At 56.3% G+C, this 57,671-nt stretch carries 42 protein-coding genes and 1 tRNA gene (1 of these 43 running past the window's edge); 16 read left to right on the plus strand and 27 right to left on the minus strand.

Annotated elements, in window-relative coordinates; genetic code table 11:
- Window positions 1-361: 50S ribosomal protein L17 (rplQ, locus tag ACE3NW_RS06950; protein WP_374281786.1), on the plus strand; the 361-nt coding region annotated here is incomplete at its 5' end.
- Window positions 362-1,159: 798 nt separating this feature from the next.
- Here rplQ and ACE3NW_RS06955 read toward each other — a convergent pair.
- Complete coding sequence (locus ACE3NW_RS06955; protein WP_374281788.1) at window positions 1,160-1,690, minus strand: lysozyme inhibitor LprI family protein; 531 nt, start codon at window positions 1,688-1,690, stop codon at window positions 1,160-1,162.
- A gap of 70 nt (window positions 1,691-1,760) precedes the next feature.
- Window positions 1,761-2,450 (minus strand): S24 family peptidase, encoded by a 690-nt coding sequence (locus ACE3NW_RS06960; RefSeq protein ID WP_374281790.1) that lies wholly within the window; start codon window positions 2,448-2,450, stop codon window positions 1,761-1,763.
- A 202-nt stretch (window positions 2,451-2,652) separates the two neighbouring features.
- Here ACE3NW_RS06960 and ACE3NW_RS06965 point away from each other — a divergent pair, with 202 nt between their 5' ends.
- From ACE3NW_RS06965 to ACE3NW_RS06975, 3 genes are all read left to right on the plus strand, one after another.
- Window positions 2,653-3,099 carry a LexA family protein gene (locus ACE3NW_RS06965; RefSeq protein ID WP_374281792.1) on the plus strand — a complete coding sequence of 149 codons (447 nt, stop codon included), beginning with the start codon at window positions 2,653-2,655 and terminating at the stop codon, window positions 3,097-3,099.
- Entirely contained in the window at window positions 3,080-4,408 is a 1,329-nt protein-coding gene (locus tag ACE3NW_RS06970; protein WP_374281794.1) for a Y-family DNA polymerase, read from the plus strand. Before ACE3NW_RS06965 ends, ACE3NW_RS06970 begins: the two co-directional genes overlap by 20 nt.
- Before the next feature lie 196 nt (window positions 4,409-4,604).
- Window positions 4,605-5,468 (plus strand): glycine betaine ABC transporter substrate-binding protein, encoded by an 864-nt coding sequence (locus tag ACE3NW_RS06975; RefSeq protein ID WP_374281796.1) that lies wholly within the window; start codon window positions 4,605-4,607, stop codon window positions 5,466-5,468.
- On the opposite strand, the gene ACE3NW_RS06980 is transcribed toward ACE3NW_RS06975, so the two are convergent.
- The 12 genes from ACE3NW_RS06980 to ACE3NW_RS07035 all read right to left on the minus strand — a co-directional run bounded on the left by ACE3NW_RS06980 (window position 5,465) and on the right by ACE3NW_RS07035 (window position 18,777).
- On the minus strand, window positions 5,465-8,137 hold the full coding sequence (locus ACE3NW_RS06980) for a ComEC/Rec2 family competence protein (RefSeq protein ID WP_374281798.1): 2,673 nt from the start codon (window positions 8,135-8,137) through the stop codon (window positions 5,465-5,467). The genes ACE3NW_RS06975 and ACE3NW_RS06980 overlap by 4 nt on opposite strands.
- A 108-nt stretch (window positions 8,138-8,245) precedes the next feature.
- Entirely contained in the window at window positions 8,246-8,701 is a 456-nt protein-coding gene (gene smpB, locus ACE3NW_RS06985; RefSeq protein ID WP_374281800.1) for an SsrA-binding protein SmpB, read from the minus strand.
- Window positions 8,698-10,470 carry a phosphoenolpyruvate--protein phosphotransferase gene (ptsP, locus tag ACE3NW_RS06990; RefSeq protein WP_374281802.1) on the minus strand — a complete coding sequence of 591 codons (1,773 nt, stop codon included), beginning with the start codon at window positions 10,468-10,470 and terminating at the stop codon, window positions 8,698-8,700. Before ptsP ends, smpB begins: the two co-directional genes overlap by 4 nt.
- 1 nt (window position 10,471) lies before the next feature.
- Window positions 10,472-10,762, minus strand: coding sequence for an HPr family phosphocarrier protein (locus ACE3NW_RS06995; RefSeq protein WP_374281804.1), 291 nt, complete (start codon window positions 10,760-10,762; stop codon window positions 10,472-10,474).
- Window positions 10,763-10,829: 67 nt separating this feature from the next.
- Entirely contained in the window at window positions 10,830-11,579 is a 750-nt protein-coding gene (locus tag ACE3NW_RS07000; protein WP_374281806.1) for a PTS system mannose/fructose/sorbose family transporter subunit IID, read from the minus strand.
- Between the two features lie 165 nt (window positions 11,580-11,744).
- Window positions 11,745-12,596: a 16S rRNA (cytidine(1402)-2'-O)-methyltransferase gene (gene rsmI, locus ACE3NW_RS07005; protein ID WP_374281808.1), complete on the minus strand. Its 852-nt coding sequence runs from the start codon at window positions 12,594-12,596 to the stop codon at window positions 11,745-11,747.
- The gene (locus ACE3NW_RS07010) at window positions 12,538-12,993 is read right to left on the minus strand and encodes a YraN family protein (RefSeq protein WP_374281810.1); all 456 of its coding nucleotides are present in this window, start codon (window positions 12,991-12,993) and stop codon (window positions 12,538-12,540) included. The genes rsmI and ACE3NW_RS07010 overlap by 59 nt, the downstream gene beginning before the upstream one ends.
- The gene (locus tag ACE3NW_RS07015; RefSeq protein WP_374281920.1) at window positions 12,990-13,682 is read right to left on the minus strand and encodes a ribonuclease HII; all 693 of its coding nucleotides are present in this window, start codon (window positions 13,680-13,682) and stop codon (window positions 12,990-12,992) included. The genes ACE3NW_RS07010 and ACE3NW_RS07015 overlap by 4 nt, the downstream gene beginning before the upstream one ends.
- Window positions 13,683-13,968: 286 nt before the next feature.
- Window positions 13,969-14,316: a 50S ribosomal protein L19 gene (gene rplS, locus ACE3NW_RS07020; protein ID WP_022658201.1), complete on the minus strand. Its 348-nt coding sequence runs from the start codon at window positions 14,314-14,316 to the stop codon at window positions 13,969-13,971.
- 78 nt (window positions 14,317-14,394) lie between these two features.
- Entirely contained in the window at window positions 14,395-15,702 is a 1,308-nt protein-coding gene (gene trmD / locus ACE3NW_RS07025) for a tRNA (guanosine(37)-N1)-methyltransferase TrmD (protein WP_374281812.1), read from the minus strand.
- Between the two features lie 91 nt (window positions 15,703-15,793).
- Complete coding sequence (locus ACE3NW_RS07030; RefSeq protein WP_374281814.1) at window positions 15,794-16,615, minus strand: 4'-phosphopantetheinyl transferase superfamily protein; 822 nt, start codon at window positions 16,613-16,615, stop codon at window positions 15,794-15,796.
- 98 nt (window positions 16,616-16,713) lie between these two features.
- Entirely contained in the window at window positions 16,714-18,777 is a 2,064-nt protein-coding gene (locus tag ACE3NW_RS07035) for an elongation factor G (protein WP_374281816.1), read from the minus strand.
- Between the two features lie 223 nt (window positions 18,778-19,000).
- Between ACE3NW_RS07035 and ACE3NW_RS07040 the strand changes: the two genes are divergently transcribed.
- Window positions 19,001-19,708, plus strand: coding sequence for a hypothetical protein (locus ACE3NW_RS07040; protein ID WP_374281818.1), 708 nt, complete (start codon window positions 19,001-19,003; stop codon window positions 19,706-19,708).
- Window positions 19,709-19,778: 70 nt separating this feature from the next.
- On the opposite strand, the gene ACE3NW_RS07045 is transcribed toward ACE3NW_RS07040, so the two are convergent.
- Entirely contained in the window at window positions 19,779-20,165 is a 387-nt protein-coding gene (locus ACE3NW_RS07045; RefSeq protein ID WP_374281922.1) for an acyl-CoA thioesterase, read from the minus strand.
- Between the two features lie 27 nt (window positions 20,166-20,192).
- On the opposite strand from ACE3NW_RS07045, the gene ACE3NW_RS07050 reads away from it, so the two are divergent.
- From ACE3NW_RS07050 to ACE3NW_RS07060, 3 genes are all read left to right on the plus strand, one after another.
- Window positions 20,193-21,368 carry an MltA domain-containing protein gene (locus ACE3NW_RS07050; protein WP_374281820.1) on the plus strand — a complete coding sequence of 392 codons (1,176 nt, stop codon included), beginning with the start codon at window positions 20,193-20,195 and terminating at the stop codon, window positions 21,366-21,368.
- A 712-nt stretch (window positions 21,369-22,080) separates the two neighbouring features.
- Window positions 22,081-22,407, plus strand: a complete 327-nt coding sequence (locus ACE3NW_RS07055; protein WP_374281822.1) for a helix-turn-helix domain-containing protein — start codon at window positions 22,081-22,083, stop codon at window positions 22,405-22,407.
- A gap of 105 nt (window positions 22,408-22,512) precedes the next feature.
- On the plus strand, window positions 22,513-23,271 hold the full coding sequence (locus ACE3NW_RS07060; protein ID WP_374281824.1) for a DNA alkylation repair protein: 759 nt from the start codon (window positions 22,513-22,515) through the stop codon (window positions 23,269-23,271).
- Window positions 23,272-23,362: 91 nt separating this feature from the next.
- On the opposite strand, the gene ACE3NW_RS07065 is transcribed toward ACE3NW_RS07060, so the two are convergent.
- From ACE3NW_RS07065 to ACE3NW_RS07075, 3 genes are all read right to left on the minus strand, one after another.
- Complete coding sequence (locus ACE3NW_RS07065; protein WP_374281826.1) at window positions 23,363-24,748, minus strand: aminopeptidase; 1,386 nt, start codon at window positions 24,746-24,748, stop codon at window positions 23,363-23,365.
- Between the two features lie 41 nt (window positions 24,749-24,789).
- Window positions 24,790-26,226 (minus strand): L-seryl-tRNA(Sec) selenium transferase, encoded by a 1,437-nt coding sequence (gene selA / locus ACE3NW_RS07070; RefSeq protein WP_374281828.1) that lies wholly within the window; start codon window positions 26,224-26,226, stop codon window positions 24,790-24,792.
- A gap of 103 nt (window positions 26,227-26,329) precedes the next feature.
- Window positions 26,330-27,643 (minus strand): folylpolyglutamate synthase/dihydrofolate synthase family protein, encoded by a 1,314-nt coding sequence (locus ACE3NW_RS07075; protein ID WP_374281830.1) that lies wholly within the window; start codon window positions 27,641-27,643, stop codon window positions 26,330-26,332.
- Between the two features lie 183 nt (window positions 27,644-27,826).
- Between ACE3NW_RS07075 and ACE3NW_RS07080 the strand changes: the two genes are divergently transcribed.
- Window positions 27,827-27,903: transfer RNA gene (locus ACE3NW_RS07080), tRNA-Arg, on the plus strand.
- Between the two features lie 202 nt (window positions 27,904-28,105).
- Here the strand turns inward: ACE3NW_RS07080 and ACE3NW_RS07085 are convergent.
- The 5 genes from ACE3NW_RS07085 to ACE3NW_RS07105 form a co-directional block, all read right to left on the minus strand.
- A complete protein-coding gene (locus ACE3NW_RS07085; RefSeq protein WP_374281832.1) occupies window positions 28,106-29,077 on the minus strand; it encodes a hypothetical protein in 972 nt (323 codons plus the stop codon).
- Window positions 29,078-29,291: 214 nt separating this feature from the next.
- Complete coding sequence (locus ACE3NW_RS07090; protein WP_374281834.1) at window positions 29,292-29,573, minus strand: recombinase family protein; 282 nt, start codon at window positions 29,571-29,573, stop codon at window positions 29,292-29,294.
- Window positions 29,574-29,702: 129 nt separating this feature from the next.
- The gene (locus ACE3NW_RS07095; protein WP_374281836.1) at window positions 29,703-30,062 is read right to left on the minus strand and encodes a helix-turn-helix domain-containing protein; all 360 of its coding nucleotides are present in this window, start codon (window positions 30,060-30,062) and stop codon (window positions 29,703-29,705) included.
- Window positions 30,031-30,309 (minus strand): cytotoxic translational repressor of toxin-antitoxin stability system, encoded by a 279-nt coding sequence (locus tag ACE3NW_RS07100; RefSeq protein WP_374281838.1) that lies wholly within the window; start codon window positions 30,307-30,309, stop codon window positions 30,031-30,033. The genes ACE3NW_RS07095 and ACE3NW_RS07100 overlap by 32 nt, the downstream gene beginning before the upstream one ends.
- A 54-nt stretch (window positions 30,310-30,363) precedes the next feature.
- Window positions 30,364-31,515 carry a tyrosine-type recombinase/integrase gene (locus ACE3NW_RS07105; protein ID WP_374281840.1) on the minus strand — a complete coding sequence of 384 codons (1,152 nt, stop codon included), beginning with the start codon at window positions 31,513-31,515 and terminating at the stop codon, window positions 30,364-30,366.
- Window positions 31,516-32,336: 821 nt separating this feature from the next.
- On the opposite strand from ACE3NW_RS07105, the gene ACE3NW_RS07110 reads away from it, so the two are divergent.
- Entirely contained in the window at window positions 32,337-35,024 is a 2,688-nt protein-coding gene (locus ACE3NW_RS07110; protein ID WP_374281842.1) for a VCBS domain-containing protein, read from the plus strand.
- 27 nt (window positions 35,025-35,051) lie between these two features.
- Window positions 35,052-45,368, plus strand: a complete 10,317-nt coding sequence (locus ACE3NW_RS07115) for a beta strand repeat-containing protein (RefSeq protein WP_374281844.1) — start codon at window positions 35,052-35,054, stop codon at window positions 45,366-45,368.
- A 138-nt stretch (window positions 45,369-45,506) separates the two neighbouring features.
- On the opposite strand, the gene ACE3NW_RS07120 is transcribed toward ACE3NW_RS07115, so the two are convergent.
- On the minus strand, window positions 45,507-45,941 hold the full coding sequence (locus ACE3NW_RS07120) for a YqaA family protein (protein ID WP_374281846.1): 435 nt from the start codon (window positions 45,939-45,941) through the stop codon (window positions 45,507-45,509).
- 431 nt (window positions 45,942-46,372) lie between these two features.
- Here ACE3NW_RS07120 and ACE3NW_RS07125 point away from each other — a divergent pair, with 431 nt between their 5' ends.
- The 3 genes from ACE3NW_RS07125 to ACE3NW_RS07135 all read left to right on the plus strand — a co-directional run bounded on the left by ACE3NW_RS07125 (window position 46,373) and on the right by ACE3NW_RS07135 (window position 52,368).
- Window positions 46,373-48,388, plus strand: a complete 2,016-nt coding sequence (locus tag ACE3NW_RS07125; RefSeq protein WP_374281848.1) for a methyl-accepting chemotaxis protein — start codon at window positions 46,373-46,375, stop codon at window positions 48,386-48,388.
- A gap of 557 nt (window positions 48,389-48,945) precedes the next feature.
- Window positions 48,946-50,685, plus strand: coding sequence for a methyl-accepting chemotaxis protein (locus tag ACE3NW_RS07130; RefSeq protein ID WP_374281850.1), 1,740 nt, complete (start codon window positions 48,946-48,948; stop codon window positions 50,683-50,685).
- Window positions 50,686-50,940: 255 nt separating this feature from the next.
- Window positions 50,941-52,368 (plus strand): sodium:proton antiporter, encoded by a 1,428-nt coding sequence (locus ACE3NW_RS07135; protein ID WP_374281852.1) that lies wholly within the window; start codon window positions 50,941-50,943, stop codon window positions 52,366-52,368.
- A 187-nt stretch (window positions 52,369-52,555) separates the two neighbouring features.
- Here ACE3NW_RS07135 and ACE3NW_RS07140 read toward each other — a convergent pair whose 3' ends face one another.
- The 3 genes from ACE3NW_RS07140 to ACE3NW_RS07150 form a co-directional block, all read right to left on the minus strand.
- Window positions 52,556-53,335 (minus strand): DUF169 domain-containing protein, encoded by a 780-nt coding sequence (locus ACE3NW_RS07140; protein WP_374281854.1) that lies wholly within the window; start codon window positions 53,333-53,335, stop codon window positions 52,556-52,558.
- A 472-nt stretch (window positions 53,336-53,807) separates the two neighbouring features.
- Window positions 53,808-54,830: an EF-hand domain-containing protein gene (locus ACE3NW_RS07145; protein WP_374281856.1), complete on the minus strand. Its 1,023-nt coding sequence runs from the start codon at window positions 54,828-54,830 to the stop codon at window positions 53,808-53,810.
- A gap of 325 nt (window positions 54,831-55,155) precedes the next feature.
- Window positions 55,156-56,598 carry a histidine-type phosphatase gene (locus ACE3NW_RS07150; protein ID WP_374281858.1) on the minus strand — a complete coding sequence of 481 codons (1,443 nt, stop codon included), beginning with the start codon at window positions 56,596-56,598 and terminating at the stop codon, window positions 55,156-55,158.
- Window positions 56,599-56,851: 253 nt separating this feature from the next.
- On the opposite strand from ACE3NW_RS07150, the gene ACE3NW_RS07155 reads away from it, so the two are divergent.
- Complete coding sequence (locus ACE3NW_RS07155; protein ID WP_374281860.1) at window positions 56,852-57,400, plus strand: N-acetyltransferase; 549 nt, start codon at window positions 56,852-56,854, stop codon at window positions 57,398-57,400.
- Between the two features lie 59 nt (window positions 57,401-57,459).
- On the plus strand, window positions 57,460-57,671 hold the start of the coding sequence (gene argF, locus ACE3NW_RS07160; protein WP_374281862.1) for an ornithine carbamoyltransferase. Its footprint extends 811 nt past the window's final position; only the first 212 of its 1,023 coding nucleotides appear in the window; it begins with the start codon at window positions 57,460-57,462; its stop codon lies off the right edge, out of view.

Below are 57,671 nucleotides of genomic sequence, written 5' to 3' on the forward strand. Positions count from 1 at the left end.
CAAAATCCGCACCACGGAAATCAAGGCCAAGGAGCTGCGCCGGGTGGTGGAACCCCTGATCACCCTTGCCAAGCGCAACGACCTGCACGCCCGCCGTCAGGCTTACCGTGTGTTGAACGATCACGCTCTGGTTAAGCGCCTTTTTGACGAGATCGGACCTGTTTTCGCCGGTGTTCCCGGCGGCTACACCCGTATCCTTAAGCTGGCCATGCCCCGCAAGGGCGACAACGCCCCCATGGCCATTATTGAGCTCTCTCGCGCCCTTGAAGCCGCTCCCGCTACGGAAGCTGCCGCCGAAGAAGCGCCTGCAAAGCCCAAGCGTACCCGCAAGCCCAAGGCTGAAGAAACCGCTGAAGCGTAATTGCTTTACTGGTTTGGTTTATAACGACAAAGGGGCGCATAGCGCCCCTTTGTCGTTTTTCGTCCCAATTGCCACATGCCGCATTGCGGTAATGCTGTTGCATGTTCCCTGACTTGGGGTGTACCTCCCCTTGCGCCTATTCCTCCCCCACCCACAGTTTGCTTTTGGGATCAATGTCCTTCCAGCCGCCTTTTTTTGCTATTCCGCACCGTTCTTCACAGAACATATTCAGCATTGTGCAGCGTGCGACATGAAACGAATCCCTAAATGATCTGGCTCCGGTGCTAGCCACATTGGACATACTTCCGGCACTACTGCGCTGTTGTGCATTCAGATTAAGGGCTTCATTACACTCACAAGTCGTTTTCTAATTATCTCGAAATGTTGCAACTCACAGAAGTCATTCGAGAGAGGGAACTGCTTGGATAATGCGTGCATTGAATCATTCTTCTCGCATATGAAGCTGAAGTTTTATTGGAAAATTAGTGTAGAGCAAAGACGCCCCCCTGATTGATGCATAGATACGTTTCTACAAGACAGAACGATTCCAGAAATGGCTCTGCCGCTTTCCTCGGTAGAATACCGGGAGAAACTGGGTGCTTGATCATTGCCACTGAGGCATTTTTAGCTCTCTACTTGACGGGAGGGGGCAGACCACTATCTGGGGGAGAGTACAAGCAAAAAAAGCAGCACCATTACAGTGCTGCTGCATAAACAAATATTGCCCAAGGCTAAGGCTGCCAGAGAAAATATCGCTTCTGTCAACGAGCTGAGTGTTTGCCCTTTGAGAGCAATGGCCTAAATCTCTGTGTTTTCGAGAATACCGTCAACCCAGCGTGTCATGCGCGCCGTTTGCTCCAGATACCACAACGAGGTCATGAGTGGTGACAGTGTGCCGCCGTCGGGATCGTACATTGCTACCGAACCACTTTTGCGCAATGCGTCCCACGCACTCAGTGCCTCGTTGAACGCCTTGGCCCTTTCTGGGTTCAACGCTGCCGCAACATTGTTGCGTTGGGCCATCAGGCGCGTTTCCAGACGTTGCTGCTCGGCTGTCATGCAATCCTGCATGGATGTGGTTGTGCCTGCCGCATCGTCCATGCACGTCTGATAGGTTTGGCTGAAGAGGCTTTCCACCGCTGGTGCGGGTTCCTGCGGATCAACATTGCTGGCGGCAGCGGCCTCGGCCCCTGGCTGCGCGGCTGTAATCTGCTGCGGTGCGGCCTGTGCGGCAAAAGCCTGCCCGGCTGCCAGCAGCTCAAGGCACATAAAGGCCGAGGCTGCAATGGTGAACAATAAAGCAGCAAAGGATCGACGAGTACGCAACATCCCTGACTCCTTGCAAATAAGTCTTATATTCTGAAAGTGTACGCTCACGCTACGTTGGGCGCAAGCCTTGTTATCTGTATTCCCTTCCAGACCAAAGAACGCGCCCTATAACCCTGAACTGGTCGGCGCAGTCTCCGCGCAGATCAAGGCTCACCGGCGGATAGGCCGGGTTGACGCTGTGCAAGATAATTTTGCCGGGCAGCTTGTCGATGCGCTTAATGTAAATGGCATCTTCAAAACCCACGGCATAGAGCCGGCCCGGGCTGATTTCTGTCTGCCCACGGTCGAGCAGTACCAGGTCATTATCAAAAATTTCAGGAACCATGCTGTCGCCAGAAACCCGCATAAGCACCATACGCCGGGGGTTGCCCTTGCGGCGCAAAAAATCTCCCCTGAATGCGTAGCTGCCCTGACTGTGGCTGTTTACCTCAAGGCTGCCTGTGCCAGCTGAAAGCCTGGCCTCAGCCAGCGGTATACTGATAAGGTCGGCCTCGCAATCAGCCTGAATACTCGGCAATTCCCCGTCTGCTGCTTCTGGCAGGCGCATGGGCCCGCAGCCAAAAAAAAGCCAGTGCGCGTTTACGCCAGTGTGTGCCGCACAGGTCTGAATCCATGAGGGCGGTACTTCGCCTCTTTTACGGGCTCCGCTTACCGATTGGGGGGTAATGCCAAGAGACCGGGCAAGTTCGGCATCGCTCACTACCTCAAGGGCCTGCATAAGTCTTTGCAATGTATCTTTGAAATCAGCTTTTTCCGGCATGACGTTTCTCGCTTCGCACGCAAATCGGTGGTTCCGCGCACGTTTTTGGCGGGGTTGATTCAGCTTTTCTTTCAAGGTATCAATCTCAGGCGTTGCTTGCAAGGATAAAATAAGCTAAAAGTTGATTGTCGTGCAACTGGGGCGCGCATGAAACCGATTTGTTGTCTGCGCCGCACGCACAATCCGTTCCCAAGGAGGCGGTATGACATACATTTCGTCTTCGCTAGAGCTGTTAGGCGATTCGGCGGCAATACAGCGAGAGCGTGTGGGGCTGCCCCTGTATCTTGCCCCGGTAGAGGCTGGCTTTCCCTCACCGGCAGAGGATTACCTTGACCGCAGGCTTGATCTGCACGAGCACCTGGTGCGCAATGATGCTGCCACGTTTTTTTTGCGCGCGCACGGCGAATCCATGCTCGGAGCTGGCATTCATGACGGTGATCTGTTGATCGTTGACCGCTCCCTGGATGCCGGTCACCGCAAGGTGGTTATTGCTGCACTGGACGGCGAGTTGACCGTCAAAAGGCTGCTGCACCGCGAAGGGCGGGTATTTTTGGCTCCAGAAAACCCGCAGTTTGAGCCCATCGACATTACGGAGAGCGAATTTGTACATATATGGGGCGTAGTTACCTATGTTGTCCACAAGCTCTGATTCGCCCGCATCCCTTTGGGCGCTTGTTGACTGCAACAATTTTTATGCTTCGTGCGAAAAGCTGTTCAGGCCAGACCTGGCCAACCGCCCGGTGGTTGTGCTGTCAAACAACGATGGCTGCATAGTGGCGCGTTCGGCAGAGGCCAAGGCCTTGGGCATTCCCATGGGGGCGCCAGAGTTCAAGCTTCGTTCACGTCTGCAAGAATTGAATGTGGCGGTTTTTTCGTCCAATTACGCCCTGTACGGAGATATTTCGGCCAGAGTCGTAGGCATTCTGGAGCAGTGCTGCCAGCAGGTGGAGCCATATTCCATTGATGAATGTTTTGTGAGGCTTGATGCCCCCCAACGGGCCAATCTGCCGGAATTCTGCCGCGAAGTTCGCCAGCGCGTGCAACGCTGGACGGGAATTGTCGTTTCCGTGGGGGTGGGAGCAACACGCACCCTGGCCAAGGTTGCCACCCATGTAGCCAAGAAGCATCTGGCATACGAAGGCGTTTTTTCACTTGCCCGGCCAGTGGAGGCCATAGACCGGGTGCTGGCGCGCACGCCAGTGGAAGACATTTGGGGAGTAGGGCGGCGGCAGGCGCGGCGGTTGTGGGCCGAAGGCATACGCACAGCCCTGCACATGAAAAATGCAGACGATGTCTTGCTGCGCCGCCTGCTTACTGTTACTGGCTGGCGCACGGCCCTGGAGCTGCGGGGGATTCCCTGTCTTGGCAACGAAACCGCGCCTGTTACCCGCAAAACGCTCATGTCCACCCGATCGTTTGCACGCCGTATTCACGACAAGGCCATGCTCGCCCAGGCGTTGTCTACCTTTGCGGTGCGCGCGGCCACACGTCTGCGCCGCGAAGGCATGGTTGCGGGCGGGTTGGCCGTACACATTCGCACAGCGCGCCCAGGGCAGGGTGCTGAGAACGAGCGCCTCTACGACCAGACCAGCCAATGCCCCTTGCCAGTGCCCACCGCAGACAGCCAGCAGTTTATCAATGCGGCGCTAGAGGGGCTTGAGCGCATATTCATGCCCGGTTTTGCCTATGCCAAGGCCGGGGTGATGCTCTATGGCCTTGAACGGGCCGATGCCATGCAGGGCAGTCTTTTGGCCTTGGCCGCAGGCAATGACGCCTGTGGTGACGAACGTCGCCAGCGTCTCATGCGTTCGCTGGATGACATCAACGGCCGGTTTGGGCGAGACACTGTTATTTTTGGCGCACAGGGCATGGGCCATGCCCCATGGCACATGCGGCAGAATCACCGCTCACCCCGCATGACCACCAGCTGGGACGAACTTCCCCTGGCGCACTGTTAGACCTCCACGCATGGGCGAGCTGCATACGCGCCCGACAGCCAGAATTTTTTTTCGGGCGTCGGTGCTGGGGATGCGGCCACGCGAGGCGTTAAATAGCTTTGAAGCCCTGCATGAAACTGCTATGTTTTTTGCAAGCGGAATCGCTTTTTCCGAATGGCAGGGCGCGCTGCCCTGGTCAAGTTGCGTGGAGGGAGCAATGGCACGCGGTTTTCTTGTGCTGTTCCTGGCAGTCATGGTTTGGGTATTTCCCGGGCAGGCTACTGCTGCGGCCAAGGCGGGCAAGACCCTTAAAATTGTCTACGTTGACTGGGATTGCGCCATTGCGTCCAGCAATCTCGCCAAGGCTGTGCTGGAAGAAAGATTTGGGTATCGCGTAGAACTGCTGCCGGTAAGTCCAGAGATGATGTGGAGCCGTGTTGCCAGCGGAGAAGCCGATGCCATGGTTGCTGCATGGCTGCCCGACACCCACGCAGAGATGTATGCCAAGGTAAAAAATCAGGTAGAAATGCTGGGCAAGCTTGTGGGCAGTGCCCGTCTGGGGCTGGCCGTACCGGACTATGTGACATTGCGGTCCATTGATGAACTGGACGTCAACGCGGACAGGTTCAACGGGCGCATTGTGGGTATTGACCCCGGCTCTGGTTTGATGCGGCTGGCGGGCAACGCGCTGAAGGATTACGAAATCACCCAGTTGCAGCTCGTGCCGGGCAGCGGGGCAAGCATGGCGGTCAGTCTGGCCGAGGCCATACGCAAGCAGGAATGGATTGTGGTGACGGCCTGGTCGCCGCACTGGATGTTCAACCGCTGGTCCATGCACTACCTTGATGACCCATTGGGCAGCCTTGGCAAGGAAGAAAGTATTTTTAAGGCTGGGCGCATTGATCTGAAAAAAGACCATCCTGACGCCTGGGCTTTTTTGAGCAAGTTTTGTTTTGAAGATGCCTCACAGTTACAGCGGCTCATGGATTGGAACCAGCAAAAGGGATCTGATCCCGTGCAGAATGCACGCCGTTTTATGAAGGAAAGCCCCCGGCTGGTGGATTCCTGGCTCAAGAATTAGGGCCTCCCTGTGCTTACCGCATGCACTCCAAAACCCTCGCCCTGCGCGGGCCATGTAACGCGCACAGCGCCGTGGCGTCCTGTGTACAGCAGGGGCACACCCATTGCGTCACACCATGCCCGCAGGCATGGCGCAGGGTAGCCATAGCGGTTTTCAAAACCGCACGAGGCCACCACAAGGCCGGGCTGCACAGCGGCATAAAATTCTTTTAAAAATCCGTTTTGTGAACCGTGGTGCGGGGCCACAATAACCTCTGCACGCAGATCATCGCCGTTTTCAAGCAGGCGGTGCAGCACCGGCTGCTCCGCATCGCCCAGAAACAGGGCCAGACCTCGCCCGTGCTGGGTCAGCCGTGCTACCACAGAGGCATCGTTGCCTTGCCACATGTCCTGCTCTGTACGGGGCGGGTGCAGTATTTCCATGCGCAAATCATGGGCGGGATCACCGAGTATCAGACTGTCGCCTCTTGCCAGGGGGCGGCTGTGGTGCAGGCGGCGCGCCTCCCGCCACTGCTGGCCCCATCTGGCCTTTCCTTCACGCCCGTTTTCAAAGAGTTGATCTACCGTAAAAGCCCGCAGCACATGCAGCAGACCGCCCATGTGGTCAAGGTCGGGGTGCGTGTTGAGCACCGCCGCCAGCTGGGGAGCGTCATTGTAGGTCAGGGCCGGGGCCACCAGGGCCTGACCGGGGTCAAAGCGCGTAGAGGCGCTGCCACTGCCGTCCAGCAGCAAGCGTACATGGCCCGGCAGACGTAGCAACAGGGCCTGGCTTTGTCCCACATCAAGCACATCAAGGCGAATGTGGCCGGAAAGGCGCTCTGCGGTGCGCATGAGCGGGCCAATGCACAAAAGCACGGCTCCGGCCAGCAGCAGGCGGCGGGCAGTTGTGGGCAGTGTGGCGCGTCCGGCCTTGAGCGCCAGTGCCCCCAGCAGTGCGGCAAAGGCGGGCAGGGCTGTCCAGTGCGGCCGCAGCAGTGCGGGCGGTTGCAGCACGTTGACGGCAGCCAGCCAGGCAAGACAGTCGGTGAGCCACTGGCAGGGCAAGGCGGCCAGATCAAGAATCAGCCGTGCGGGCGTTTCAAGCCCCGTGGCCGACAACAGCAGGCCCAGCACTGCGGCAGGCAGCACCAGCATGTCGGCAATGGGCAGCCAAAAGACATTGAGCCAGAACCAGTGCCCCATATTGTTGAACAGCAGCATGTTCAGCGGCAACAGTGCCACCTGGATGCCCAGCGAAACAAGAAATATCCGCAGCATTGCCCATAACGCCCGGCGTATCTGCCTTTTTTGCAGCCAGCCGGTTGGGTTGCCTGCGAGGGAGTCTGGCAGATTGTCTGGCAGTCTGTGCGTTGTGGCCTCCGGCTCTGGAGCCAGCACGCGCATCCAGGGCATGCTCATGCCGATAACGGCCACGCACAGAACAGAGAGTTGCAGGCCCGTGTCGAGCATGCTGAGGGGCGAAGCCACACTTATGCAGAGCAGGGCGGCGCAGAGTACGTCAAGCGTGGTGCGGGGGCGTCCCTGCAAAAAGTAAAAGGCCAGAAACAGCAGCATCACCGCTGCCCGCAGCAGCGAGGCCGGGGCATCCCCCAGCCACAGATAGGCCATGGCGGGCGGCACGGTTGCCAGCAGAATCCACACCGCCCGTGGGCGGCGCAGATAGATACCGGGCCGCACGCGGGCGGCTGCAAGCACACACAGCAGGCCCACAAGGCCAGCAACTGTCAGGTGCTGGCCGGAAAGGGCGAGGCTGTGTACCAGCGTGGCCGCCGAAAAATTGTTGAGGGTCTGCTGGCTGAGATACTGCCGGTCGCCAAAGAGCAGAGCCAGAAGAATGGCCTTGCCCTGCGACATGTGGGGGCGTGGTTCCTGCCGGGCATCATCCGCATTGACAAGGGGGATGTCCGTAACCCTGGGCAGCAGCACCGCAACAAAATCTTGCCGCAGCGCATCACGCCAGCGGGCAGAAACAGTGGCCTGGCCTGAAATCTGCGGGTTCCCCTGTGCTCCCAGGCTCCATACCCGCCAGCGCACGCCCTGCGCTGCCAGCCACAGGCCCCAGTCTGTCTGCCCTTCGTTGGCAAAACCCTGGGCTGGCATGGGCCGACGTGTGAGGCACACTGTCTGGCCGGAAAGGGGCGGTGCAATGGTAAAGGCTGGAGGGGGAGATTCCCATGTCCAGGCCACCTTGCCCTGCAAGGCCGGGGTAAACGCTGGCGGCACGCTGGCTGCGGCCTGATCGGCGCTGGCTGCGAACGTGCCAGCTGGCAAGGAGGTGGCTGCCGCCGTGCTGGCCCCTGCCGGGCGTACCTCATCCAGCAGCAGGCGCAGGCGGTTATCGGGCAGGCCCTGCATGTCGCGCACCGTGCCGCACACCCGTGGTGGGTGTGTGCTTTCGTGCAGCCATGACGGCGGTTGGTCTGCATGATTCGCCGCTGCCGCAGGCCATGGCGATCCATAAAGCTGCCAGCAGCCAGCAGTAAAACCGGCCAGCAGACACAGCAGGGCCAGGGCTGATCTTGCCCATTGCCACAGGCGTGCATCAGCAACAAAAAGCAGCAGGGCAAAGCAGAGGGAGGGCAGGGGCCAGGGGGCGGCAGTGATGCCCGTTATCCAGAAGCCCAGATACGTCTGCCAGAGCAGGGGGGCTTGCAGGGGAGGATGCCGCATAGTGAACCTTGAAAGAATGGCTGCTGTTCAGCATTTGTGGCTGTGCGGGGCGGCACGGCCCTAAAAAAAGAGCGCCCTTGCAGCAAGAGCGCTCATCCCAGACCAGATTTATGCCAGTTCGCGGGCCATATCCCGTTCTGCTGCCCTGCGTTTGAGGGTTTCGCGGTGGTCGTGCAGTTTTTTACCCTTGCCCAGGGCAATTTCAACCTTGACCTTGCCACGCTTGAAATAAAGACGCACGGGCACAACAGTAAGGCCCTGCTGGGCTACAAGACCGGCAAATTTGGATATTTCGCCTTCGTGCAATAGCAGCTTGCGCGAGCGGTCGGGCTCTTGCGTCATATAGCCCGCATTGGCGTAGGGCGCTATATGCAGCGAAACAAGCCAGGCTTCGCCCTGGTGAAAATCGACATAGCTATCAATAAAGTTGACCTTGCCAGCGCGGATGCTTTTGACTTCCGGGCCGGTAAGTACAATGCCCGCCTCGGTGAACTCGGAAAGTTCATAGAGGTGACGGGCCTTTTTGTTGACGGCAACAGTGGAGGGAGGTGTTTTTTGGCTCATGGATGACTGTGTGTGAAAAGGCTCGTGGTATGAAAGGCCAGTTCCTGCCCCAGTGACTGTTGCAGGGCTTCGCGCACAATGCGCTTGGAGGCGGCCACATCGGTGCTGAGCAGCACGCTGTTGGCCATATCCATGCACGCCTGGGCGTTAAACTGGCGGATAAGATGCTTCATTCCCGGTACAAATCGCGGTGCTGCCGATACCGTATCCACGCCCATGCCCAGCAGCAGGGCCAGGCCAAAGGGGTCGGAGGCAAGCTCGCCGCAGACAGAAACGCCAATGCCCTCACGGTGCGCGGCGTCGATGATATGTTTGAGCGAGCGAACCACAGCCGGGTGCAGAGGTTCGTTAAGATAGGCCACATGGCGGTTGTTGCGGTCAATACCCATGATGTAATGGATAAGATCGTTGGTTCCGATGCTGAAAAAATCGCATTCCCGCGCAAGGGCATCGCAAATCAGGGCCGCAGCGGGGGTTTCAACCATCACGCCCAGGGGCAGCAGCGGGGCATGGGGCAGATTTTGGGCCGCCAGCTCCTGATGCAGTTCCTGCATGATGCGGCGCACCTGCTGCACTTCGTCGAGGCACGAAATCATGGGCAGCATGATGGCCACATTGCCCATGGCTCCGGCACGCATGAGCGCGCGCAGCTGGGTGCGAAAGATGCCCTGATGCCGCAGGCAAAAACGTATGCCGCGCAGGCCTAGCGCCGGATTGGGTTCCTTGAGCACGGCCTGGGCGTGCAGCATTTTGTCTGCGCCCACATCAAGCGTGCGAAAAACAACGCGGTCTGGCGCGGCCCTTTGGGCCACGGCGGCGTATTCGGCCAGCAGGTCATCTTCGGTAGGCAGGCGGTCGGTAAAATAGGCAAACTCGGTGCGGTACAGGCCCACGCCGTCTGCGCCGCACTGGGCGAGGGCTGCCAGCTCGTTGGTTCCCTCAAGGTTGGCCTGTACTTCCACGCGCACACCGTCGCACATTTCGGCAGGCCAGCGGGCAGATTTGAGTGTAAGGTTTTCCCACGCCGTGTATTCTTCGCGGCGGGCGGCAAAACGGGCCTCGTCGGCCTCGTCGGGGCTCAACAGCACGCTGCCGCCAAGGCCGTCAACCACCAGAATTTCGTTTTCGCGGGCAATATCCATAAGCCCGGTAACGCCCGCAAGGCAGGGAATGTGCATGCCGCGCGACAAAATGGCGGTGTGCGAGGTGGGGCCGCCCTCGGCGGTGAGAATGCCCAGCACGCGGTCGAGGTTGAGCTCCATGACATCGGCGGGGGAGAGGTCTTCGGCCACCAGCACGCCGGGGGTTTCGTCCTCGGCATTGCGCGCGGGGTCTGCCGCAAGGTGTTCGCGCAGGCGCAGGCCCACGGCGCGTATATCCTGCGCACGGTCACGCAGATAGGCGTCGTCCATGCTTCTGAACAGCGCGCACAGTTCGTCCACCGTGAGCTTGAGCGCCCACGAGGCGCACACAAGGTTGGTTTCTATGCGGGCCAGCGTTGCCTTGAGCAGCTTGGGATCGCGGGCCATTTCCATTTGGGCGGCAATAACATCGCGGTATTCCGAAAGATCTTCGGGCACGTTTTCCATGGTGGCGGCTAGCGAAGCGCGCACGCCTTCTACCGCCGCACGCAGTGTTTCCTGCTCGGCTGCCACCTCGGCGGCGGTGATGCGGCGCTCGTCGTCCTGCCGTGCCTTGTGCATAAAGCGCACCCTGCCAATGGCAATGCCAGGCGAAACAGGTGTGCCAAAAAGTACCGCGCGGGCCATGTTAATCCTGCAAATTGGTTAAAAATTGGGCCAGACCGCTGAGGGCCTCGCGGGCGTCATCGCCCTGGGCCAGCAGTGTGAGCTCCGCATTGGCGGGCGGCGCAAGCGACAGGATGTCCAGCATGCTTTTGGCGTCCACCTCGCCGGTGTCGCTGACAAGCTGTATGTCAGAGTCGTAGCGCTGCGCCTCCTGCGCCAGACGTGCCGCCGGTCGGGCGTGCAGGCCGTTGCGCAGGCCAAGGCATATCCGCAACGCCAGACCGCGTGGCGTTTGTTCTATGGCGTCTTCCATCTTCCTACCTTTGAGCGTTATTTCGGAAAGGCAAACAAAAGGTTCGCTACCGAAAAACATGTATATTCTACATGCCTATGAGGCCCAAGTCCACGAGAATAAGGGCTCCCGTGGTAACAACCCAAAGCAGCAGGCGCGGCAGGCGCATGCGGCCCACAAGCCACGCGGCGGTCAGCACCGCCGCAGCCCCCAGGGCGTAGGCAGTCCAGGGGAATGGTTTGATTCTGCTGAGGGGCAGATGCCAGATAACCAGGGCTGCCAGAGCCGCATTGATCATCTTGAGCCTGTCCACCCAGTTGATGAGGTTGAGCCTGCGCAGTTTTGCGAGTGTGGTCAGCCCGTAGCGCAGGCCCGAAACAAAGCAGATGGCCCTGAAAAGCAGCAGGGCGCAAAACATGCTGACAGCCAGCGCAATGGCAATGCCTGTAAACCCCGCCAGCAGCAGGCTGACGCTGAGCAGCGACCACAGGGGCAGCAGCGTGCCGCTGAAAAACGAATCACCCAGGGCCGACAGGGTGGTTGCCAGGGTTTCGCGCACGGAATTGAGCGCCGATTCTGGCAGTGAGCCCTTGGCTATGTTCTGTTCAAGCTGAAGCAGAATACCCACAAAAAGGGGAATCATGAACGGGTGGGTGTTGCTGTGGCCCGCGTAGCGGCCCATGGCGCGGGCAAAGGCCTGCGGCTCCGGGTAGAGCTGGCGCAGGGCTGGCTCAAGCACAAAGGCCAGGCCTATCTGCTGCATGCCTCTGGCGGTCATGGCCGCATTGATGCAGCCGGTGCGGGCCAGGCAGGCAAGAACAACGCGTTTGGGATACATGGCAACCCCGTGGCATGCCGGTTGTGCTGTTTGGGCTGGCTCGCCCGCTGCAAGCGCAGCGATACGTGCCGTGCCGGGCGATCTGGCCGGTCAGTTGTTGGCGCAGTGCGCGGTGCTTGCCAAATTTTGCATGCCCTGCGCCCCTGTGGTTTGCCGCGCGGTGCGCTAGGCTTCAGGGGCAGGCTGTTCGGTTCCTGTGAGCAGGGCGTATATTTCCTTGCCAGACCAGCCGCGCACGGCATCCTGCACACGGCGGGCAACCTGGCGCGGTTTGCCGCCCTGGGCAAGCTCTGCATTGGCCAGCAGCAGCACTTCTTCCCGTGGGGTGCGTTCTGTGTGTTCTGGCGGCCCCACAACCACCGTGATTTCGCCCAGCAGTTCGTCGGGCAGCTGGGCACTGTCTTCAAGACGCCCCACTATAAATTCCTCATGTTCCTTGGTCAATTCCCGGCACACAGCCAGCTCGCGCGGGCCCAGAATACGTGCGGCCTGGGCAAGGCTTTCCTTGAGGCGGTCCTTGCGTTCAAAAAAGATGAGCGCGCCCGGCACATGGGCAAAGGCGCTGAACAGGGCATCACGGCCTGCGGCATCGCGCGGCAGAAAACCCAGAAAACTGTGCGGCAGCGGCGGTATGCCCGCAGCGGAAAGCGCCGTCACCGGCGCGGAAGGCCCCGGCAGGGGGGATACGGCAAGACCCTCCTTGCGGCAGGCCCGCACCAGGCGGTAGCCGGGATCGGCCAGCAGGGGGGTTCCGGCATCGGAAACCAGAGCAACATTTTGCCCCTCGCGCAGCAGGCGCAGCACGCCCTCCTGCCGTTCGGTTTCGTTGTGGTCGTGGAAACTCAGCAGGCGGCGGACTTCAAGACCGCATTCGCGCAGCAGTCGGGCTGTGCGGCGGGTGTCTTCGGCCAGTACCAGATCGGCGCTGGCCAGCACCTCGCGCGCTCTGGGCGAAAGATCACCAGGGTTGCCAAGTGGTGTTGCCACTATCCACAGTCGGTTCGCATTCAAAGGCATGGCGGCAGTGCTCCAGATGCAGGGTATCGCCCTCGCGCACAACGCAGACCACATCAAACCGGCATGGGCTGCTCCACGCGTCGTGGGCCGCTAGCCAGGCCCTGGCCGCACGGCACAGGGTGCGCTGCTTGGCGGGGGTAAGCGCGGCGGCAGGGCCACCGTGCGTTGTCTGGCTGCGGGTTTTTACTTCAACAAAAACAATGGTATCAGCATCGCGGCAAACAATATCCAGCTCCAGCCTGCCTTCGCGCCAGTTGGTGGCCAGCACCTTCATGCCTCTGCGTTCAAGCATTGCGCGGGCGGCCTCTTCGCCCTTGCGGCCAAGGCTCAGGTGGGCCGGGCCTGCGGCCTGCTCTTTTTTGCCGCCCAAAAATGTCTGCAACCAGCGCGGCGTCATAGCAGGCTGGCCTGCTGCGCAACGGGCTTTTCGGGCAATACACCGCGAAAGGTCAGCCGGTGCTGCGGGCATGGACCAAGGCGGCGCAGGGCCTGGTAATGGTCTTCTGTCCCGTAGCCCTTGTGCGCTTCAAATCCATATCCGGGCCAGCGTTTTTCCATATGGGTCATGAGTGTGTCCCGATATGTTTTTGCCAGAATGGAGGCAGCGGATATGGCGGGTTCGCTGGCATCGCCACCGATAATGGAGCGCTGCGCTGGCAGGGCCGCACTGTGGGCCTTGCCCCAGTGCAGGGTCAAAACCTGGCGTGGCAGGGTTTTGTTGCCGTCAATAAGCAGTTGCGCGGGGCTGCAACGCAGGCAGCGCACGGCGCGGCTCATGGCTTCAAAGGTGGCCTGCAAAATGTTGATGGCGTCAATGCGGGCAGGCCACACCACGCCCAAACCCCAGGCCAGGGCGCACTGGCGGATAAGCGGCGCAAGCGTTTCGCGCGTTTTGGCACTGCACGCCTTGGAATCGTTGAGGCCGGGGAGCTCGTAGCTGTGCGGCAAAATGACGGCAGCGGCCACCACCGGGCCTGCAAGGCAGCCGCGACCGGCCTCGTCGATACCGGCAACCAGACCCTGCGGTGGGTTTGCGGCATCGCCCTGGGGCAGCAGGCACGCCTCTGCGGGCGCGGCAATGCCCATAGGGGTAACCATCTGCACAAGGCTGGCCTGCAAAAGCTGGCTTTGCGCCTTTGCCGTGCGGTTTGATGCTTTTCTGCCCATGGTTTCTCCGCTGCGCGGCACACGGCCTGACCAGCGTAAATAGCTACGGCTGACAGCTACAGGCGTACAAAATGCAGCGACATGGCTGCCGCTTGCTTTGTGCTGTGCCTTGATGCCAGTCTATGGACGCGCGAACAGCGCACCAGAGAAAATCTCTGGTGCGCCGTAAAAACGCTTGCTGCGGATCTGATACCTACAAAAGGGATCAGAAGCGGCCACGCGGCTTGATGCGCGCGGCTTTGCCCTTGAGGGCACGCAGGTAGTACAGACGGCTGCGGCGCACGCGGCCCTGCGTGATCAGCTCAACGCGGTCAATGAAGGGCGAGTTGAGCGGGAAAATACGTTCCACGCCCACGCCGTCAGAAACCTTGCGCACCGTAAAGGTGGCGCTGGTGGTGCCGCGTTTGATGCGGATGACGTTACCCTGGAAGACCTGGATACGTTCTTTTTCGCCTTCCACAATGCGCAGGTGTACTTTCACCGTGTCGCCGGAGCGAAACGCGGGAAGATCCATGCGCTGGTTTTCCAGTTCAATTTTCCTGATGATGTCCATCGTGAACTCCTTGCAAATCCGGGCGGATTGTTGCGTCGTTGCAAAGCGGCGCCGATGCGCTCAGGCCGCCGTGTTGCGTCAGTAGTAGTCGCCTAATATCCTGTCGGCCAGAATGGCGGCCGCGCTGCGCACCGAAAGATGGTTGTAGCCCAAAAAACGCACCGGCCTCAGAGTGCCCTCGCACTGTTCGAGCACCTCCGGCGCAAGCCCTTGCGCCGTGCCCAGGCAGAGCATAACCGGCCCCTGGTCGCACCAGCGCCGCACGTCGCGCGGTGTCATGGGCATGCATTCCGGTTTGGATGCCTTGCCCCTGGCAGGCCAGACGGCAGAACTAGCTACCAGTCTGGGTCGCGTTCCATGCTGCGCGGTCATATGCGCCACCGCTTCTTCAAGCGAAGTCGCGGGTTGCACCAGACCGAGTGCCTGCGCCCGGTCGGCGTTGCCTATACCGCCCGGCCCCCGCGTCCAGTGACGCAAAATTTCTTCCAGCACCCGCAGCTGGTCGTGAAGAGGGGTTACCGGATAGAAGGAACCCATTGCATAGCTGCGGGAAATTCGGGCTATATCGTGTATGTCCAGATTTGTCAAAGAGGAAGCACCGATTTTTTTTGGCCCAAGCGAAACCGGGTAGTGTACAAGGCAGAACGAAAGGTTGCGCCCAGGCCGCTCGCGCGGTGTTTCGGCAAGGGTTTGCACGTCTTCGCGGTACAGCGGTGCCTCATTCAACATTTCTGGCCGCACGCGCAGTGTGGTGCGTACCGATTCCTGCCTGCGCCAGCGGGCAATGCGGGCGTGGTCGCCGCTTTGCAACACTTCTGGAACTGTCAGGCCCTCAAAATTTTCTGGCCGCGTGTAGTGCGGATATTCCAGCAGTCCGTGCGAGAAACTTTCGTCATCGCCCGATTCTTCCTTGCCCATAAAGCCGGGCATAAGCCGGGCCACGGCCTCGATCACCGACAGGGCAGCGCTTTCACCGCCGTTGAGCACAATGTCGCCCACACTGACAGGTTCAAGCGGAAACAGTTGCAGCAGACGTGCGTCTATGCCCTCGTATCTGCCGCAGACAATGGTGAGGTCTTCCTCGTGCGCGAGTTCGCGCACCATCTGCTGGGTCAGCGGGCGGCCACCTGGGGCCATGAACAGCATGCGGCCAGGCCGCTCGATGGAGCGCAGCGCGCGGGCCAGCGGTTCACCCTGCATGACCATGCCAGGGCCGCCGCCGTAGGGGCGGTCATCCACATGGCGGTGCTTGTCTGTGCTGAACTGGCGCGGATCGTGAAAACTGCAATCCACAACGCCAGCCTCCCGCGCACGGCCCATGAGGGCTGTGGACAGGGGAGAATCGAAAAATTCGGGAAAAAGCGTGACAAGGTGAAAACGCGGCATGGGCGGAGAGTGCCGCAAAAACGGCAGTCTTGCAAGGAATGTCTGCAAGGCCTGCTGTGCGGGATATGAGTGCCGCAGCTGTGACCGCCGGTCAGGGCTTTGGCCGCAGCGCTGCGAGGCGGCGCAGCAGAGTGGGCGGATTTTGCCGCTGCAAAAAAATCCGCGCGCTGGGTACATGCCCGGCCTGTGCCACGCACAGCCAGTGGCCAGGGCAGGCAACCGTGCGCCAGCAAAGCAGCCCAAGCGGCCCCCGCCACTGGCCAGCCCTTTGCCCCGATCTGCCCGTGGGTATCTGGGCGGGCTGCATGCCAAGGCCAAGGCCCGCAGCCTTGAGCATGGCCTCCTTGACTGTCCAGCGGCGCAGGCTCTCGCGGCCCCGGTATTGCTGGTGCAGGGGCAGCAGTGCCGAATATTCCCGTTGCGAAAAGGCACTGGCGTCGGGGGGGGCGGAAGTGAGTGCCTCGGCGTCCAGCCCCAGGGTGGCGGAAGCGGCTGCCACAGCCGGTGTCAGCGCGCAAAAGGCTGCCCGACCGCTGTGGCTGAAGGCAGCCTGCCAGCCCGAAAGCAGGGGACGGCCCCGTGTGTCCATGCCTGTCTGGGGGAGAGGCCCGCCCCTGTGGTGCCGTGCGGCGGCGGTGACGAGCAGGGCACGGGCCAGAAGGCGCGAAAGGGCTGCTTCCACAACATCTTGTCCACATGGCGTTGGTCCGCATGGCGTTGGCCCGCAATTTTCTGCGTCGGCAATGCTGGCATCCTGTTGCCAGGCAGCCCGCCCAAAGCGGTTCACATGCTTCCATTGCCGCGCATCCAGCCATGGTTCAAGTGCCGTTTCAAAGGCGCAGCGCCACGCCACAAGTTCGGCAGTCGAGCCCTGCGGCAGTGGTGTGTACAATACGGTAAGCGGGTGTTGCATGTGTTTTCTGTTTTTGGGCGCAGGGTATAAAATGTACAAACCGGCTGTCTTGCAGAAAACAGCCGGTTTGTCATCATTAATATGAAGGGGAGCCGAAGCTATTCGGCGACCTTGTTCTTCTGGTGTTCGGCTATGACCTTTTCAGCCACGGGTTGCGGAGCTTCTTCGTAATGGGCAAATTCCATGGTAAAGAATCCCTGCCCGCCAGTCATGGAGCGCAGATCGGGCGCGTAGCGCAGTACCTCGCTCATGGGTACGTGGGCCTTGATTTCGGTGCTGCCGCCCTGCGAATCAGAGCCCAGCACCTTGCCGCGACGGGAAGAAAGATCGCCGATGACATCGCCCATGCTTTCGTCCGGCACAGAAACCGTGAGCAGCACAATGGGTTCGAGCAGCACGGGCTTGAGGCTTTCCATGGCTTTTTTGAATGCCAGCGAGCCCGCGACCTTAAAGGCCATTTCGGATGAGTCTACCGTGTGGTAGCTGCCGTCATAGACCTTGACGCGGAAGTCCACCACCTGGCACCCGGCCAGAAAACCACGGGCTGCGGCTTCCTGCACGCCCTTGTCGATGGCGGGCACATACTGGCGGGGAACAACGCCGCCCACAATGGCATCTTCAAACACATAGCCCGAACCGCGCGGCAGGCCTTCCATTTCTATCCAGCAATCGCCAAACTGGCCGCGACCGCCAGACTGCTTTTTGTGGCGGCCCTGAACCTGGCATTTGCCCCGCACTGTTTCGCGGTAGGGAACCTTGGGCGTTTTGAGAACGATATCCACCTTGAAACGGCGCTTGGCCTTTTCTACCGACAGTTCTATGTGCAGCTGCCCCATGCCTGAAATCAGGATATCGCCGGATTCTTCGTCGCGGCCAAGGCGCAGGGTGATATCTTCGTCCAGCAGACGCTGCATGGCCGCATATACCTTGTCTTCTTCGCCTTTTTCCTTGGGGGCCAGGGCGTAGGTGATGAGCTGCGGGGGCAGGGCGGGCATGGGCAGGGCAAAGGGAGCTTTTTCGTCGCTGAGGGTATCGCCCGTGCGGGTGTTCTTGAGCTTGGCAACGGCCACAATGGCCCCTGGGCCGATGGGTTCCTTGCAGGGAGTTTGCGATTTGCCAAGAATATACAGCAGATTGCCAAGGCGTTCGTTTTCTTCGGTGCGCGAATTTTTTAATGTGGCATCGCCGTTGATGGTGCCAGAGAGCACCCGCAGCAGCGAAAGCTGCCCGGCAAAGGGGTCGGCCAGGGTTTTGAAAACAAAGCAGGCCACCGGGGCATCGGGATCGGGGGCGCGTTCTGCGCCATCGCGGCCCGCAAAGGGCGGGCGGTCGAGGGGCGATGGCAGCAGGGCTTCGATGGCGGCCAGCACGGCTTCGCCGCCCTTGTTTTCAAGCGCGGCGCAGGCCAGCACCGGCGTAAGTTCACCCTTGATGACGCCCGCGCGCAGGCCGGTTTTCAGGTCTTCTTCGGAAAGAATGCCTTCTTCCAGATACTTTTCCATGAGAAGTTCATCGCTTTCAGCGATATTCTCCACGGTCACATCGCGCAGCAGGCTTATGTCGTCTGCCAGGGCAGCGGGAATTTCGGCCTCGGCTGTGGCGCCATTTTCGCCAAACATGCGGGCTTTGCCCGTCAGCACATCGGCCACGCCCACAAAAGAATCGCCCTGGCGGATGGGCAGCTGCAATACCACCGGCTTGACGTTGAGACCGGCAAGGCCGTCAAGGGCCATCTGAAAATCGGCGCGGTCACGGTCTATCTTGTTGACCACCATGACAACGGGCAAACCGGCAGCGCGAACAATATTCCAGAATTTTTTGGCAAGGGGGCGCACGCCGTCCACGGCATCCAGCACAAAAATTACGCTGTCCACACCCTTGAGCAGGCATTCCATGTCGCCGGTAAAGTTGCCGTCGCCGGGAATATCCAGCAGAAAATGTCGATTTTTATTCCAGAGGTAGGTGGCGCAGGAGGGTTGGATGGAGCCACGCCGGCGGATTTCTTCGGGCTCGTAGTCAAGGCTGGTGGTTCCGTCTTCTACAGCCCCCAGGCGATTCACCGCCCCTGCCTTGTACAGCAGCATCTCGGCCAGAGATGTTTTGCCGCAACCGCCGGTTCCGACGATGGCGAACGTGCGTTGCATTTCCAGTGGAGTAGGCATGGTTGTCTCCCTTCGTAAGCGATATGGCGCGCCCGTGGCGGCCTGGTGAACGAAACTAGGGAAAGGAACAGGTCTTCCATCTGCTATTGGCTCTCACGTTACAGGCTTGCGGCAAAAAAGGAAAGGGGCTCTGTATTTTGATGTAAGGCTTTACGCTTGACAGCAAGGCCCGCCGCTGTGACAGTTAGTTGGATATACACTGGAGCAGGCGGAGGAAGCGGCCATGGCTTTATGGGAATGGGCCGCCGCTGGCGCGGTTTTTGTGGCGATTGTGGTTATGTGCGCGCGCTTTATGAACCGTGGTTTGACCACGCTTGAGGACGAGCGCGCCCAGTGCTTTGAGAAAATTCGCCAGATAGAAGAAAAAATTAAAGAAGATCAGAAAAATATGCCTTCCAGCGAGCATCTGCGTATTGCCCGTGCCGGGCTGGAGGATATTTTGCGTCTGGCTGGCAATCCCGCTGGTATGCGGCTTGAGGCTGTGGCAGGGGGGCTTGGCGAGGCGCAGGGTGAAGCCCTGGTGCTGCATCTGCCAGAGGGCGAGTTGCGTATCTGCCTGAGCATGCGCGAACGTGAGCTCAAGGGGGTGCGCAAGGTGGCCCACGGGCAAGCCCGCTGGCATTTGAGCGGGCTTGGCGAACCCCAGGAATACACTGATCTTGTGCCGCTCATGCGCGCCGTCAGCGCCCGGCTTGCGCTCTGCATGTGCAGTGCCGATGGCGGCAAGGCGTCATTTTGCCCTCTGGGCGACCCTGCGGCAGATGTGCCGCCAGAACTGCCGCATCTGGCAAGGCGTTTTACAAGCGCACGGCCAGCGCGGCCACGGCGACAGCCCAAGCTGCCCAGTGAACTGGAGCGGTCGGGCGATGTGCGCTTTACCCGCCGAACTGTGGGGCCCAAATCTGCCGCTGCCAGGGGCAAGAACCGCTGAGATTTTTGTACCGGCAGCATTGGCGAGGGTTTGAAAAATGCCGCCGCAGGGGTATGCGACGGCAGGGTGGCTAGGCTGTAAAGGTGAGGCTGCGAAACCAGTCTGGCACAGGAACAGGGCGGCCCTGGTGATTGATAAGGGCGTGCTGGGTCATGCCCGTGGCAAGAAGTGTTGTCTTGTCCTCGTTCCATATCTCATATACAAAGCGCATGGATGCGCGCCCCCATTCCGCAATGCCGGCGCGTACAAGCACAAGGTCGTCATAGCGGGCAGAAGAGCGGTAGCGGCACTGAGCCTCGCGCACGGGCAGAATAAGGCCCCTCTTTTCCACTTCGGCATAGCTCATGCCGCAACGGCGAATGTATTCGCTGCGCGCACGTTCGAACAGGTGTAGATATTCTGCATAATACAGCACGCCCATGGTGTCGGTTTCTCCGTAAGACACACGGTGCGGCATCCAAATATCAGGGGTAGGAAATTGATCATGCACGAAACGGCTCCTTGTTATGCGTTTTACGGGCATTGTCGCAACGAATTTGCAGCGCGTACTGGTGGCATGCTGCGCAAGCTGACGCTGCTGGTGCTCTGTATGGCACTGTTTGCCTGCGCCAAGCAGGCTCCGCCGCCAGTGGTGGAAAGAAATCTGCCGCCGGTGGGTTTTGAAAGCCCGGAATTTTTTGTGAGCAATCTTGTGCCCTCCAGTCAGGAACTGACAAGCTGGAAGGACATGGGCCCCAGTGTGCGCAAGTCGCTGCGCTACGTCAACAGCAAGCCCAGGGATGGCATTGCCGTGCAGCGCCCCGGCCTTACGGTAACCTGGGGTGAAATGACGCGCACGCTTGAGCGGCTTCAGGAGCTCTTGCCCCGGCTCGACAGCGAACCCAATCTGCTGCTTGAGAATTTTCGCTGGGTAGAGGTGACGGGCGGCATCAACTATTCCGGCTACTACGAGCCCGCCGTGCGGGCCAGCCGTACACGCAAGCCGGGGTACACCCAGGCCATCTACAGCGTGCCCCCCGATCTGAATTCGGTTATTGCCAAGCGCGGCCAGTATTATGACCGGCGTACCATCGAAGAAAAACAGGTGCTTGCGGGCAAGGGGCTGGAACTGGCCTGGGCCGCAGACCCCGTTGATGTTTTTTTTCTTGAAATTCAAGGCTCTGGCCGCCTGATTTTTGACGACGGCACCCAGGCCTATGTGAACTACGCCGGACAGAACGGCCACAAGTACAAAAGTTCTGGCCGCATCATGCGCGAAAAGCATCTGCTGCAACGGGGCGATATTTTTGAACAGCGTGAATGGTTCAAAAACAACCCCGGTCGAGTGCGCGAAATTCTCAACGACAATCCGAGCTACGTCTTCTTCAAGTACGGTACGCGTGGCCCCATGGGCGCCATGGGCTATCAGGTGGACGACTGGCTGACCCTTGCCACGGACAGAGGCTTTATTCCTCTGGGTTCCATTGTGGCCTACGGGGTGAATATTCCTGATGAAACCAGGGGCAAGCTGCCCCTGCGCGGCATTGGTTTTGCCCAGGATGTGGGCGGGGCCATCAAGCGCAACCGCATTGATATCTTTTGCGGTGGCAACGACCGGGCAAACTACGTAGCCAGCCATCTGGATGCCAAGGGGCCTGCCTGGGTGCTGCTGCTGCGGTAGACGGGGCGGCAAAAACTTGAGGCCGAAGCGGTTGATAGCTGCTTCGGCCTTTTTTTGCAGCCTTTTTCGCACATCCGAATTTTTCTTGTTATGGATATCAGATATTTTTTCTTCAATTCTGAATGTTTGGCTGGTTTAATGCGATTCAACCGGCTGCCCGCAAAAGGCGCGTGCCCCAATCGTTACATGCCTACTGATTAAAATCCTTGACTTATCTCGGCTAATGGGTATTTATCGAATTGTGCACTAGCAGCCTGTTCTAAATTGAACAACCCGTTTTTTGATAATGGGTATGGCTATAGTGTACGGGAACTGCTAATGGGTTCCCCCTACCCCCTTCCTTGAGGCAGATGTATTTCTGTCTCCCAAGTCGGTTGCGACCAGCAGGGCTGTGAAGCGTGGCTAATTGTCACGGTTTTTTCAGAAACTGTGATGGCTGCACGAAGTCTATGCCAGTTCTCCAGTTTGACGCATTGTTTCTTGCAGCACTCGAAATGCGTGCGTTGTCCAGACCACTCCCTCACACAAAGCATCCTCGCGTCCGTTTTATGGGTTTGCCAGTTATCTGGCAACGCACTGAACACGCAGCAACATTCCTCTTGTCGCCCCGGTTTTTGTTGATAACATTTGTTATTTCCGGGTAATTGCATGCCTGTGGCGTGCAGAGGAGGCTATTCCCATGAGTGGTAGAGTTTTTGAGTATATGGCGATTATGGATCGTATCAAAACGGTCACGCAGTGCAGAACCCAGCAGGAGCTGGCGCAGTTCTTTGACGTGTCGCAATCCTGTATTTCCGACTCCAAAAAGCGGCTGGCCATTCCTTCCAAGTGGCTGCTCAGCCTGCTGAAGAAAAAGGGCATCAACCCGGAATGGGTACAGAAGGGCATGGGCCCGAAGTTTTTGTTGCCCTACGATGAAGACAGGGGCGCGGTGTGCAGCATTTACGCCAGAACGCCAGACAAGTGCCCCCTGCAACACATTGTTTCGGACATCGGCAAGCTGGTTACCCGGGCAGAGGGCATGGGCCGCAGCGCCTAGGCTCATTGGCGGTTCTGGGGCGGGCAAAAAGCCCGACCCCGGCCAGATCTGGGTGCGCATGCGGCCTGCCTGTTAAAGCGTGTTGCGCATGTGCGCGGGAGAATCATGTCCATACCGACTGCGCGTTTGACCCTGCTCAACAGTGGGCAGGAAGCTTCAAGCAATCTGGCCGAAGGGCTGGCAGTTGATTTTGCTGTTCTGATGGCTGCGGCTCTGCCTCAGGCCCCTGCGGTTGCGCTGGAAAAAATGCGCAAGGCCGCAACCTGGGGTATTTCAAAGCGCATGGTGCTGGCTGGAGAGATAGTGCTTGATGCCGTGGGGAGGCAGGGGCTGAAGGCCCTTGCCGGGCATCGCTCTGACACGGTTCGCGGGTGGGTCTGTTACGCTCTGGCGTTTGACTACGGTTTGCAGAACCCCGCAGAGCCGCTGGAAAATCTGCTGGAGGCTGTACGCCCTCTGGCTGATGACGAACATTTTGGCGTGCGCGAGTGGGTATGGCTGGCTGTGCGGCCCCATATCGCGGCGCGCCCACACCAGGCCATAAGCCACCTTGCTGGCTGGGCCACGGCACACTCAGAGAGGGTGCGCCGTTTTGCCTCCGAAAGTACGCGGCCACGCGGTGTATGGTGCGCGCACATGAACATTCTTAAGGAAGATCCTTCCCTTGGGCTGCCAGTGCTGGAACCGCTGAAGGCTGATCCCGCAAAATATGTGCAGGACAGCGTAGGCAACTGGCTGAACGACGCCGCCAAGTCACAGCCGCAATGGGTGCGCGCCCTGTGCGATACGTGGCTTGCCCAGAGCCCCGGCAAGGCAACAGGGTATATTTGCAAAAGGGCCCTGCGCAGCCTTGCTGGCAAATAACGCGATTTTTTATAAAAAAGGCCCGTGTCGCTTGCTGCAACAGATGCAGTCGGCGGCACGGGCCTTTTGTTATGCGCTGGATCGGCTGGGCTTACAGCTGTGCTTCAAGAAAAGCGCGGAAAGCCTGCTTGGTGGCAAACAGGTCGGCGCTGCTGGCCAGTTCAAAGGGGCTGTGCATGGAAAGAATCGCGGGGCCGAGGTCGATAACCTGCATGCCGTAGGCGGCCAAAAACAGGGCCACCGTGCCGCCGCCGCCGTGGTCAACCTTGCCGAGCTCTGCGGCCTGCCATGCAATACCCTTGCCGTTAAAGAGGCCGCGCAGCGTACCGAAAAATTCTGCATCTGCCTCGCTGGCTCCGTACTTGCCACGTGAACCCGTAAACTTTGAAAACACCGGCCCGTAGCCCAGCTGGGCCGCGTTCTGCTTTTCATGCACGTCCTGGTAATCGGGATCCAGCGCTGCGGAAACATCGGCAGAAAGCGCCCGCGTTTCGAGCAGCACGTGCGAGGAGGGCAGATCTTTTTCCCACGCTCGGGCGAGGTCTTCGACACAATACTGCATAAAGCGCGATGCCGCACCCGTGGCACCGTCCGAGCCAATCTCTTCTTTATCCCAAAAAATCACGGCCATGCTGCGCCCGGTTGCTTCGGCCTCCAGCAGGGCCTCAAGCGCGGTAAACACGCAGATGCGGTCGTCCTGTCCGTAGCCGCCGATCATGGCCTTGTCAAAACCCACAAAGCGTGCAGGCCCGGCGGGCACAGCCTGAAGCTCTGCCGTGATCAGGTCTTCTTCGCAGATGCCGTATTTTTTGTGCAGCAGTTCAAGCAGCTGGGCCTTGATGGGGTCTTTGGGCGCGTCTGCCTTGCTCTGCTTGCCAGCCTTGGGTGTGCTGTGGGCCAGAATGATGTTGAGCTTTTCGCCCTCAAAAGCCTCGCTGACAGGCTGGGTGACCTGCTTTTGCGCCAGATGCGGCAAGAGGTCGGCAATGCAGAACACGGGTTCGCCGGGCTTTTCGCCAATGGTTACGGAGATGGATTCGCCATTCTCGCGCACGATGACACCGTGCAGGGCCAGAGGGCGCGCCAGCCACTGATATTTGCGGATACCGCCGTAATAGTGCGTTTTGGCCTGGGCCACGCCGGGCTGCTCGATGAGCGGGCGCTGCTTGAAATCCAGACGCGGCGTGTCGGCGTGCGCGGCCAGCAGCGAAAGGCCCTGGCTGAGGGGCAGCGCACCCTTGCGGGCCGCAAAGATGGCCTTGCCCCGCAGCCCGCGCATCACGCGGTCACCACTGAAGTCTTCTGAATAGCCATTTTCCGCAAGACGCTGACGCACGTATTCCACGGTTTCTCGTTCAGTCTTGCAGCGGGTGAGAAATTCAATGTAGCGCTGGGCTAGAGCTTCCATATCCTTGCGGGTTTTGGAATCGGCATTTTCCCAGATGCTTTGGGGTTTGTAGGCAAGCGATTTTTCCATGGTACTATTCCTTTACTTTCGCCAATGGCGATTTGCTGTATTTATACGGTTTGTCTGCTTGCGGTGTTCAGCGCTTCGCGCAGCACGCGCAGCACATCGGGGTATTCTTTTACGTCAAGCGTGCGGGGGTCGAGGCAGAAGGCATCGTCTTCAAGTCTGCCGATAAGCGGGGGAACCGTTTCGAGCAGTGCCGCCTTGAGCGCCGTGGAGCTGCACCCGGCAGGCCGGACGCACACCAGGGTTGTGGGCAGATCGTACTGGGGAAAGGCCCCGCCGCCAACCCGCGAAACATCTTCGCGCACGCTTATTTCGCACAGTGTTTGCTGCGCGTTGAGCCCCTTGCGCAGCCGGTTTGCCAGATTGCGGGCAGCCTTGGCAAGCTCTGCTGGCGGGCAGGTGATCATGCGCAGTGTGGGCACGCTCTGGCGGGCTTTTTGCGGGTCAAGGTAGAGGCGCAGTGTGGCCTCAAGCGCAGAAAGGCACAGCTTGTCGCAGCGCAGGGCCCGTGTGAGCGGGTTGCGCTTGAGCTGCTCAACCATGCTTTTGCGGCCTGTGATGATGCCCGCCTGCGGGCCGCCAAGCACCTTGTCGCCCGAAAATGTGGCAATGTCTGCGCCCTGGGCAAGAACTTCGGGCACGGTGGGCTCGTTGGGCAGACCGCAGGATGAAAAATCCATGAGGCTGCCGCTGCCGAGGTCTTCTATGAGTGGCAGGCCGTGCTCGCGCGCCAGAGCGGAGAGTTCTGACAGGCCTACGGCGGCGTGAAAGCCCACAATGCGGTAATTCGACGTGTGTACGCGCATGAGCGCGCGCGTATTCTCGTTGATGGCGGCGCTGTAATCGCGCAGATGGGTGCGGTTGGTGGCCCCCACCTCACGCAGGGTGGCCCCGCTTTTTTCCATCACCTCGGGTATGCGAAAGCTGCCGCCTATTTCAACCAGCTCGCCGCGCGAAACAATCACCTCGCCGCCCTTGCAGAAGGTATCGAGCACCAGCAGCACGGCGGCGGCATTGTTGTTGACCACCAGAGCCGCCTCGGCCCCGGTGATGCGGCAGATAAGATCCTCAACCAGAGCATGGCGGCTGCCCCTGCCGCCTGTTGCCAGATCAAGCTCCAGATTGCAGTAGCCTGTTGCGGCCTGCACCACGGCTTGCCGGGCTTCTTCTGCCAGTACCGAGCGCCCCATGTTGGTGTGTACCACAACGCCTGTGGCATTGAGGGCCGAACGGAATCTTGGCCGCAGCCCGCGCTGCACGAATTCCAAAAGAGCAGGCAGCTGGTGCTCAAGGCGCAGGCTGTCGGCATCCTTGCATGCCCCGGCACGGATGCTTTCGCGCTTGTTTTCCCAGAATGCGGCCACAAGATCGCGCAACAGGGCATGCGGTGTCTGCTGGCTGTCTGCCAGCGCGGCATCGGCGTGGTGCAGGGCGGCAAGGCTTGCATCAACAGAAGGAATGGCGCGAAAGAGAGTCTGCATGGGCTTCCTTATGTACTGCTAAAAATGAAAACAGGGTGCCTGATACATTGAAATTATATCCTTTGGCAGCGCGGTCAATATGTCATCTGCGCGCTACGCGGGTTCAGGGGGCTTGCAGGGTATGCGTCTGCATCTGCGCCTGTACAAGCCCCTGTGGATGCAGCGCAAAAAATTCAGAAAGCAGGTACAGCGATCCGCTCATGAGCACCGGGCGGGCCTCGCTGGCTTCGGGCAGGGCGCGGGCCAGTTCCAGTGCCTGGGCCAGTGCCTGCGGCCCTGGTGGCAAAGCCTGCGCTGTGGCGGGGGGCAGGCTGTTGCAGGCTTCGGCAATGTCGTTTGCCTCTGCTGCCCTGTGGTTATCGAGTGTAAGCACAAACATGGGGGCCTCGCCCAGATAGTGCTTGAGCATCTGGGCGGCGGGCAACCAGTCTTTATCCGCAAGGCAGGAAAAAATGGCTCCGGCGGGTTTGATGCCCTCGGCGCGCAGGGCTTTGATCAGCGCTGCCATGCCGTGGGGATTGTGGGCTCCGTCGAGCAGCAGCGGTGGCAGGGTGGCCGAGCCGGGCAGGCGTTGCAGGCGGCCCGGCATAAAGGCCTGCATCAAACCTTGCTCCTGTGTGGGCATGTCATTGGCAGTTTTGTGCAGCATGGGGGCAAGCTGCTGCCATGCCGCTAGGGCCAGGCCAGCATTGATGCGCTGGTGGGGACCATTGAGGCCAAGGCGCAGGCCCGCTGGCGCGGGGCTTGCCCTGAAAATGGGGGCCTTGTGCGCGTGCGCGGCATTTTCCAGTGCCCTGGCGGCCTCTGGAAACTGCGTAACACTGCACACGGGCGCTGCGCTGCGTATGGCGGCGGCCTTGTCTGCCGCAATGTCGGCAAGGGTGGGGCCAATGACATCCTTGTGGTCAAGGGCAATGGGCGCGTAACACAAAATATCGGCGGCCACTGCGGTGGTGGCGTCGTGCATGCCGCCAAGGCCAGCCTCAAGCACTGCCAGCTCCACCCCCTCACGGGCAAAAACCAGCAGGGCGAGAACGGTAAGAAATTCAAAATAGGTCAAATCCGGGGCAACAGCCATAACCTGATTGGCCGGTTCAACCCAGCTTTCTGCGGGCCATGGGGCGCACATGGGCTGTTCCGGCCCGCCAATGCGGATGCGTTCTGTGGGACTGACAAAGTGTGGAGAGGTGTACAGGCCCACACGGCAGCCGTGCGCAAGCGCAAGGGAGGCCAAGAAGGCCGACGTGGAGCCCTTGCCGTTGGTGCCCAGTACCTGGGCCACCACAAAGGGCGGGCGGGCAATATCAAGGGCTGCCAGGGCACGGCGCATGCGGCCAAGACCCATATCCATATGAAAAAGACCCAGACCATCCAGATGGCGCTGGATGTCTGCGGGGGTGGTAAACGTGTTATTCATGCAAAGAGCTTAGCGCAAAGCGGGCGGTATGTCAGCGGCAGAACTGCGGCCTGCCGCGCTGCCCTTGGTGGAATTGCGGTGTGATTTTTGCGGCGGGCAGGGCCATGCGCGGCAGAGCTTGACGGCATGGGGAGCTATCTCTATATTGTGCGCCACACGGCTGGGTTCTGCCCCATGCCATATGCGCCCGTAGCTCAGTTGGATAGAGCAGGAACCTTCTAAGTTCTTGGTCAGGGGTTCGATTCCTCTCGGGCGCGCCAATAAAATCAAGCTCTTATGGTCTATAAGCCATGGGAGCTTTTTTATTTCCCAACACAGTTCCCAACACTTATAATAAGTGCGCGGCGTGGTTGGCACTGATTTGCGCGCTCGTGGGCATATCGATCAAAGTAAAAAAGCCGGGTTTAAAACTCGGCTGTCTTTCATCGATGAAAATGCCCCGCTTACGCGGGTCAAGATGGATTAGCCTGGGCCGTTCTTAACTACGGCTTTGGACAGCAAATTTACAACATCAAGCATTTTTTCGCCATCGGGACGCTTACTGACGTTGGCATCTATAGGGGCAGGAAACAACGTTTTTGCAGCTTCCATCAGCACCAGGCTTTTATGGGCTGGCTCTGCTGTTTTGTAGAATGCCTTGAAAACATGAAGAGTTGTTGCCAAATGTCTGTATATGAGTTCTTTTTCCCTAGCAATAGAATATCTCTTAGACACCCAAACAAAAAAAGCTAACAATATTGCAATGATTGGTATTCGTTCAGCATAAAGGTAAAAAAGATCAAAATACGTTTTTTTCTCTAAACTTACTAGATTACAAGTAAACAGCACAACAATCCAAACAATGCCTATGAAAAATGCACAAGAAACTATTAGCCATGCGGTCTTAGCAAAGCTTTCATCACCAGCAATGTCACTGTACTTTTTTGAAAATAAATGGACACCTGTTTTTGCGTAAATTGTCTTTACTTCATCTCTATAATTTTGAAGTTCAGATTTAATCTCGCTTAGTTCTTCAATTGAACTTTCGATTTTTATTATTTTATTGCTGCAAAAAATATAGTAAATTGTCGCAATTTCATACTCAATGCTGGATATATTTTCACTTATATATTCAATAACTGTACCAAGGCTTTCTGATAAGATTGATGTATACTTATGTTCTAGCATTATTTCATTTTTATAGCCATTCTTATTCAAATCTGTTCTTATGGCACATAATAGTCTAATTATGTATGATACGTGGGGGTATATGGCCTTATTGGGGTTGCTTTGTGCAAGTGAAAGGCGTAATTCAAATAATTTTTGAATTATTGGAAATGATATTTTATCATCTTTAAGGTTATTTAGAATATTGTATGTATCAATTTCGCTAAACATACTAAAATATTCAAAATCAGTATCTTCTGAAGCCTCATTTTTATTGGATGTAGGCATTATTGCTCCATATTTTTTAGTTTATAATTTAGCGCAGCAGTGAATTATTGACACGTCCGCTAAGATAGTCTTCTAAAAAATAATAGCGTCCATTTTATCTATAATGCAAGATAAAATGGGGAACAAGGTAGCAATGTTTTATCGAACTATAGCAACAAATCCACTCGGGCGGCCAGTACATGCGCAAATGCGCTGGTTGACCCAATTTAAGGCTCTAACCAATACGCGCAAGTGAAGAGTAGAGTGTTTGCCGAGAAACACCTAAGTCTCGTGCAATTTGTGCGATCTTGGCCCCAGCATTAATTTGTTCGCGGACTTCGGCTATTTGGGCTGCATCTAGTGCCGCCTTACGGCTTTTGTATTTTCCTTCCTTCTTTGCCTGGGCGATGCCTTCGCGCTGGCGCTCCCGAATCATGGCCTGTTCAAATTCAGCCACGCTGCCGATGATCTGCAACTGAAGGCGCTGGAACGGGCTGTCTTCCACTGTAAAGATCAATTTTTTTGCCGATGCCTGTATGCACGGATATTTGTATAATGTGTATTTTAGTTTATGCAAAAATAAAAAAGCCTGCTCACAACATGAGCAGGCTCGCAAGTATCACGGCTTGAATTTTTAAGGCTTATTCTAAATGTCCAGCAACCGACGCGGGTCAATGTTCAGTGCATCGGCCAGCAGGCGGGCGTTCTTTTTGCCGATGGGGCGCTTGCCGTTTTCCATGGCAGACAAGTGCGGTACGCTGATCCCGGTCATTTCGGAAAGCTGCCGTTGCGTGAGGTTCTCCCGATATCGAGCGCCGCGCAGATACATGGCGGGGATACACTCTTCACCCGTGAGGCCCAAGGCTTCCCGCCAGGGAATCGACTCGTTTTCCTCCCGCAGGCCATAGCCGTGCATGGTGTTCAAAATTTTCTCTACCATGTCATGAGGCACGGCAAAGGAAAGGATTTTTGTGTCAGTACGGGGCGCGTTCGTGCGTTCCAACATATGTCACCTCGATAAGTTTCATGCAATCTGCGCTTTCTTCCCATACGGCCACATATGTGGGGTGGCCTTTCTTCAAATGGCAGTGATGGGTTTTTGCATCCAGCTTGCCATAATTGGGCCAGTCACCGCGCACCGGCCCGCTAAGCTCAATGTCGAGCATAAGCGCGAGTAGCGTTTCAAATACAACCTTGGGGAGGCGCACAAGCTGTTTTTGCGCTTTGCGGGTAACATTGACTGTCCAAGCCACTACTGATCTCCCTTGGGTGTATAGTTGCCATTTTTTGGCAACCTGTCAAGACCGTTATTTGTCTGTCGTGCCTATATCAAGGCAATCGTTAATAACGCTGGCGGCCTTGCGCAAAGCCTCATCTCGCAAATGGCTGTATCGTTGTGTCATGGCCGGGCTTTCGTGCGTGAGGAGCTTTTGCAGGGTGTAAAGATCAACTTGGCCACTGCTGATAAGCATGCTGGCGTAAGCATGCCGCAGGCCGTGCATGGGCCGAAAATCTTTGGGCAGTCCTGCCTTGTCACGAACACGGCGGGCTATGCGCCGGAAATCTTGCCGTTGTCCCCCGTCCTTGCCTGGGAATACAAATTCACTGGTGTGGTCAAGTGCAGCAAGGATGTGCCGCGCGGCGGCGGTCATGGGGATAAATTGGGGTTTTCCTTTTTTGGCAGAAGCGCCTTGCAGCGTGATTATGTCGCGGTCAAAGTCGCAGTCGCTCCAGCGCAAAGCCAGTAGCGCGCCACGGCGCATTCCTGTTACCAGTGCAAGGCGAAGGATGCCCACAGCATTTTGATCAGGTTCTTCATCCAGTGCCGTGAGGTAAGCGGCAAGCTGTTTGTCTGTGAATGCCTCTGTGCGTTCATTGTCCACCTTGGGCATTTCGAAATGCAAGGCCGTTGGCATATCGCATAGCCCGCGTTTTATCCCAAAGCGAATGATGCGCCTTATCTGCCCCAAAATGTTTTTGATGGTTTGGGGGGAATATCCATCCTTGGTCATTCGTCCGCGAAGGATATCAATGTCAGCGGTGGAAATGTCGGCAATCATCTTGGCGGACAGGCTAGGGGCAATGTGCTTCTGGTAGCGAAAGGCATCGCCTTTGGCTGAAGGCTTGCTTGCATTTACCTCATGGTACAGGAGCCAGAGCCGGGAAAATGTGAGGGGGCCACCTTCAGCAAATTGAGCGGCTTCAGCCGCCGCTCTGCGCTCGGTATTTGATTTTTCTGAGCCTGAAGCCCGAAGGGCGCGAATGCGGTTCGCCTTGGCCGCGCTCATGCCCTCTGATTCTCTTCCTATGGGTTCTTCAATGAGCTTGCCGGAACGGCCCTCGCCTGCGCGGCGGTAGATGATATAATACTGGCGTTCTTCGCCAAGACCATCTAGCCTTGACTGAAGGCGAAAGAACACGCCGGGATATTTTGTCTTTCCTCTTTTTGCGGCAGCCATTTTCTATCTCTAGTTGAGGGTTGCAGGTGTTATTCTTCCCAACACCATTCCCAACACGCAAGGCCAAAATAGAGGGTAAAAGACGGTAGGTCAACGAAATTAAATTAAAAAAAACCTTTATAAATAGCAAGATATGGTAATTTGCAGTAAATGGCAGAATGATAGAGCAGGAACCTTCTAAGTTCTTGGTCGTGGGTTCGATTCCTGCCGGGCGCGCCAATAAAATCAAGTCCTTATGAATGTTTTCGTGAGGACTTTTTTGTTTCCTCAGTTTGCCCATTTTTTTGTCGAGGCGCTATGCCCCCCCCCGTCAATGATGTGGCTCCGAGAAATGGAGCTGCCATGAAAAGGATACCTCTTGTTACATTTGGCATGGGAAGGGGCACGGGGCTGGCTGCCGGTTTGCTTGTGTGGCGTGATTTCGGCGTGTGCTGTAATAATTTGATTTAATTGTATAAAAAATGTTTTCCTGTGGCCTTTTTAATGTTGCCATGCGCCTTGACAGAATGCCTGAAAATGTGGCACGAAAAAAAGGCCATAATCTTTATTATGGCGGATGCTGATCAAGCCATCCCCTAGTTCTGCCTCCAGTGCGCACGAGCTACATTAGCTCTGCGCATCGATAACAAGAATTTTTGGCAGGCCTTTTTTCTGCCACAGAAAGTTCTTTTTATCTGCGAAGGGTTATCCTTCTTTATTCCCATCTATCTTAGCGCACTTGGTGCTTATTTCAGTTGAACGCAAGGCCGCCGCAACTGCGGTATATTACGTCTTGCGTGTATGACTGGGTGTTATTTATTACCCAAAAAGAAGGTATTTCCATGGCAGACATCAAACTTACCCGTCCCGAAGCTGGTCAGAATGTTGTTGTTCCCAGCTCTCCCGATGCCCGCATGGTTCTTGATTTTCCTGCTGATCAGGTCAGCATTGAGCGCCCTCAGGGTTCTGATAGCCTGTTCTTTCGATTTGACGATGGTTCGTCCATCGAATTGCAGAGCTTTTATACGCAGTACAACAAGGACGCCATCCCCTCGTTTGAAGTGGACGGACAGCTCATTGCCGGCGCAGACTTTTTCAACGCATTTGGGCCAGATCTTGCCCCTGCCGCTGGCCCTGCCGCCTCACCTACGCGAGGAGGCAGATATACCGATTACACCAATGCCGGGCTTGAAGATGGCGTTAACCATCTTGACGGCCTCGATTACCGTTTGGGCTTTGGCGGTGTAACAGATGAAACGCTGGACACATACGCAAGCGTGCCCAATTTTGCTCCTGTGCTCTCCACCGGCGGCGCGTCCATAAATATGGGGATTACCGAAGCAGGCGTGGGGCAGCCGCACATGGCGCCCATAACCGGCAGTTTTTCGGCGCATGACCCCGATGGTGATTCCCTTACCGCTACGGTCAACATTGGCGGCAAGTCTGTGCCGATCAGTGGTGTCACCACCATTGAGAGCGATTTTGGCAAGTTGATTATCACGCCTGTGGGTGGCGGCGGTGATGTCACCTACAATTTTTCTTACGAGCTCAACGACACTCCTTATGGCCATGCAGACAGCCTTGCCAAGGGCGAAACGCAGGCAGACCCCATCTCCATTGTCATAAGTGACGGGCGGGGACACACAGTTACGCAGCCCATCAGTGTTACGATTACGGGCTCCAACGATGCGCCCGACATCCAGAAGGTTGACGATTTTCAGTTGCGCGACAATGGCGTGTTCGCCGCCAACGAGAGAACAAACACTCTCAACGGCGATGAGAACCACAAAACCACCGATGCCGGTCAGGCCACGCCCGGGGTTCTGCCCCCAGACGGAGAGCACCGCGTTTTTGCCGAAGGGCAGATTGTGGCCAAGGATCCCGACCATAATGATGTGCTGACCTACGGCATCAAGGAAATCGTCGTTGGCAACACCACGTATAACACCAGCGTTGATTTTACCGCTATGCAGAGCGATGTGGACCATGCCGCGTACAACAAGGTTATTGCTACAGAATACGGCAAGCTCTACTACAACACTGAAACGGGCAAATACCGTTTTGATATTGACACCACCGAGGGTGGATCTGCTGACAAATTGAGCGAAGGGCAAACCGTCAACCTTGCCATTACCCCCACGGTTACGGATAAGGAAGGAGATTCCGACCTTGATCCCAATGCCTTGCGGGCCGATCAGGGCGGGGCTGCTGTTAATGGCACCATTGATATTGCCATTCACGGCAGCAACGAAGCCCCGGTGTTGACGCACAGCTCCAATCTTTCGATTACCGAGCACGGCAAAATCAACAGCACGGACGTTACCCCCGATGGTACTCTGGCCCATCCTTACACTGTTGTATCAGGCACGCTTACCAGCTCTGATTTCGATAGTGATGCCAAGCCCACCTATGGCCTGGTGCTGGATCCGTTATACACCCCGGTCAACGGCGCTGCCACGCTTACTGGCGGCACGGTAGTAACCGATCAGACCTTGTACGTTATTGATGTTAACGGTACACCTACCGTGGTTGGTACCCAGCCCACAGGAGCCGCCCTCGACAGCTGCTACGGCGAGCTGAAAATGGATTCCAACGGAACCTATACATTCACCCTGCACGACGACGCTAAGATTGTGCAGGCCTTGGACGACAGCGGAACCAACACCTCTGCCCTGATCAAATTTACTGTGGTGGTGCAGGACAGCCACGGCGCGTATGATTACAAGGAGCTGAGCGTTACCATCAATGGCAGCAACGATGCACCCACGCTGGTAACGTCAGCTCCCGGCTCTGTGAAAGAAAGCGGCGTGTATTTTAGCGATGGGCTTGTGACCAGCGCGCACGGCTATGCCCTGACAACAGACGAGAACAAGGCCACTACCGCCGTTACGGCCAACGCGGCAGCAGTAGGCGACCAGCATCAGCTCACCGTTACCGGTGTTATCAGCGGTGCCGATGTGGACGCGCAGGATAAGCTGGACTTTGGCTTTTCGTTGACCGGGGCGGGGGCAAGCGCCACTGCCGGAGGTTCAGCGGCTCTGGTTACAGACCTGTATGTGGTCAAGGACGATGCCGCAGCCAATGGATACAGGCTTGTGGCCGCTTCTGCCGCCAAGGCCAGCGATATCACCAATTCTTACGGTCGGCTGACCATAGACAACAGTGACGACAAAACCGGCACCTACACCTTTACCCTTAATGACAAGGCCAACGGCCCTGCCAACGCGCTGGGTGAAAATGAATCAAAGATTCTGGTAATTGCGCCCACGGCGTCAGATGGTTCTGTCATCACCACTGCCGACAGCAGCCACACGTTTAGCATCACGATTAACGGCACCAACGACCAGCCCACCATCACCAGCGCGGCCTGGAACGGTGGCACAAACGTTGTAAAAGAGCAGGGCTTTGTTAACCCTACCGCTTCGTCGGTCATCAGCGGCACAGTTGTGGGCCACGACAGCGACAGCAACGATCAGCACCATCTTACCTACGGTTTTGCCGCCGGTAGCGAACTGGTCAAGACCATGTAAGTGGTTCCCAACGGGAATTCGTATACGTTGTCGGCCACAGAACCTCTCGATGGCAACTTCTACGGCAAGTTTGTCATGACCGACCAGAGCGCTGGCACGTATGAATTCCAGCTGAACAACAGCGCCACCTGCGTACAGGCCCTGGACGATGGCAAAAACCTTTCCGTCACAGCCAGTGTGGCCGTTATTGACCCGCAGGGCGCGTACAGCACCAAGGCTGTCAGCCTGACCATCAAGGGCAGCAATGACGCGCCCACGCTTACTGGTGCCGAATCTGGTGCAGTGAAAGAAAGCGGCGTGTATGCCGACGGCGCACTGAAGCCCAGTGACCACGGTTATACCCTGACAACAGACGAGAACAAGGCCACTACCGCCGTTACGGCCAACGCCGCAGCGGTGGGCGACCAGCATCAGCTCAGCGTTACGGGCGTAATCAGCGGTGCCGATGTGGACGGCACGGACAAGCTGAACTTCGGCTTTTCGCTGAACGGGCCTGGTGCGGCCTCTGTGCCGGGTGGCAATTCAGCTCTGGTTACTGACCTGTATGTGGTCAAGGACGATGCAGCAACCGATGGATACAGGCTTGTGGCGGGAAGCAGTGCCACCGCTGCGGACAAGGCCGATGCCTACGGACATCTGACCATGAACAACGCGGCGGACAAGTCCGGCACGTACACCTTTACGGTCAACAATGCTGCCAACGGCCCCTCCAACGCCCTGGGCGAAAACCAGCACGTCAGCTTTACCATCACCCCCACGGTGACGGACGGCTCGGTGCTTGTAACCGGTGACAGCGGCAAGAGTTTTACCATCACGGTGAACGGCACCAACGATCAGCCCACCATCACCAGCGCTTCCTGGACGGGCGGAGTGAACTCGGTAACGGAGCAGGGGGCTGTTGACCCTACCGCTTCGTCGGTCATCAGCGGCACAGTTGTGGGCCACGACAGCGACAGCAACGATCAGCACCATCTTACCTACGGTTTTGCCGCCGGTAGCGAACTGGTCAAGACCATGTACGTGGTTCCCAACGGGAATTCGTATACGTTGTCGGCTACAGCGCCTGCCGATGGCAATTACTATGGCACGTTTGTCATGACCGACCAGAGCGCTGGCACGTATGAATTCCAGCTGAACAACAGCGCCACCTGCGTACAGGCCCTGGACGATGGCAATAATCTTTCCGTCACTGCCAGGGTGGCCGTTATTGATCCGCAGGGCGCCTACAGCACCAAGACTGTCAACCTGACCATCAATGGCAGCAATGACGCGCCCACGCTTACTGGTGTTGTTGGCGGTGCCGTGAAAGAAAGCGGCGTGTACGCCGATGGCGTACTGAAGCCCAGTGACCACGGCTACAGCCTGGTGGGTGGAGAAAACACCCCCACGAGCGAAGCTGCCAACGCCGCCGCAGTAGGCGACCACCATCAGCTCACAGTTACGGGCGTTGTCAGTGGCGCTGATGTGGACACGCCTGACACGCAGCTTGATTTTGGTTTTTCACTCTCTGGCCCGGGTGCCAGTGTTGCCGCTGGCGGCAAGTCGGCTCTTGCCACCGACGTGTATGTGATCAAGGACGGAAGTTCTCAGGGGTATCATCTGGAAGCAGTCCCGGCGGGAACTCCGGCCAATGCTGCCATGCCTGCCGACTCCTATGGTCGCCTGACCATGAACAACGCGGCGGACAAGTCCGGCACGTACACCTTTACACTCAATAACGATGGCAATGGCCCTGCCAACGCCCTGGGCGAAAACCAGTCAAAGGGCCTGGTGATTGCGCCTACAGTGACTGACGGTACGGCCATTTCCACTGCCGACAGCAGCCATACCTTTACCATTACGGTGAACGGTACCAACGATCAGCCCACCATCACCAGCACCACCTGGACTGGTGAGAGCTCAGTAACGGAGCAAGGCTTTGTTAATCCTGCCGCTTCGTCGGTCATCAGCGGCACAGTTGTGGGTCACGACAGCGACAGCAACGATCAGGGCCATCTTACCTACGGTTTTGCCGCCGGTAGCGAACTGGTTGCGACCATGTATGTGGTTCCCAACGGGAATTCGTATACGTTGTCGGCCACAGCGCCTGCCGATGCCAATTTTTACGGCAAGTTTGTCATGACCGACCAGGGCGCTGGCACGTATGAATTCCAGCTGAACAACAACGCCACCTGCGTGCAGCAGATGGATGACGGCGATTCCATCCCCATCAGCGCAAATGTTGTGGTTGCAGACAAACAGGGCGCCTACAGCACTAAGACTGTCAACCTGACCATCAATGGCAGCAATGACGCCCCCACGCTTACTGGTGCCGATTCCACTGGGGTGAAGGAAAGCGGCGTGTATCGCGATGGCCTGCGCTCTGGCAATGATGCTAACGGGTACACACTCAATCCGCTTGAGCACGCAGGTCTGCCTGCTGATACCGATAAAACCGTTGACAGTGCCCATTCGTTGCTCATCAACACAGGCACCATAACAGGTGCGGATGTGGACGGCTCGGATAAGCTGGATTTCGGTTTTTCGCTTAATGGTGCCAGCACTGGTACACCCTCTGTTGTGGGTGGCGCGCTGGTAACAGATGTATTTGTGGTCAAGGACGATACAGCAGCCAATGGATACAGGCTTGTGGACGCAGGCAAAGCTTCGGATACGGACAAGGCCAATGCCTACGGTGAGCTGTCCATGGATAACGCTGCGGACAAGTCCGGCACGTATACCTTCAAGCTCAACGACAGTGCTACCAGCCCGGTGAATGCTCTTTCCGAAGGTGAAATCAAGGAGATTACAATCGCCCCCACCGTGTCAGACGGTACTGTGCTTACTACGGCAAGCGATGCCCAGACCTTTAAGATCACCCTGACCGGCTCCAACGAGCGGCCCACGCTCACAGGTGTAAACTGGGGAGCCGGGGGCAATGCCCTGACAGAGCGGGTTGATGCCAGCACCACGCCCGTAAATTCTATTTCTGGCACGGTTGCGGGAACAGATGTTGATGTAAACGATGTGAGCTCGTTGAAGTACGGTTTTGTGTATACTGCCACAAATGGTTCACAGACCCTGGTAGCAAACCTGTATGCCGTATCTGACGGTAAAGGCAGCTACACGCTCACCACAAGCGCGCCAACAGACGGAAACTATTACGGCACGTTTTCCATGACAGACATGTCAAAGGGAACATATACGTTTACCCTTAATAACTCTGCCACCTGCGTGCAGCAGCTGACCGACAGCGACCCTCTGTACAGCATCGCGGCACCGGCTGCGGTTATCGACAGGTTTGGCGCGTGGAGCGATACAACGAATGTTTCACTGACCATCAAGGGGGCCAATGATTCGCCGTATCAGCTCACGAATAATACAGGAGCTAAGGTTCGTGATGATGGCGTATATGCGGCAAATACGTATGGCAATACCCCGGCTACGTTTGTAAATGCGCACGAAAATGATGCCATCTCGCCGCTATCTTTGGGAACGGGTGCCGGGCAGCAGCTTAAGGTTGTGACGGGTAAGCTGGTTGCCAAGGATTACGAGGATGACTCCCACGGCAAGGCAGGCAGCATGCAGTATAGCTGCACTGGCGGTATTGCCGTTGGTCACCAGAACTCATCTGGTGGCCAGAATGAGGTGAAATTGCCGGACGGCACGGTTCTGGCCCCCCACGCTGGCCCTGGCGGCTACGACGTTACCTATGCGACCAACAACTACGGCACTCTTTATGTCAAGAGCGATGGCACGTACTACTTTGTGCTGGATCAGGGCAGCGCAACGGTAAATGCCCTTGGTGAAGGGCAAAGCGCCACCACTACCTTCAACATTTCCGTCGCTGATTCTAACGGAAAATCCACAAACTTCGCGAGCACCAAGGGGCTTGCCATCACCGTGTATGGCGGCAACGATGCGCCGGATAAAATTCTCGTTAATGGTAATGATATAGCGGACACCACAAATGGTGCTGCCAACGGCACCATCTTGATGGGTACGGAAGACAAGCACGTGCATACTGCCACTGGCTCGCTTGCCGTGCATGATGTGGATACGGTGGACATGACAAAAGGCCATGATATCATGGTACAGTCGGTTTCCACTAACGATGCCAAGATCGAACTGGCCGCCTCTACGTCAGACAATACAATGACCATTAATGGGAAGTATGGTACCCTGACCATCACGCGTAATGAAGGTAGCAATTCCAATACGCACGCAGATGATACCTATGACTACAAGTACGTGCTGAACCCCGATGCCGCCAAGGTGCTTGGCGCGGGCGAAACCGGCAACGACGTGTTTAACGTGACCCTGCGTGACCAGTACGGCGCAACCATTACCAAGCCCCTCACTTTCAGCACCAATGGGGCCGATGATCCCACCGTTATCAACCCCAAGTGGCTTACACCCATACAAAACGTGATCGAAGCTGGCGTTACGCCAGCAGACAGCGCCGATGCTGCCGTCAATGCCAAAAATTATAACAACACCAGTGCTGGCGAGCCTACCACAACAGGCTACATTGGCGCATCCGATATCGATGGCACAGATCAGGCGTCCCTGAACGGGGGCTCAAGTGCTCCCAATCTGCACTTTGGCATCACGGTGGGCTCGAACACGGTCGACATCTACAGGATGATGACTGAAACCACCTACACAGCCAGTGGTGCGAGCAAAAATGCCGATGGTTCTGTGACCATTACGCTGGCCCATGGCACGCTGACCATCACCAAGTACACGGGCTCCATGACAGATGCCAGTGGCAACAAGCCCCTGTACCAGTACGATTACACGCTCAATAACGACGACCCGGCTGTAAACAAGCTGAACAGCCACGATAGAGCCACTGATCCCTTTACAGTTACAGTGCTCGAAGCCAGCGATGGCACTGTTGCCGCAGGGGTTACTCCTACGGTGGTAAGCATTACCATTGAGGGCACCAACGACAAGCCAATTATTTCGCTGGCTCCGGCCCTGAGCACCACAGAAAATTCTGCGGATGTTCTGACTGGCCGTGTTGAGGTTACTGACTACGAACAGACACACGGTCAGGAAAAAGTGGATTCCGGCTTTACCTTCTCGCTGGTGACAGCCAAGAACCTCGCCTCAACAGACATAACCAAGCAGTATGACCTCGCCAGCGACGACGGCGTCATGCAGGGTAAGTATGGCACGCTGAAGCTCGATCAGTTGACCGGCTCATACTCCTATACCCGTAACACTGAGGACCTGAACTACCTCAACAATGGGGAATCGGTCACGGATACCTTTTATGTGCGCGTAAAGGATGCCAACGGAGCCTATTCTGACATCAAGCCCATTGTTGTGACCATTAACGGTCAGGATGATGGGGGAAGGGTTTCAACGTCAACAGGTGGCGTGCATCTGGTAGAAGACGGCGTGGCCGCCGGTGACGAAGCGCAGCACGGCATATTCCACTACACGCAGGATGGGTACCTGGGCTACAATAACCCGGTTTCCATAGACCTGAACACCAAGCTTGAAGGCAAGGTGCTGGTGTCTGACTCAGACTCCAGTGATGCCCACAACTACAAGACGTTCAGCTACACGGTGGCTGGCGGCAGCAATGCCAGCGTGGTGGATAATGGAAATGGTACTTATACCATATATGACGGTGCCGACCACAGTGCCGGTCACAGCTATGGTACGCTTACGCTCAACAGCGATGGTACCTACAGCTTTACGCCCACAACCGTCACGGTTGGCGGTGTCACGCGCCTTGCAGACAATATCAACAGCCTGGCCGAGGGTGAATCTGTTACCGTTACCGTCAATGTAACTGCCAACAGTGCTGCTGGCGCGGCAGAAAACGCCACAGGCTCGTTCAACGTGGTTATCTCGGGTACCAACGATGCCCCGGTGGTTGCTGTCAACAGCCACATCGATGAAGTACTCAACGCCCATGGCAACAGTGGCAATGAACATAAGGTGAGCGTGTCTGGCGATGTTGCCGCTAGCCACCTTGCAACTGATGCAGATAACAACGCGGCCCTCAAGTATTTTATCGTAGACGATAAAAATCCCAACGATGGCTATGTGGAAGGCTCAATTGTGCAGCATTTTGAGGGACAGTATGGAACATTGCTGCTCAATCCCAACGGTTCATACATGTACGTGCTCAATGGTGATTCCAGTACCCTCAACAACCAGGAAGAGCACTTCACCATTTATGTGCGTGATGAGCACAACGCAGTTGCCCTGAACCCCATATCGCTGACCATCACCATCAAGGATAATCCTCAGGGGGGCGGCAATGGCGGCAATAGTGGGCACGCCCTGTCCCTTGCGGCTGCCACCAACTCCGTGCAGGAAGACCTTGCTGGACACGACGAAGCCAAGGGCGACATCGCCCCGACGGGCAGTTGGGATAGCGGCCTCAAGCTTACGGGAACCTATTCCGAGAATGGAGCCCCAGGTTCCATGAGTGCCGACGATGCTGGCCGAACCGTTGTTACAAGCTACGGTACGCTGGCCCTGTTGCCCGACGGCAGCTATACCTATCTGCTCGACAACTACAGCCCTGATGTGCAGCAGCTCGCGAGCGGGCAAACCATAACGCAGGTGTTCAATGTTACGGGCAGTGATAGCACCTCCACGACCATAACGATCCACATTCAGGGTACAAATGATACCCCCTATGTTGTGCAGCAGGCCTCTGCCCTCGCCGTACACCAGTATGCGGGCCAAACCGAATGGGTCAGCACGGCATCCACGGCTCCCACTGGCTCGTTTATTGTCTCTGATGTGGACAATAACGAAGGCAAGGCCCTTACGCTTTCTGGTGCAACGTCCATAGATCCTGCCACCAACGACAATTACAGTTACAAGGTGGCTGGTGACCACGGCATTTTCTACATCAAGGCCGGTGAAGGCATTGATAATAATGGCGTGCCCTGCACGAAGTTTGAATACAAGTATGTGGCTACAGACAAGGGCAACTTCCGTGGTGCAGTTACCGATACAGCTCATGTAGGTGTTACGGACGGTCACGAAACCATTACAATTGATCTTTCCACAAACCTGACGGCAGACAACGACACTACGCAGGCTCCTTCAGCTCCGACTCTCTCGGTTACGGAAGATGTCACGCTTGAGGTGTCTGCAACTGCCAGCGTTTCTGGCAAAGATACATATTTGGGCGGTAATGCAGAAACAATCACCTACAAGCTGGTAGACGGGTCGGGCGATGACCTCGGGCTTATGGCAAAGGGTGCCTATGGCACGCTGATGCTCGATGCCACTACGGGCAAATACACCTACGTGCTCAATACCTCCAACGCCGCCGTGCAGGCTCTTGGGGTTCAGGACACGGCGCTGGGCGAAACCTTCCACATAGTGGCCAGCGACGGCTCGAACTCCAGCGCAGCCAGCGACATCAAAGTGGTCATCAACGGAACCAACGACAAGCCCACGCTTTCGCTCTATGGTGCGAACGGTACGGGTGTTGCCGGTTCTGGTGCCAACCTTTACGTTGCAGATGGATCATCGGATATGGTGGTCAGCGGCAAGGCCGTGACCTTTGATGCGGACGCGAATGACCGGTCTGGTCTCGTGCTGTCGCTTGATGGCAGCAGCAGTACGCTGACAAAGGATATCTACGCTTTCAAGAACGGCAACAACTGGGAAACGTGCGACAGTAGCCATACGGGTGCCCAGAAAATGGGCAGCTTTGTGCTTGGCACTGACGGCAAGTACACCTTTACGGGAAATCAGACGGGCATCTCACATCTTGGCCAGGGTGAAAAACTGGTGATCGAAAGCATGATCGGGGTCAGCGATACACATGGCGCTACGGATTCCGGCAAGGTTACGGTCACCATTACAGGAACCAACGATGCTCCTGTGCTGAATGGGGTCTCTGCCCAGACTATCACAGATAATGGAACATCGACCCAGGGCTTTACGTGCTCCTTTGATTCCAGCGATGCAGAAGGTGACGCCACCAGCTACTTTATCAAAACAGCCGATGGCAGGTATGTTACCTCAATGCATGATGGGCACGGTACATTGCAGATCAACAGCAATAATACCTATACCTACACGCTTGATGCCAGCTATGCAGACGCCGTCAAGGCTCTTGCTCAGGACGCGCCAGACGTGGGTGGCACGTTTACCCTTGTGGCGGTCGATTCACACGGGCTGGCATCTGCGGGTAAGGATCTGGTCGTAACCCTTAAGGGTGTTAACGATGCGCCTACGTTCTCGATTACGCCCTCTGTCACCTCGGTTACGGAAGATTCAACAGCAAAGGCCTCTGGCACATTTGCTCTTGCCGATGTGGACAGCGATGGCAGTTCGCAGCATATTTACATAACCAGCACCGATACTAACGCCACGGTAACGCAAGAATTCAATATTGCCACCAAAACCGGCGCTGCCAGCATTACGTCCCACTATGGCACGCTGACCATGAATGCCAACGGAACCTACAGCTACGAGCTGAACAACAACAGCGCCAGTGTGCAGGCTCTCAAGGCTGGCGAAAGCTACACGGATAAATTCACGGTTTACTCCGAGGATTCGCACGGTAAGGCAAGTGGCAGCCAGACCATCAGCGTGACGATTAGTGGCGTCAACGATACCCCGGTAGTGAGCATAAGCGCGCCCTCTGATACCTTGGCAGAAGATGGTGCAAAGCAGACTGTTTCCGGCACCTTCTCTGTTGCGGATAGCGATCATGATGGCAACCTGCAAACCCTCACTATTACCAGCACTGGTAACAGCTCGTCGGCTTCGCAGGCCATGGATCTCAGCGCGGGATCGGGCACTGCGTCCGTATCCTCCAACTACGGAAAGCTTACCCTCAATGGCGATGGTACCTACAGCTACGAGCTGAACAACAGCAGTGCCAGCGTGCAGGGGCTGAAAGCTAATGAAAGCTACACAGACCAGTTTACAGTGGTTGCCAAGGACAGCACCGGGCTCAACAGCATCAGCAAGACCATAAACGTGGTGATTAATGGCACCAACGATGCCCCGGTGGTCGCCAGTGTCGCCCACGATGTGGTTGAGGGGGCTGCTGCCCAGCTTGTTGCACTGGCTGTTACCGATGCGGATCACGATGCCCTGACATACGCCATCTCTTACGGCGCTGGCAGCGCAGTAAGTGCGGATTCCGGGGCAGCTGCGGTGGTGGCAGGCAGCTACGGTTCGCTGACCATGGATGCCACAGGGCACTACAGCTATGCGATGGACAGTCACGCTCTGGCTGCTGGGCAACATGCCACCGAAGTGTTCCATGTGACTGTGAACGACGGACAGGGCGGCACAACAACCCGGGATATCACGTTTAACCTTACAGGCGTAAACGATGTGCCTGTGGCGCATGCCGGATCCTTTACCACCATGAGTGGTCAGCTTGTTGCCACAGATGCAGACGCTGGCGAAACCGCCTCCCTGCACTACACAGCCGTCAGCGATGCCACCTTTGGGCATGTGACTGTGGATGCCAACGGCACATACCACTATGATCTGAACATCCATTCAGAACAGGGCGTTGACCTGATAAACCACGAGCTCACAGCAACTGGCTGGCAGGCAAACTCTACCCTGCACGACGGGTTCCTGTTCACCGCGTCCGATGATGCTCACACCACCTCCAACCCTGCTGGTGTTGACCTCTACATAAGCGGCACGGTTACCGATGCATTCGGCGGGCATGCAGTAGAGATAGGCACTGGCGCAAGTGCAATACACCTGGTATTTGGCAGCTCGGCCAATGATGGCATTGACCTGAGCACCAGCAATCCCACCGAAAGTCATGTGCTCTACGGTGGCGGTGGCGACGACACCCTGTACGGCGGTAATGGCGGAGATTATCTGTTTGGCGGCGCCAACAACGACCATCTGCAAGGCGGCGCGGGGGTAGACCACCTCTATGGCGGGGCAAATGATGACTTCCTGGACGGCAAGGGCAGCGCCAGTGGCGACTTCCTTGACGGCGGCGAAGGCAACGATCTGCTGGTCTTCAACCACAACGACACTGTGGATGGCGGCACGGGCATCAACGTGCTGCTGGTCAAGGATGCCGCCTCTGACGTGGATTCACTCTTTGCCGATCATGGTCATGTAAAGAATATTGCTGTCATGCTTACCGGCGCAGCCGCAAGCCTGACAGATGCCAGGGAGTTGCACGACAATCTGGGGATTACCCTCGATAATACCAACACCTCCGTTACACTGGACAGCTCCAAGTGGACTGCCGTAAGCGGCAGTAACTATAGCTGGAGCAATAACACGGACGGTTCTGTGTTGACGGTTGCTGACGGCAGCCATTCATCCGTAGACGATGAGGCCGCCAAGATTGTGATTCAGCTGCAAAACCATCAGGGCTAATACTAAACAGGCATAAAAGCAGCCCGCGTTCTTGCAATAGAACGCGGGCTGTCTTGTTGTAGTAGCCCTGCCCCACATGGCGGGGCTAGTACGAACAAAAGGATTTACGGAGATATTCCGCAAATCCTTTTTTGTTTTTTACGCAAATTGCAGGGTGATGAGCGCCACCACAATGTACCGGGCGGTTTTGGCCAGGGCGACAACGAGAATGAATGATGAAAACGGTTCACGCAGAATGCCCGCCACAAGGGTAATGGGGTCGCCAACAATGGGGGCCCAGCTCAGCAGCAGCGACCAGCGTCCGTATTTGGCGTACCAGGCTTCTGCCCTGGCAAGTTTGTTTCTTTCGATGGGGAACCAGCGGCGGTCCTGATAGTGGATAAAAAACCGCCCAAGCAGCCAGTTGGTAGCAGAGCCAAGCGTGTTGCCAAGGCTCGCCGCGCCAATAATGGCCCAGAACGGGGCCGACTGTTTTGCCAGCGCACCCGCCAGAAAAAGCTCTGACTGCGCCGGAAAAATCGACGCTGCCACAAATGCCGAAAAAAAGAGTCCCCACAGCACGCCAACGCTCATGTCCGCTGGCCGTCATCTGTTGCAATAAATCTGCTCGCTGCTGTTTTCATGCTGCTGCTTATACAAAAGTGCGCTGTCTGGCACAACTGGCTGCGGCCTGCCCGGTTGCTGCGGGAATCAGATCATGTACTTCAGGTTACGCGATACGGCTCAAGTGCGTATGGTTGTTAATCTGTACTTAAAATTTTTGAATCAATATGTATCATGTTATGGAGGAATTTTTATTGGTACGCGTTGCATTTTTGCAACAATATATTGCAAAAATGCAACCATGACATGATTATTGCGCTAAAAATTGATTAAAATATGTTTTTTTTATAATTTATATACAGCTTTGATGTTTGCTATAAAGTATTTTAGCTGCTATTCGATAATGCGATATTGCAGGCCTGTAACAAGGCTGCCATCCATAAGGAGAAATTGACGTGGCAATGAGTGCTAAAAATAAAATTCTGTTGAGTGTTTTCGCATTTTTTTCATTGGTGATCATAGCCATGGCCTACAGCTCGTACAGAAGCTTTTGTGCTTCGTCCTACGACTCCGAGATGGAGCAGCTGGATACCATGTCGCAGGCCGTGGGCAAAGCTGTTTCTGAAAAAATGGACGTATATTTCAATGTGCTCGAATTAAGCTCGCGCATGTTGACGAATCCTGTTGGAACCAACCCGGACGAACTTTATGAATATAAACGTAACGTGCTGAAGCAGCTGCTTAAGCAGACAAATCTTGTGGAAGCCTATTACGCCTTTGATACGGGTGAAACCCATAATGACAAAGGCATGATAAAAAATTTCAATGCCAAGTCATTGGGGCGAGAGTGGTATACACGCATGTTCAAGGGTGAAAAACGCGTGGTCACAACCCCATACACCTCTTCCATTGGTGCAACCGTTATGGCTGTGGGCGTGCCGCTGCTGGAAAACGGCAACATTGCGGGCACGCTCTGCATCAATCTGGGGCTTACAGACATCACCAATTTTACCAATCATGTGCTTGAATTTGATAACATTTACCTAACGCGGGCCGATGGTTACATTATGGCCAATCGCGACAACAAGCTTATTGGTAAAAGCCTGTGGGAAACAACGCCAGATCTTAAAAAGTACAGCGACTTGCAGCAGAACAGCCGCGTTACGTTCACACACAACGGCAAGGCCTACGAGGGCAGCCTGTACATCATCAACGGTCTTGGCTGGAAGGTTTGGACATACAAGCAGCTGGAAGAAATTCAGACAGATTCAACGGCCAATCTGCGTAGCAGCGCAATTACTGCCGTTGTGGCCCTGGTTTTGTCAGCCCTTATGGTGCATCTGCTGGTCACGGTGCTGATTTTCAAGCCTCTGGGCAAGGGCGTGGTTTTTGCCGCAGCGGTGGCAGAGGGTAATCTTGACGAAACCCTCGATATCAGGAGCAGGGACGAGGTTGGCACGCTGGCCGATGCCCTGCGCAACATGGTGGCCCGGCTCAAAGAAATGATACGCACCACAGAGGAAAAAGAGCGGCATGCGCTGGCCGAGGCCGAGCGCGCGCAAAATGCTGTTGCCGAAGCGGAAGAAGCCCGCAAGGAGGCCGAACTGGCCACGCAGCGCGGTATTTTGCAGGCAGCCAGCCAGATAGAGGGCGTTGTTACGCGCATCGCCTCCAGCACGGAAGAGCTGGCCGCCCAGTCGGAACAGATCGCCAGAGCGGCAGAGATTCAGCGGCAGCGCATGACCGATACCTCTGCCGGAATGGAGCAGATGAGCGTCTCTATTGTTGAGGTTGCTCGTAATTCGGGTCAGGCAGCCACCAATGCCGCCAAGACACAACAGGAAGCAGGGCAGGGGGTCAGCCTTGTGCGTCAGGTGGTTGAATCGGTTAACCATATGCACGAGCAAACCCAGGCCATGAAGGTTGACCTTACAGCCCTGGGCAAGCAGGCCGACAGCATTGGTGCCATTATGGATGTCATTAACGACATTGCAGATCAAACCAATCTGCTGGCGCTCAACGCCGCCATTGAGGCGGCCCGCGCTGGCGAGGCTGGCCGTGGTTTTGCCGTGGTTGCGGACGAAGTGCGCAAGCTTGCAGAAAAAACCATCGGAGCCACCAAGGAAGTGGGCGAAAATATTTCTGGCATGCAAACTGCCGCCAGGCAGAGCATTGCTTCCATGGACCGCGCCAGCGCAGTGGTGGAAGAAACCACAACCCTGTCGAGCAAATCTGGCGAAGTTCTTGATGCCATACTGGGGCTGGCCAAAGAAAATGCAGAGCAGGCCCAGTCTATAGCCACGGCGGCAGAAGAGCAGTCATCCGCATCCGAAGAAATCAGCCGCAGTCTTGATGAGGTGTCACGGCTTACCAGTGAAACCACTCGTGGTCAGTCTGAATCGGCTGCGGCAATTCAGCAGCTCGCTGAAATGTCTGGTGACCTCAGCCGTATAGTGGAGAGCTTGAAAAACTCTTAGTTATCTGTTTTTGTTGATCATTGGGGCCGGGGCGGAACAGCTTCGGCCCTTATTTTTTAGGTGTACTGGCATTCCGCCATGCCAACTTGCCTTATCGTATATTTGCGGCATCGCGCTGCAAGGAGTTCTGATTACTTGTAGTGTTTATTAACTGTAAAAACTACTATTGTTATATGTTTAAATTTATTTAGAAAAAGGGGCAAATTCGAACGTGTTTGCAGGAATTGGTGTGCATAATATGCTAATATGTTACAACTTTTTTGTTAGTTAATAAGCCGTGTGCAATGTGGTGCATGTTTGGGTTAACTATCTAAGTGATATGATAATTTGATGTGCGATTCTTTTCCTAACTATGCGCTTTACAAGAATTAAGAAATTTTTTTATTGCACAAAATTATATCATAATGAAATTTAATGCTTTTTAAAGCTAATTGAATTAGATTTTTTTCACATTCTGCATAATATGAGAGTAAATGTAGCCGATATGCTATATCAGTTGAAGAGTGGCGGCTCTATGCCAACCATGGCACCATGAACCCTAGCGGTGAGTATACGTTATGAAGCTCGTAACCAAAATTTCTTTCGGTATGGGGATGCTTGGGCTGTTGATGGCCTTGCTGGCCGGGTATCTGCTGTGGCAGATGGCAGAGCTCAACAGTATTACCTCTGTGTTGGCTCACCGCAACGTGCCTGTCTCTGAGCTGGCGGGTGAAATCAACACGGATACAGCTGAATACAGAGTCTTTGAATTTCAGTATCTTATAGAAAAAGATGCGCAAAAATCTGCGGCACTTTCCACAAAACTTGAGGACATACGCCGCAAATTTGACCGAGAGCTTAAAGAAATCAGCGATCTTTGTATTTCTGGCAATGCCAAAAGCTGCGTTGCCGCCATAGACAGGGAATTGAAGAAATACCTGGAAACCTCGACGGAGGTACATAGGTTGCGGCGTGAGGGCAAACCCGATGAGGCCCTTGCCCTGCTTGTGGGCAAGGGGCACATGGACTACGAGGGCCTTACGGATGCCATTGATGCGCTCGTAAAAGTATCGCACGACAATGCCCATGCCAGAGGTCTGCTGGGTGACAGCCTGTATGACAAGAGTAATGCCATTGGTATTGGGCTGACCCTCTTTGCCATGCTACTTGCGGTTATCGCAGCCATTGTCATCGCGCGCGAAACCAGCCGCCAGCTGGGCAAGGATCCGGCCGATCTGCTGGTGGCGGCGCAGCGGGTTGTGGAGGGTGATTTCAATATAGATGACGGGCATACCAGAATTGGCGTCTACGGGGCCATCATCAGTATGGTGGAAGCCTTGAAGGGGCATATTCAGAAAGCCCAGCAGGAATCGGAAAATGCCAGAGAACAGTCGCGCCAGGCCCACGAAGCCATGGATAGCGCCAATGCAGCCAAGGACGAGGCCCATAAAAAGGCTGATGCCATGCTGCACGCCGCCGGAAGGCTCGAAAAAGTGGTGCAGATTGTCAGCTCAGCTTCAACCGAACTTTCTGCCCAGATAGAGCAGTCGGACAAGGGCGCGGCGCAGGCCGCGCAGCGACTGGCAGAAGCGGCCACCGCCATGAACCAGATGAACGCAACCGTGCAGGAGGTGGCCCGTAACGCGGGGCAGGCCTCTGTGGCATCTGTTGAAACCAGAGAAAAAGCCCAAAGTGGGGCTACCATAGTGCAAAAATCGCTGGTCAGTATTGGTCAGGTGCAAACAGTGTCGCTGGCTCTCAAGCAGGATATGCTGCAACTTAATGTTCACGCCCAGGCCATCAGTCAGATCATGGGCGTTATCTCCGATATTGCCGACCAAACAAATCTGCTGGCGCTTAATGCCGCCATTGAGGCTGCGCGTGCCGGTGATGCCGGGCGCGGCTTTGCCGTGGTTGCCGACGAGGTTCGCAAACTGGCCGAAAAAACCATGGCCTCCACCCACGATGTGGGCAATGCCATAGGTGCCATACAGGAAAGCACTTCCAAAAGCATGGCATCCATGGATAACGCGCTCGAACAGGTCAATCAGGCAACAGGTTACGCCAGTCAGTCTGGTCAGGCCCTCAATGAGATACTTGAAACTGTTCTGGGCGTTGCCGATCAGGTAAACGCCATTGCCACCGCCAGCGAAGAACAGTCTGCCGCCAGTGATGAAATCAACCTGTCGATTGTTCATGTAAACGAAATGGCCAAGCAGACAGCAGATGCCATGGGCGAAGCCGCGCATGCGGTAACCGAGCTGGCGCGGCAGGCGCAGGAACTGGGCATTCTGATTCAGGAAATGAAGCAGGGGTAATTGCCCGTGTTTGCAAAATTTGCAATCGGGCTGATTGATGACGGGCTGTGTGCGGTGCTGCACCAGCCCGTTTTGTTGTTGCTGATAATTACCCGGCGCACGCAAGCAGGCGATGTGTAAAAATCAGCAGTGTTGCATAAATGCGTCGATAAATGGTTTTTACTTGCTGTTTGTGACTGAATGATTGAAATCTATATTGATATTTGATATATTAATATTCATACAGAAGTACGGATTGTAAATTGGAGAGCAAATATGGCCGGATTTTTTGCTTGGGGTGTCTTGATCTGCACGTTTTTCTGCATGCCCGAAGGGGCGCTGGCCGCCGCTGCACACTCAAGCATACCCGGTGCGCAGCTATCAGTTTTGTGGGCCATTCCATTTGTGTGCATGCTGCTTTCCATTGCAGTTATGCCTCTGGCTTTGCCGCATTTGTGGGAAAGGCATTTTGGCAAAATAGCCGCATTGTGGGGCATGGCCTTTTTGGTTCCCTGTCTGGTGGTGTATGGCTTTAGTGTTGCATTGTACGAATTTTTGCACATTATTTTGCTGGATTATATTCCTTTTTTGGTGCTGCTGTTTACGCTGTTTACTGTCGCGGGCGGCGTGCGTCTGAAAGGTTCGCTTGTGGGAACCCCGGTGGTAAATACCGGCTTGCTCGCCGTAGGTACTGTGCTGGCAAGCTGCATGGGTACAACCGGCGCGGCCATGCTGCTTATTCGCCCCTTGTTGCGGGCCAATGCCCACCGCAGATACCGGGCGCATTCTGTGGTGTTCTTTATCTTTCTTGTGGCCAATATTGGCGGTTCTCTTACACCTTTGGGAGACCCGCCGCTATTTTTGGGTTTTTTGAAGGGCGTGGATTTTTTCTGGACAACTATCCATCTTTTTACAAAAACCTGCCTGCTGGCCGCCATATTGCTGGCGATCTTTTTCGTTCTTGATTCTGTGCTGTATAATAAGGAAGGCTGCCCCCAGCCTGCGGCAAACACTGCTGCGCCCACAGAAAAACTGGGAATTGAAGGCGGAGTTAACCTGCTGTTTCTGCTGGGTGTGGTGGTAGCGGTGCTTGCTTCTGGCATTTGCCAGATGGGAGAGCTGGTTTCGGTGTTTGGCGTTTCGGTTGAGGCGCAAAATCTTTTGCGCGATGTGCTGTTGCTGTGCCTGGCCGGGCTGTCGCTGCGGTTTACCAGTCGGCGCTGTCGCGAGCTCAACGGTTTTTCATGGGCGCCCATTGAAGAAGTGGCCAAGCTGTTTTTTGGCATTTTTGTGAGCATGATTCCGGCCATCGCCATTTTGCGGGCAGGAACAGATGGGGCCTTGGCTCCTCTCATACGCCTTGTTTCGCACGATGGGCAGCCGGTCAATGCCATGTATTTCTGGCTTGCGGGCATACTATCAAGCTTTCTCGACAACGCCCCCACCTATCTTGTTTTTTTCAACACTGCTGGCGGCGACGCACAGCATCTCATGCACGATATGCCCGCTACGCTTGCGGCCATATCGGCGGGCGCTGTTTTTATGGGGGCCAACAGTTATATTGGCAACGCGCCCAACTTTATGGTTCGCTCCATTGCTGAAAGCGATGGCGTGCGCATGCCGAGTTTCTTTGGCTACATGCTGTGGTCGGTGGGTATTCTTGTGCCCTTGTTTGCGTTGTTGACATGGCTGTTCTTTATGTAGCAGCGGCACGCGCAGTAGACACAATTTTTTCTGTGCTGCACCAGCCTTGCAGTTACAAGCCCCTCAGCCGCAAGGTCGGGGGGCTTGTAACGTTATTGTCTGTACCACGTTGGCCCATACCGCAACAGCCGCACTGCCCAAGGGGCGGTGCGGCTGTTGCGGTATGTATGCGGTAACGCGTGGCGGTTTAGGCTTCGCGCTCTTTCTTGAAGATAATCAGGGGGCAGTTTTTGCAAATGGCCGCACCGGGGAAGGGCTCGCCCAAACGGGTAATGGCAGCGCCGCCCTTGGTGGTAACGCGGTCTTCAAGGCGCTGCACCAGAGCTTCGATATGCTCGCCGGGAATGGCCACGTTGATCTCGCCGCGTTCGGTCTTGCCCGAATTGTAGCTGCCGCTGCACGCAAGGTACAAGTTGGCCTGCTTGGTATTGAGGGTAAACACGTTGCCAGAGCAAACGGCAGAGTTCACGCTCATGGAAGGATGGAAGTTATCAATACGCTGGCTTGCCATCCAGTCGCCGATAATGTGGTAGGCCTGCATGGTATCGCACACAAAATGCACAACATCGGGCTGCACTGTGGTGGCCGCAAGGGGGCTTACGGAAACGGCCAGCAGATTTGCAGGCACACGGGGTTTTGCATCAAGCACCTGGCGGGCATGGTCGGCATCGGCACAGTACTTGAGGTGGCTTTTGACTTCAGATTCGTCCAGGTCCTTCCACCCGAACACAAAACTGGCATTGGTACAGCCGAGATTTTCGCGTTCTACAAGAACTGTAATGCCTTCCATTCTCGCGCCAACTTCACTCTGACAAAAGGTGAGTGGCTTAATTGGGGAATAGTGGGGTTGATTTTTTTTGAACGAATCCAGTTCAGCCTGGTCGAAGAAGTATTTGATTGCAACGGGGGCGTGGATGAGACGCATCTCACGCATCAGCGTTTCGTGGAGCTTTTCGAATGTATTCATTTGATCCTCTGGTCTAAATGCTGTTTCACAAGAGTCTGCCAACTCGGCCTTGTTCGTATTTCTTTATACCGATAATGTCAATATAATCTCACTAATTTCACAAGCGGTATAATTGCCACCAATATGGTTTTGTTGTTTTTAAAAAATTAAAGAAATTAGCTTGTTATAGAAAATTTTTATTTGATACTACTGGGAGGTAAAGTTGGCGAGTTTGTGAAAGATAATGTTTTCGCATGCTTCTATCTGGCAATTTTTCCCCGTCTGGCGCGGAATTTCTGTGCATGTGGTCACGGCTGGCAGCATGATTTTTGCCCGAGGCTGTGCAAAAAATGGTGAGTGGTAAAATGGGTATTTCAGGCTGGCAAAATCACATCCCAAACGCAACGCGGCCCGGCTGCGCGGGCAACCGGGCCATCGTTATCGGGCATGGTGGCTTTCTCCTCCCAGGCGGGAAGAATCTGCATTATAGAGCTTAAGCCACGGCCTCCACGCTCTGGGTGTCGGTGGTGGTTTGGCTGATGGTCTGATAGGCGCTGTTGGCTATGGCAGAGAGAAAGCTTTGGGCGATCTGGGTGCGCTTGGTGGAAGCCTGGTCTGTGCCCATGGCAGTGCGCTGCTTCTCAAGGGCAGTGGCCAGTTCATCCGCAGAAACAGAGCCGTCCTGGTTTACGTCCATGGAATCGAAAACCGACTGGCTGACACCTGTTTCACCAATGCTCAGGCCGCCGCTGCTGTCGCTGTCCAGGCCTGAAAACAGTTTGGACGACAGGTCGTCCGATCCTGACTGGCTGGAGGACGAGCCTTGCCCCTGCATGGGAGGCGGCGGGGGCATCTGGCCGTTCATGATGGACGAAAGCAGGGTTTTTGCATCTGTTTCGCCCGATGTGTTCTGGGAAGCAGACTGGTCTTGCACGCCAGATTGGTTCTGGGCGCTCTGCATGTTGTCCATCATGGTTTGGCGTTGCTTTTCCAGCGCAGCCATGAGTTCGTCGCTAGAGACAGAGCCATCCTTGTCTGTATCCATGGAGTCAAACACCGACTGGCTGAGCCCTGTCTCGTCCATGCTCAGGCCGCCGCTCTCGTCACTGTCCAGCGCCGAAAAAAGCTTGGCTGCAAGCCCGTTGTGATCGCGCCCCGATTCTGCGCCCTGTGTTCCGTTGGCAGACGGCATTTGCCCGTTCATGATGGACGACAGCAGCGACTGGGCATTGGGCTGCGCTGTGGACGTCGCATCTGTAGACGAGGCCGCCTGGCTCTGGCCCAGCTGCATGCTGGTGAACATGGCGTTTCTCTGGGTTTCGATGGCCTTTTGCAGTTCTGTTTGCGAAACAGAGCCGTCGCCATCGGCATCCATCTTGCTGTACAGATCCTTGCTCAGTCCGGTTTCAGAGAGGCTCAGCGTGCCGTCCCCATCAGAATCCAGATCCCCAAAAAGTTTGCCCGCCAGATTGTCCTGCGATTGTGACTCGCTGGAACCCTTCATCTTGGCAAGCATCTTCTCCCAATATGATGAAGAAGATGATGATAACGCACTTACGCTCATACAAGTCTCCCAGTCCGTGAGGACATAGCCAGCACTGCCTGCAATCCACTGCGGGCGTTGCCGAATACTGTAAGCGCACCTCCCTGTGTCGCATATCAGCCGGGGAAAAGAATTCCCACCCGTGATGATGCAAAAATTGTACCTGTAATGAGAACGGAAAAAGTTGCCGCAGCCGCATGTGGTGCGGAAATTTGGGTGTTTGCGGATCAGCGAAATGGAAAAACGCCGCATCAGACGATACGGCGTTTTTTGAAGGTAAAGCTAAAAACAGCGCGAGCTATCTTGTGGCCGTGGTGGGCGGTGAGGATTCTGTTTTTGCAGTGGTTGCAGTGGCGCTGTCTGCCTCCACATCTGCCCGCAAGCGTAGGGGCGGTACTTCTTGCGGTGCAAGGGGGGCATTTTGCAGGGCCTTGCTTACCTTTTTGCCAAAGCTCTCAAGGCTGAAGCGGGCTTCGCCCACAACAGGGGGGGCCGTAACCTGGGCCGCAGTGGCCTTGTGGGTTCTGGCGGGGTCGGTGAGCAAGGGGCCGGCAGCAAGCACGGCGGCGGGCTGGCGCTGTTCTTCAAAGGCAGCGTGCAGCGCCTCTGGTGTCTGGGCAAAAAAGCGCACGCGTACTTCCTTGGTGCTGCCCTGTTCCCACAGTTCAAACAGCAGGGTAGAGCCGGGCGGGGTTGCATTGTCGGGGTATCCGGCAAGTTGCCAGTTAATGCCCAGCAAGGCCCCCACGTTGGCAATATTGGTATCGTGCCCAACAAAAACCACCACCGAGGCCACATTGCAACGCTGGTCGCGGTGTGTGCCTTCAAGAGCGGCCATCATTTCTGAAAGAAGCGAGGCCCCTTTTAACCGGGCCACCACGGGCGCGCGGTTTACGGTATTGAAAACACTGGTGTGTACGGGCAGCACCTCGCGCAAAACGCGTGCGTCAACCTGGCCCCAGCCCGCAGAAATGTCGGGCCACTGGGCGTATTCAAGCAAAAAGATTTCGGCAAGGCCAGAGGCGGTGGCCAGCGCGCCAGAAAGGCCCGCACCGCTGCCATCAGCCTCCACACTCACAGAATTTGGCAGGTCGGTCAGCCCGCACGTGGGCGGCAGATTATAGCGTGCGCACATTTCTGACCCCAGCGGGGCGCTCAGGTGCTGCATATGTGTAAGAGCTGTTGCGTTGTCTTCGTGCAGCCTGTCCAGGTCGCCTCCGGCATTATCGATAATGCTGGCGGCAACAGAGGCAGGGTCAAAACGCTGCACCCCTGCCTGCACAGGATGAAACAGCGGGTCGGGCGACTGGCCCGAAACCGCGTAAGACTGGCTACCATCGGGGCAAAGGCCGTCCAGCAGCGCCTTGGCCGTGGCCTTTGTGCGCTGGTCTGTATCTGCACGAACAAAAATTTTGCCGGGCGGCGGGCACACTGCGTCGGGCAGCAGCCCAAGATTGAGCATGCGCCCGCGCATGTCTTCCCACATGGCGGTAACAAGCCTTGCCCCGCGCGGTGTCAGGTATCCCCTTGGCACTGGCCATTGGGCCCAGGTGCGCGTGCTCCACTGGGCCAGCGTGGCGGCACTTTGGGTTGGCGAGCGCACTCCGTGGCGGCTGAGGGCCACAATCTTGGTCAGGCGGGGCTGGTCATCCCCCTGCTGGGCAGTAAGGCCTGGCGTGGGCAAATGGCACAACAGTGCGCAGGCAAGGCAGATAGTGGTAAACCGTAGTGCAGTGCGCATGCTTTCTCCTTGATGGAGACACCATAGCTGTAAAGGCTTATGCGGGCAACGCCGATTTGCTGGCCGATAGGGGGGAATGAGTTTGTGCAAGGCAATTTTTGTGCGCATTGGGGCCGTAACTGCTTGCACAGCGCAAGGCTTGTTATTATGCTTATTCTTTGCGGCAGAGTTTGGTACGCCTTGTTTGGTCAACCTTTCAGGCTTCTTCATCCCTATGGGAGCAGAAGCGCACTTTCAGATTTTGGGGAGCACGATGCCCATTGCCATTCCGCGTGTAGGAGTTGAAGAAAAACCGCTTGTTCAGGATGTGCGGGTTGACAGCCTTTCTTCCCTGGTCATCAGACCGGCCACGGTGCGCGATGTACACGGCATGTCCGCACTCATCAACCACTACGCTTCGTCCAATGTTATGCTGGCGCGTGGGCCGCAGTATCTTTACCAGCATATTCAGGATTACATGGTTGCCACGGCTCCTTCATCCGTAGATGGGCAAGATGTGGTGGTGGCCTGCGGCGCAGTACATGTGCTTTGGGAAGATCTGGCTGAGGTTCGTTCGGTTGCGGTACACCCTGCATGTCAGGCCCAGGGCTTTGGCAAAAGGCTGGTGGCTGCGCTAGTAGAGCGTTGCCGCGAGCTAGGCTTGCCCAGGGTATTCGCCTTTACGCTGGCGGCGCCTTTTTTTGCGCGCTGCGGCTTCAGCGAATTCAAACGCGAAGACATGCCTGCCATTGTGTGGGTTGAATGCAGTAAATGCCCAAAGTTTTACTGCTGTGACGAAATTGGAATGTTACTTTACTTATAGTTTTTATCTTGCGGCCCAGCCGCAGGGGAGCACACTGTCTGCAAAGGGTGGGATGCGTCATGAGCAACAAATTGTATCAGCGGGATTTTTTGAAGGAAACCGACTTCACGCCGGAAGAACTCACCTATTTGCTGGATCTGGCCGCCCAGCTTAAGCAGGCCAAAAAGGCGCGGCGAGAGCCAAAATTTTTGGCAGACAAAAATATTGTCATTCTTTTCGAAAAGGATTCCACGCGTACCCGTTGTTCTTTTGAAGTGGCTGCCTACGACCA

This window comes from Desulfovibrio sp., assembly GCF_041907885.1.
Taxonomy (GTDB): Bacteria; Desulfobacterota; Desulfovibrionia; order Desulfovibrionales; family Desulfovibrionaceae; genus Desulfovibrio.

What these genes read in the sequence shown, in the direction of transcription:
- ACE3NW_RS07145 (WP_374281856.1), bottom strand. Translation starts at nt 54,830, where the DNA reads ATGCTTGCCAAGATGAAGGGTTCCAGCGAGTCACAATCGCAGGACAAT.
- ACE3NW_RS06980 (WP_374281798.1), bottom strand. Translation starts at nt 8,137, where the DNA reads ATGCGGCATCCTCCCCTGCAAGCCCCCCTGCTCTGGCAGACGTATCTG.
- ACE3NW_RS07105 (WP_374281840.1), bottom strand. Translation starts at nt 31,515, where the DNA reads ATGGCTGCCGCAAAAAGAGGAAAGACAAAATATCCCGGCGTGTTCTTT.
- ACE3NW_RS06965 (WP_374281792.1), top strand. Translation starts at nt 2,653, where the DNA reads ATGACATACATTTCGTCTTCGCTAGAGCTGTTAGGCGATTCGGCGGCA.
- ptsP (WP_374281802.1), bottom strand. Translation starts at nt 10,470, where the DNA reads ATGGCCCGCGCGGTACTTTTTGGCACACCTGTTTCGCCTGGCATTGCC.
- ACE3NW_RS06975 (WP_374281796.1), top strand. Translation starts at nt 4,605, where the DNA reads ATGGCACGCGGTTTTCTTGTGCTGTTCCTGGCAGTCATGGTTTGGGTA.
- ACE3NW_RS07050 (WP_374281820.1), top strand. Translation starts at nt 20,193, where the DNA reads ATGCACGAAACGGCTCCTTGTTATGCGTTTTACGGGCATTGTCGCAAC.
- ACE3NW_RS06970 (WP_374281794.1), top strand. Translation starts at nt 3,080, where the DNA reads ATGTTGTCCACAAGCTCTGATTCGCCCGCATCCCTTTGGGCGCTTGTT.
- ACE3NW_RS07140 (WP_374281854.1), bottom strand. Translation starts at nt 53,335, where the DNA reads ATGAATACATTCGAAAAGCTCCACGAAACGCTGATGCGTGAGATGCGT.
- ACE3NW_RS07150 (WP_374281858.1), bottom strand. Translation starts at nt 56,598, where the DNA reads ATGCGCACTGCACTACGGTTTACCACTATCTGCCTTGCCTGCGCACTG.
- ACE3NW_RS06995 (WP_374281804.1), bottom strand. Translation starts at nt 10,762, where the DNA reads ATGGAAGACGCCATAGAACAAACGCCACGCGGTCTGGCGTTGCGGATA.
- rplS (WP_022658201.1), bottom strand. Translation starts at nt 14,316, where the DNA reads ATGGACATCATCAGGAAAATTGAACTGGAAAACCAGCGCATGGATCTT.
- ACE3NW_RS07060 (WP_374281824.1), top strand. Translation starts at nt 22,513, where the DNA reads ATGTCCATACCGACTGCGCGTTTGACCCTGCTCAACAGTGGGCAGGAA.
- ACE3NW_RS07085 (WP_374281832.1), bottom strand. Translation starts at nt 29,077, where the DNA reads ATGCCTACATCCAATAAAAATGAGGCTTCAGAAGATACTGATTTTGAA.
- ACE3NW_RS07125 (WP_374281848.1), top strand. Translation starts at nt 46,373, where the DNA reads ATGAGTGCTAAAAATAAAATTCTGTTGAGTGTTTTCGCATTTTTTTCA.
- trmD (WP_374281812.1), bottom strand. Translation starts at nt 15,702, where the DNA reads ATGCCGCGTTTTCACCTTGTCACGCTTTTTCCCGAATTTTTCGATTCT.
- ACE3NW_RS07055 (WP_374281822.1), top strand. Translation starts at nt 22,081, where the DNA reads ATGGATCGTATCAAAACGGTCACGCAGTGCAGAACCCAGCAGGAGCTG.
- ACE3NW_RS07065 (WP_374281826.1), bottom strand. Translation starts at nt 24,748, where the DNA reads ATGGAAAAATCGCTTGCCTACAAACCCCAAAGCATCTGGGAAAATGCC.
- ACE3NW_RS07155 (WP_374281860.1), top strand. Translation starts at nt 56,852, where the DNA reads ATGCCCATTGCCATTCCGCGTGTAGGAGTTGAAGAAAAACCGCTTGTT.
- ACE3NW_RS07135 (WP_374281852.1), top strand. Translation starts at nt 50,941, where the DNA reads ATGGCCGGATTTTTTGCTTGGGGTGTCTTGATCTGCACGTTTTTCTGC.
- ACE3NW_RS07035 (WP_374281816.1), bottom strand. Translation starts at nt 18,777, where the DNA reads ATGCCTACTCCACTGGAAATGCAACGCACGTTCGCCATCGTCGGAACC.
- selA (WP_374281828.1), bottom strand. Translation starts at nt 26,226, where the DNA reads ATGCAGACTCTCTTTCGCGCCATTCCTTCTGTTGATGCAAGCCTTGCC.
- ACE3NW_RS07010 (WP_374281810.1), bottom strand. Translation starts at nt 12,993, where the DNA reads ATGACGCCGCGCTGGTTGCAGACATTTTTGGGCGGCAAAAAAGAGCAG.
- ACE3NW_RS07130 (WP_374281850.1), top strand. Translation starts at nt 48,946, where the DNA reads ATGAAGCTCGTAACCAAAATTTCTTTCGGTATGGGGATGCTTGGGCTG.
- ACE3NW_RS07030 (WP_374281814.1), bottom strand. Translation starts at nt 16,615, where the DNA reads ATGCAACACCCGCTTACCGTATTGTACACACCACTGCCGCAGGGCTCG.
- ACE3NW_RS07095 (WP_374281836.1), bottom strand. Translation starts at nt 30,062, where the DNA reads ATGTTGGAACGCACGAACGCGCCCCGTACTGACACAAAAATCCTTTCC.
- smpB (WP_374281800.1), bottom strand. Translation starts at nt 8,701, where the DNA reads ATGAGCCAAAAAACACCTCCCTCCACTGTTGCCGTCAACAAAAAGGCC.
- ACE3NW_RS07000 (WP_374281806.1), bottom strand. Translation starts at nt 11,579, where the DNA reads ATGTATCCCAAACGCGTTGTTCTTGCCTGCCTGGCCCGCACCGGCTGC.
- rsmI (WP_374281808.1), bottom strand. Translation starts at nt 12,596, where the DNA reads ATGCCTTTGAATGCGAACCGACTGTGGATAGTGGCAACACCACTTGGC.
- ACE3NW_RS07075 (WP_374281830.1), bottom strand. Translation starts at nt 27,643, where the DNA reads ATGAATAACACGTTTACCACCCCCGCAGACATCCAGCGCCATCTGGAT.
- ACE3NW_RS07040 (WP_374281818.1), top strand. Translation starts at nt 19,001, where the DNA reads ATGGCTTTATGGGAATGGGCCGCCGCTGGCGCGGTTTTTGTGGCGATT.
- ACE3NW_RS07120 (WP_374281846.1), bottom strand. Translation starts at nt 45,941, where the DNA reads ATGAGCGTTGGCGTGCTGTGGGGACTCTTTTTTTCGGCATTTGTGGCA.
- ACE3NW_RS07015 (WP_374281920.1), bottom strand. Translation starts at nt 13,682, where the DNA reads ATGGGCATTGCCGCGCCCGCAGAGGCGTGCCTGCTGCCCCAGGGCGAT.
- ACE3NW_RS07045 (WP_374281922.1), bottom strand. Translation starts at nt 20,165, where the DNA reads ATGCCGCACCGTGTGTCTTACGGAGAAACCGACACCATGGGCGTGCTG.
- ACE3NW_RS06955 (WP_374281788.1), bottom strand. Translation starts at nt 1,690, where the DNA reads ATGTTGCGTACTCGTCGATCCTTTGCTGCTTTATTGTTCACCATTGCA.
- ACE3NW_RS06960 (WP_374281790.1), bottom strand. Translation starts at nt 2,450, where the DNA reads ATGCCGGAAAAAGCTGATTTCAAAGATACATTGCAAAGACTTATGCAG.
- ACE3NW_RS07110 (WP_374281842.1), top strand. Translation starts at nt 32,337, where the DNA reads ATGGCAGACATCAAACTTACCCGTCCCGAAGCTGGTCAGAATGTTGTT.